A 57671-nucleotide genomic window follows, 5' to 3' on the forward strand; every position below is an offset into this window, starting at 1 on the left:
TTGGTATTATAGCTTTAGTTGGGACGATTTTTGCGATTTCTTATACGATATTACGGCCCTTCTTAGCGTTGTCAGACTTAGATTATGGCATTTGGTCAGGAATTAGCTTACATGAAATTGCTCACGTTGCCTTAGCTGCAGCACCAGGGGGACAAGATGCACTAGCTATTGGTTTACTTGCAAAATTAGGTCGAGTGTTTTTACTTGTTCCTCTGTGCTTTCTTTTGATGTACATCATGAAAAGGAAAAGATCTAGGGACGAATGTTCTGAAACGAAAGTTGAATTTCCTTGGTTTTTAATAGGGTTCATTATCATGAGCATTATGGGAAGTTATGTCATGGGTACAACTATTCCAGTATCAAGTGAATTTATGAATGGTATTTCCAAGCTTACTACATGGTATTTAACAGCAGCAATGGTCGGACTCGGATTAAATGTAAGTCTTCGGGATCTTCGTACGAAAGCATTAAAACCGTTAATCGCGATGGGGATTACATCTATCTGTCTTTCCATTCTAGCTTACTTTATTGTATAAAAATTCAGATAGTTAGCTTTAATATTGATAATGTAAAAAAGCATGAGGACAAAAAATTTTCCTCAAGCTTTTTTTATTTCGAATTAGTATGGAATGGATAGCTTGAAGAGTTTATCACAGATGCAAAAATAGTTCCTAGTCCTAGGAAGAGTCTAAGCTTGATGATAAAGGGTTTTTTAATATGAATGATAGCAAAATTGGGAATTAAAAAAGAGTGGGGTTGGCAAATCAAGCAGTTTTACAGAAGAAATCAGTTGGCATGGTTCTTGCATTATAAATGATAAGTAAATAGAGAAAGGAGGGAGGAGATGAATCACCAGCTACTCTGTGAGAGTCTCAGAAAAGAATGACAACAATTCAAGTATTCCTTTCCATTTTTTCTGGAACGATTGTTGGATTCGTACTTGGTTTGCTCGGTGGAGGTGGATCTATTCTTGCGGTTCCTCTTTTGCTTTACGTTGTCGGTATGAAAGATCCTCATGTGGTCATTGGCACGACAGCGTCAGCCGTAGCTATAAATGCCTACGTAAACCTTATACCACACTCACGTGCCGGTAATGTGCAGTGGAAGGCAGCAATTGTTTTCGCCATCCCTGGTGCCCTGAGTGCTTATACAGGATCAATGATTGGAAAGTTGGTACCTGGGAAACAGTTATTGTTTCTTTTTGCCATTCTGATGATTGTTATGGCTGTAAAAATGGTTTCGCCAAAAAAAGAGGAGAGTAGTCAAGCAGACAATCTTAAAAATCAAATCAAAATGCCACAGTTGATCATCATGGCGATCCTGGTGGGATTGTTATCCGGATTTTTCGGGATTGGCGGAGGATTTTTGATTGTTCCTGGCTTGATTTTTGCGGCCAGAATGCCAATGATTGCGGCAATTGGAACTTCTTTGGTATCAGTCGGTACATTTGGACTTACAACAGCAGTGAGTTACAGTTTTTCCGGCCTCATAAACTGGTGGGTTATGTTGGCGTTTGTTGGAGGCGGAGTTGGCGGTGGAATGGTGGGAGCAAGGCTTGCGGCACGCTTAAGTAAGCAGCGGCGCACACTCCATTATATATTTTCCGGTGTAGTTATGTTCGTCGCCATATACATGCTGATTATTAGTGCTGAAGCCTTAGATTTGTGAGCCGCTTTACTAAAATGGAGATGAGGAAATAAGAATGCTAAATGTGAAGAATGAGACACATTACAAAATTTTGATTATAGGCGGTGGGAGTGCTGGAATTACGGTTGCAGCCCGTCTCCTGCGTGAAGCACACAGCCTAAGCGGAAATATTGCTATCGTTGATCCCGCAACAAAACATTATTATCAGCCATTATGGACACTTGTCGGAGCTGGCGAAGCGGATAAAACGGTGACACAAAGGGAAGAAGCATCCGTAATTCCGAGTGGAGCCGTTTGGGTGCAAGATGCGGTTACAGCATTTCAACCAGATGAAAATGCGGTTGTAACTGCATCTGGAAAGAAACTGCACTATGAGTATCTAGTTGTTGCTGCAGGGATTCAAATTGATTGGCATAAAATCAAAGGGTTGAAAGAAAGTATTGGAAAGAATGGGGTATGTAGTAATTACTCTTATGACTATGTTGATAGCACATGGGAAACGATTCGCAACTTCAAAGGAGGTACTTCCATCTTTACGAATCCGAATACTCCGGTGAAGTGTGGTGGAGCCCCTCAAAAAATCATGTATTTGGCGGATGATTATTTCAGAAAATCAGGAGTGCGCCCACACTCTTCAGTTATTTTTGCTTCAGGCAGCCCAAGCATATTCAATGTGAAAAAATATGAACAGGCACTTAACAAAATAATAGAACGAAAAGAAATCGAGACATGGTTTATGCACAATCTCATTGAAATCGATGGTGAAAAAAAGCAAGCGACATTCGAAAATCTGAACACACAAGAACGTGTAAATATCCAATATGACATGATTCATGTGGTACCACCAATGAGCGCCCCTGACTTTATTAAGAATAGCCCGCTTGCGGCAAGTAATGGTTGGCTGAATGTAGACAAATATACGCTGAAGCATCAATGCTTTGACAATGTTTTTGGCATTGGGGACTGCACCAACCTGCCTACGTCGAAAACGGGGGCTGCGATTCGTAAACAAGCACCCGTACTTGTAAAAAATTTACTTCATCGGATGCGAGCCAAACCATTGGTTCATCAATATGACGGTTATACATCATGCCCGCTTGTTACCAGATATGGACGGCTTATACTGGCCGAATTCAATTATGATTTACAGCCGCAGGAAACCTTCCCGATCAATCAGGCACGCGAGAGGTACAGCATGTATGTATTGAAGAAAAACTTCCTTCCCGTTATGTATTGGAAGGGAATGCTCAAAGGTAGGATGTAATCATGTTTCTGATAGTCATAACAAAACAAAAGCAAGCGTTTAAAAGGAGGATGACTGATGTTACTCAAATACTTTTATGATGAGAAACTGGCTCAAGCTTCATACCTTGTGGGATGTCAGGATACGGGTGAAGCAATCATTGTTGATCCGTCACGCAACATAGAACCTTACATTGAAACAGCAAGAGCACATGGTGTTCAGATTGTGGGTGCAACGGAAACACACATCCACGCGGACTTTTTGTCTGGATCGCAGGAGCTAGCTTCCAGGCTGGGAGCCACATTGTATTTTTCTGATGAAGGAGGACCGGACTGGAAATATGAGTACGCAACTGGGTATGAACACTTTTATCTTAGAAATAGAGATGTTTTTGCTATTGGAAATATCCAATTTGAGGTGATGCATACACCAGGACACACACCTGAACATATATCGCTGCTTGTAACAGATGGCGGTGCATCTATCAAGGGCCCGATCGGCATATTTACCGGAGATTTTGTGTTTGTCGGTGACGTGGGCCGTCCCGATTTATTAGAAAAAGCCGTGGGGGTACGAGGTTCCTCAGAAAAAATGGCACGCATGATGTATCGGTCACTAAAGCAGTTTAAAAAGCTTCCTGACTATCTGCAAGTATGGCCAGGACATGGAGCGGGCAGTGCCTGTGGTAAAGCGTTAGGAGCAGTACCTTCTTCAACCATCGGCTATGAAAAACGGACAAATTGGGCATTGCAATATGATAACGAGGATCGTTTTATAGAAGCGCTGTTGGCTGGACAGCCGGAGGCACCCCCTTATTTTTCAATGATGAAGCGGTTGAATAAAGAGGGGGCACAGCAAATCCAAAGGATGGCAGTACCGCTTCGTATGGATGTTTCGATCGGGATTGTGCAGGAATGGGTGAAAGAGGAAATGGTCATTGATACGCGTCCAGCCAGTGATTTTGCTGCCAAGCATTTACAAGGCGTGATGAATATTCCTTATAATAAATCATTTGTAACTTGGGCGGGATGGCTGCTGAATTATGACCAGCCAATCTATCTTCTAGCAACCAATACGGATGTGGAAGATATCGTGAAGGATCTCCAGTCCATTGGATTGGATCGTATCGTTGCCACAATGGATCCATGTGTGATGGAGCTGCTAGGTGAGTCTGATTCGCGTGGAATGAAATATGAAGAAGTGACATTGGATCAGGTAGAGGGCGCAATTCAAACAGAAGGCATATATGTACTTGATGTCCGAAGTAAGAGCGAGTGGGAAGAAGGCCATATTCCGCAGGCGAAGCACGTGATGCTCGGTCATCTGCAGGAACAGGCACACACCATTCCGCATGATAAACCCATTTTAGTTTATTGCAAAACTGGCGGAAGATCTGCTATCGCTGCAAGCCTTCTGCAAGTTCATGGTTTTAAAGACGTACAAAGTCTTGTGGGCGGTTATGAGGAATGGAGAAAACAGGAAAAGTTGCGAACCACTAGAGATGTTTAAATGAAATCTTTGAATGTTATCATCTATGCGAAATATTTACCATGTTTGCAAACTTGCCAATGCTTATAATGAAAGCGTTTATAAAATTAACATTCGCGGTATTCGGAATTCAATCAAGAATTCTATAAAAATAAGGCGATTTTATAAGGGCAATAAGTTGGCATGAAAATTGCGTATATAAATTACGTAAAGAGATTTATGCATAAGCAAACATAAAAAGGAGAGATACTTCATGAAATATAATTTTGACCAAGAAATCTGTCGCCTGGGCACTGACTGTGAAAAATGGGATAATCTTAAAACTCAATTTGGTGTAAAGGATGTTATTCCGATGTGGGTGGCCGATATGGATTTCCCGTCTCCGCAACCTGTCATCGAAGCGTTAAAAAAGCGGGCGGAGCACGGTGTTTATGGCTACGGGCTTAGATCAGACTCGTATATGGAATCCATTGTTGACTGGATAAAAAGAAGACATCGATGGACCGTTAAGAAAGAATGGATTACCCACAGCCCAGGCGTAATTCCGGCCTTATCGCTTTCGATTCAGTCCTTTACGAAGCCAGGAGATAAAATTATTATCCAACCGCCTGTATACCATCATTTTGCCCGTGTGATCCAAGCGGCCGGCCGTGAAATTGTAAGCAATCCGCTTATGCTTGAAAATGGGCGTTATTCCATGGATTTCGAAGACTTGGAGGCAAAGATAGATGCAAAAGTAAAAATGTTAATTCTTTGTAGTCCTCATAACCCGATCGGAAGGGTATGGAGCAAAGAAGAATTGACGAGGTTGGGACAGCTTTGTATAAAGCACAACATTCTCATTGTAGCGGATGAAATTCATTTTGATTTTGTCTATAAGACACATACTCACATTCCTTTTGCTTCTATTTCAGAAGAGTTTGCGAATCACTCCCTTACCTGCATTGCGCCAAGCAAAACTTTTAACATGATGGGTGTGCAGACGTCGAGTATTATTATTCCAAATCAGCAACTGCGCGATAGGTATAATCAGGAACTTCATACATTATCCATTGGTTCGCCAAACATATTTGGCGTTGTTGCGTTAGAGGCTGCTTACCGCTATGGAGAAGAATGGCTGGATCAGCTCCTTGATTATTTGCAGGGGAATTTGGAGTACACTTTGAGTTACTTCCGCAACAACATCCCGCAAATCAACGTCATCCAGCCAGAAGGCACATACCTTGTATGGCTGGATTGCCGGGAATTGTGTTTTTCAGTTAAAGAACTGGATGATTTTATGTTACAGAGAGCAAGAGTGGCAATGAATGAAGGGCACATTTTCGGTAAGGAAGGTGAAGGATTTATGAGGCTAAATATTGCTTGTCCGCGTTCGATGTTAAAAAATGCGCTGGGTGGAATAGAAAACGCTGTCGCTTCTTTATGTAAGGTTCATTAAGTTATTTTGTGATGATGTTTATTATTCCATATAACAAACGCTATAGGAGAGGAGGATCATATGGCAGGCTTTATTGGCATACAGCAGTTTATTCAAGACTACACGGAGAACACGGCAGAAATCCTTGGTTTGGATATAACTGTACTTGATGAAAAGGGTGTTCGCATTAGCGGGACCGGCTATTATAAAGAGCTCATTGGCAAAGCGGCTCCGGAAGGCTCCTTTTTCAAAATGATATTGGAAACTGGAGAGCCTGGAGTAATCTACGATGTAAAAAAAGATGAGTCGCAATGTATGAAGTGTCAATTCGTTAATCAATGCAAAGAACTCGCTACCATTGGATTTCCAATTGTAAAGCAAGATAAACTAGTTGGCGTCATTGGCATGATTGGTTTTTCTCATAAACAAAAGGAAAAAATGATTATAGAATCAGAGAAGCTGATACGTTTTTTAAGCAATGGTAGTACATTGTTAGGCAATAAATTAGCGATGCTAGACCTTGGTAAAGAAAAGGGGTGTAAAATTCAAGAGGATATCCCGGTCCCCTCAAATACCATTTCTTTTGAAAACATTCTTGGTAAAGATTCTGGGCTTCAAGATGTGATTAAAAAAGCAAGAAGGATTATAAACAGCCCATCCACTGTCCTGATAAGGGGAGATAGCGGTACGGGGAAGGAATTATTAGCCAAAGCGATTCATTTTGAAAGCAAGCGCCGAACGTATCCATTTGTAGCAGTCAATTGCGCCGCCATACCTGAAAGCTTATTGGAAAGTGAGTTGTTTGGTTATGAGGGGGGATCATTTACCGGTTCAAACCGGAATGGGAAAATAGGAAAATTCGAATTAGCGGACAATGGAACCATTTTTCTTGATGAAATTGGGGATATGCCTCTATTCTTGCAACCCAAATTATTACGGGTTTTACAAGAAAGAGAGATTGAAAGAATCGGTGGAAAAAAAGCAATCGGGATTAATGTACGGGTAATTGCGGCCACTCACCGAAACTTAGAAGAAATGGTGCAGAAGGGCACTTTTCGCGAGGATTTGTACTATCGTCTCAATGTCATTCCCCTCCATACTAAATCCTTACAAGAGCGGCGTGATGATATCGCCTTGTATCTCGAACATTTCATTCAAAAACATTGCAGGATCATGCAAAGGTCTCCACTGAGACTTGACCCTATGCTAGAGCGATGGCTTATACGTTATGATTGGCCGGGGAATATACGGCAGTTGGAAAACGCCGTAGAATATATGGTCAATATGGCTGAATCAGATATGATCGGCTTCCATGATGTACCTGATTATATACTTCAACAGGATCGTCTCTCTGTCGAGAGTAGAGGAATGAGTTTAGAACAAATGATTTCAGAATATGAAAGAGATGTAATCCAGAGCTACTTCTTAGCTGAAAAATATGATAAAGAACAAATCGCCCGGGAACTACAGATTAGCCTGTCTACTCTTTATCGTAAGTTGGAAAAATATAATTTATGTTAACTTCATAAAAAGTTAATTGAAATGAAAGCGGGAGAGTGCTTCTATCATTTTCCCGCATGGATTTTTAGAGAGGGGTGAGGACAAAAGAAGCAGGTAGAGCTACGTTTTAAAATAACTGAAATTTCTAAAAAGAAACAAAAGCTTAACAGCCAGAAGAGGCAATACAAATTGCATTTGAACTATGAATAAATAGGGGGACATGCTATGGGGAGATTAGAAGCAGAGTTAAGTAACGTGTTAGAAGGGCGAAATTCAAAAGGATCATTACAACGGAAGCTGAAATCTAGACATTTAACAATGATGGCTATTGGGGGCGCTATTGGAACGGGATTGTTTGTATCCAGCGGATCAACGATTAGCACTGCAGGGCCGGGAGGAGCGCTTGCTGCGTATATTCTGGTCGGCATTATGGTCTATTTTGTCATGAATAGTTTGGGAGAGCTATCGGCCTTTTTACCGGTTCCAGGGGCCTTTGACATTTATGCCTCAAAGTATGTTGATCCTGCGTTTGGCTTTGCGTTAGGTTGGAACTATTGGTATACAACCGCGATTACGGTTCCTGCTGATTTGGTGGCCTCTACCCTTATAATGAAGTATTGGTTCCCAAACGTACCTTCTCTCTGGTGGAGCGCACTATTTCTGGGGTTGCTGCTAATCTTAAATATTTTATCAGTCAAGGCATTTGGGGAAACTGAATACTGGTTTGCCGGTATTAAGGTCATCTCAATCATCGTGTTTCTCGTTATTGGGGTTGCCATGATTTTTGGAATTATGGGAGGACATGCGGTCGGGTTTAGTAACTTTACCCAAGGAGATGCTCCTTTTCATGGAGGGCTGATATCTATCTTTAGTGTAATGCTCGTCGCTGGTTTTGCATTTCAGGGAACCGAAGTTATTGCGACGGCTGCTGGTGAAACCGATAATCCTTCGAAAAACGTACCGAAGGCGATTCGTTCCATCTTTTGGCGAATCCTCATCTTCTACGTATTAACGATTTTTGTTATTGGCTTGATAATTCCTTATACAGATCCGAACCTACTTAAATCCGGCGTTAAAAATGTTTCTATCAGTCCCTTCACGCTCGTTCTTCAAAGAGCCGGTTTGGCATTTGCGGCTTCAGTTATGAATGCCGTGCTCCTTACGTCTGTTTTATCGGCAGCTAATTCAGCAATGTATGCGTCTTCACGTATGCTATGGGCATTGGCGAAAGAAGGAAAGGCACCACGCATCTTTGGACGGCTTAACCGGAGGGGAATTCCCATGTTGGCTCTGTGTACGACGGCGATTTTAGGACTTATCTCTTTTTTGGCTTCCCTTTTTGGAAATGGTTCGGTTTTTATTTGGCTGGTAAATGCTTCAGCTCTTACCGGATTTATCAAGTGGTTAGGTATTGCCGTCAGTCATTATCGTTTTCGTAAGGCATATGTGGCACAAGGAAGAGATTTAAATGACTTGCCGTTTAAAGCCAAATGGTACCCGCTGGGTCCGGTTATCACGCTATTATTTTTTGTGGTTTTCATTCTTGGACAGCATCTTTTTTCCGGACATCAAGTTAGCTGGGCAGAAATTCTCGCGACATATATTGGTCTTCCTATTTTCTTGCTTCTCTGGCTTGGTTATAAATTCATTAAGAAAACAAAAGTTGTTCCTCTTATGGAGTGTGATTTTGAACGCAAAGAATAGTAGGGAAAGCTGTGTGTAATGTACGGCGCTTATTTTCAGAGGAACAGTAAACACAATTCCGTTTAAACAGGATTACATAAAAAAAAAGAGGTGGTTTTTATGATAAAAGAAACAATCATAACCAAACAAGCTCCCAAGGCTATCGGTCCTTATTCACAAGGTATTAAAGCAGGAAATGTTGTGTACACTTCAGGGCAGCTTCCGATTCATCCTAAAACCGGAGAAATGCCTGATAGTATTGAGGAGCAAACAAGGATGTCACTGGAGAATCTCAAGCAGGTTATAGAAGCGGCAGGAGCTAGCTTACAGCAGGTAATAAAAACAACGGTTTTTTTAAGCGATATGAATCATTTTGCCGCGATGAATCAAGTATATGGCGAATTTTTTTCCGTGAATTATCCGGCTAGAAGCGCAATTGAAGTTGCTCGTTTACCAAAAGATGCTTTGATTGAAATCGAAGCGGTCGTTATGATTTAATCATAATCATTGAAAAGAGAACGTCAGATTAATATTCTCTTTTCTTTATTTACATATGGCTTTAAACAGAAGATACAGGAGGAGATTTATATGAATTTAGCACAATTCCCTAGACAACGTTATACACCAACATATACACCCATTGAGAAATTACATCATTTTTCTGAAGTTCTTGGTGGTCCTTCGATTTATATTAAACGAGATGATTTACTTGGGCTGACGGCCGGTGGAAATAAAACAAGAAAACTAGAGTTCCTTGTTGCCGATGCATTGGAAAAAGGCGCGGATACGTTAATTACATGTGGAGGCATTCAATCAAATCATTGCCGTTTAACGCTGGCCGCTGCCGTCAAAGAGAAAATGAAGTGCATTCTCGTATTGGAAGAGGGGCTTTTAACAAATTCTGAGCCAGATTTTAATGGGAACTATTTTCTGTATCATTTACTGGGCGCTGAAAAAGTCAAGGTTGTACCTAATGGGACAGACTTGATGAAAGAAATGCTGAAAGTAGCTAAAGAGGTAACGAATGAGGGAAATAAGCCTTATATCATTCCGGTTGGGGGATCGAATGGTATTGGTGCAACGGGATATGTTGCTTGCGCTCAGGAGATTTTGGCACAGTCCTTTGATCAAGGCGTCAATATGAATGCTGTTGTTTGTGTAAGCGGTAGCGGGGGAATGCATGCAGGTTTGGTGACTGGATTTTATGGAAATCAAAGTAAAATACCGGTAATCGGAATAAACGTAAGCAGAGGAAAAGTGGAACAAGAAGAGAAAGTTTTTCAGCTTGTTAAAGAAACTTCAGCACATATCGGCATTCCAAATTCAATCCCTGGTGAGGCTATTACGTGTTTTGATGAATATGTCGGACCAGGCTATGCTATACCTACGCCTGAAATGGTGGAAGCTGTCAAGCTCATGGCAAGAACAGAAGGAATTTTGCTGGATCCGGTATATACAGGTAAAGCAGCAGCGGGATTCATTGATTTAATACAAAAAGGCACCTTTAAGCCGGACGATAACATCCTGTTTGTACACTCTGGCGGAGCCTCAGCGTTATACGCCAATACTTCGCTCTTTTATTGAAGTTTAAGAGGGAATTCTCCTATTCATACGGGTGGTATTTTTGGATGGATGAGAAAATTAATAGGTTATATCGATTGATTTAAAAAGTTTCTGTTGATGGACATATCTTCAGATGTGTCCATCAGATTTAAAAAAAGAGTTGTATGAATGAATTTAGTTTACGAAAATATGTAATCGCATACAAAAATATCTTGAAAAATGACAATTCACACTTAGGGTCCAATGAAATAAAGGTTATTGTGCCAAATGACCATGAAAGAGAGAGTGTAAATAATGAACTATTCATCAAAACTAGTAAAAGTAAATAAAGATCCAGGGCATGGCTCACACATCTCTCCTGTTTATATGACTTCCACGTTTGTTTTTGATAATGCAGAAATTGGAGCAAAACGCTTCGCAGGAGAAGATCCAGGATTTATGTATTCACGCCTGGGAAATCCAAATGTTCGAGAGCTAGAAGAGAAGGTAGCGGCATTGGAATTTGGTGAAGGTTGTTTGGCGTTCTCATCTGGGATGGCTGCTATAACTGGTTGCCTTTTGGGTATTTTGCAGGCAGGGGATCACGTTGTTGCACACACAGCGTTGTATGGGGCGACGCACGCATTTCTAACCAAAACGGTAAAGAAGTTTGGAATTGATGTAACATTTGTACAATTTAAAAATGGGGAAGAGCTTGAACCACACATTACAGATAGAACGAAAGTGGTTTACTTTGAAACACCTTCCAATCCTACGCTTTCCTTAGTGGATATGAAAAGTGTAGCGGCGTTCGCCAAGCAAAAGGGTATCTTAACCGTAGTTGATAATACGTTTTTGTCCCCATATTTCCAAAATCCTATTCTATGCGGAATTGATATTGTCGTCCACAGTGCAACAAAATATTTGTCCGGTCATGGATATCTTATTGGTGGACTAGTGATTTCCAGCAAGGAAATTATTGATCCGATGAGAAAAGAAGTGCAGAAGACAATGGGAGCAAATATGGCCCCAATGGATGCCTGGCTTCTCTGTCAAGGGATACGTACATTACACATTCGCATCGATCGTTCACAAGAAAATGCACAAATTTTGGCTGACCGATTGGAAAAACATAAGGCTATAGAGAAGGTGTATTTTCCAGGACTAGCAAGTTTCGAAGATAAAAATATTATGGAGAAACAAATGAAAGGTCCTGGAGCAATGATTTCTTTTGTTTTGAAGGGGGGATACCAAACAGGTGTTAAACTTATGAATTCAGTAAAATTGTGTACTTTAGCAGTTTCCCTAGGGGACATAGGTACACTAATTCAACATCCAGCTTCGATGACACATGCGATTATCCCTAAAGAAGAAAGAGAAAAAGCAGGTCTCAATGATGGACTCGTTCGTTTTTCGGTTGGAATTGAAGATGTGGAAGATATATGGAAAGATCTCGAAATGGCATTAGAATAACGGAGGGTATCAGTGTCCACCTCTATTCGGAAGAAGCTCTAAACAACCTACTCATAATTTTTTGTGTAGAGTATACGAAAAATTATCAGAATAATATAAAAATATGAATATTTGTAATAGTATAATTTTTATTGGTTTTCTAGAAAATAAGCTGTTATTGCTAGATTACAATCAAGAATCAGATTTATTTGGTTATGAGGGAGGTGATTTCACAGGATCAAGACGTGAAGGGAATATTGGAAAATTTGAATATGCGCATAAAGGGGGATATTTGTATGAAAAAGAGTTTAAAAATAGTCGCTTTTTCGTTACTCGTTTCACTTATGTTAACTGCATGTGGAAAAACGCAGAATCAAGCAACCACTCAACCGGATAATCAGGCAGCTGGGAGTAAGAATCTACTAAAGCAAATTAAAGCAGAAAGAAAAATTAAAATTGGAACAGAAGGAACCTATGCACCGTTTAGCTACCATGATGCTTCAGGAAAATTAACTGGTTTTGATATCGAAATCGCTGAGGAAGTAGCGAACAGACTTGGTGTGAAACCAGATTTTATTGAAACTCCATGGGACGGTATATTTGCAGGACTTGATTCGAAGCGATTCGATATCATTGTTAATCAAGTTGGAATACGTCCTGATCGTCAGGAAAAATACGATTTTTCTGAGTCATATATTGTGTCAAAACCTTTCTTGATTGTTCACAAAGACAATGACACTATTAAATCATTTGCAGATTTGAAAGGAAAAAAAGCAGCTCAGACACTAACTAGTAATTTTAAGGATATAGCAATATCCAACGGTGCTGAAATCGTGGGAGTCGAAGGATTTAATCAATCCGTTGATTTAATACTTTCAAAACGCGCTGATGCGACTGTGAATGATGGATTATCCTATCTCGATTTCAAAAAGCAAAAGCCTGATGCACCTATTAAAGCTGTAGCAGAGCTTGATGAACCGGCACAAATGGGAATTATGTTTAGGAAGGGGAATAAAGAATTGGTAGAGGCCGTAAATAAAGCACTCTCCGACATGAAGAAAGATGGTACGTATTTAAGCATCTCACAAAAATACTTTGAAACCGATGTTTCAAAATAAGGAGTGTTCCAATGTTTGCTGATGAAAGAATGCTACGAATTATTGACATCATTGTAAACTCATTTTTACCGATGTTAAAAGCAGGGATCGCTTTTACCGTACCGTTGACACTTATATCTTTTTTTCTGGGACTCATTCTTGCTTTGCTTACAGCACTGGCTCGAATCTCGGGAATTCAAGCTCTCGACGCTGTTGCAAGATTTTATGTATGGGTAATTAGGGGAACACCGCTGCTTGTACAGTTGTTTATTATTTTCTATGGTCTTCCAAGTGTTGGGATTACAATTGGTCCGCTGCCATCGGCTATTATCGGTTTTACAATTAGTGTTGGCGCCTATAACTCAGAGATTATTCGCGCAGCTATACTTTCAATTCCCAAGGGTCAATGGGAGGCCGCTTACTCAATCGGGATGAGCTATCGTCAAGCATTAAAAAGGATTATTCTTCCTCAAGCAACAAGGGTGTCTGTCCCACCCATGTCAAACAGTTTTATTAGCTTGGTAAAGGATACATCATTGGCTGCTACAATAACAGTGACCGAAATGTTTAGAATCGCTCAGCAAATTACAGCAACAACCTATGAACCATTGGTACTTTATTGTCTAGCAGGATTTATTTATTTGATTTTCAGTACAGTTCTTTCTAACGCTCAAGGACGTATGGAAAAACGACTTGATCGATATGTGGCGGGCTGATTTGATAGGAGGATATTTAAGTGATTGAGATAAAGAACCTGCATAAGCAGTTTGGGCAAACAGAAGTTTTAAAGGGAATCGATTTGAAAATAGAGGAAGGCAATACGGTTTGTATTATTGGACCTTCGGGATCAGGTAAAACAACTTTGTTACGCTGTTTGAATTTACTGGAAATACCTACAAAAGGAACTATCAAGCTTGGAAAATATTCTTTGGATTTTCGGGATAAAAAACAAGTTCCAAAAGATAGGGTTATTAAGTTCCGTCAACAAACAGGTATGGTTTTCCAGGGGTATAATTTGTTCCCTCATATGACTGCACTTGAAAATGTTATGGAAGGTCTGTTCATTGTTCGTAAGCAAGACAAGGAACTTTCACGTACTAAAGCTCTTCACTTGCTAGAAAAGGTAGGATTAAAGGAACGTGCAAACCACTACCCATCTCAGCTATCCGGGGGACAACAACAACGCGTAGGAATCGCCCGAGCGATGGCAATGGAACCTGAAGTCCTACTTTTTGACGAACCTACTTCCGCGTTAGATCCTGAGTTAGTAGGAGAAGTTCTGAAGGTTATGAAAGAACTGGCTAAAGAAGGAATGACTATGGTTGTTGTAACCCATGAAATGAACTTTGCTCGTGAGGCAGCGGATAAGGTAGTATTCATCGATAATGGTGTGATTGTCGAAGAAGGAACACCGCAACAAATTTTTGAAAATACAGAGCATGAACGTACATTACAATTTTTAAATAAACTTTGTTCGTAAAACGATTTAACTATGCATAATCTGGCAAAGCAGCAATGCAAGTAATCTCCCAAACTTAGACATACGGCGTATTAAACATAGTACAGTATTCTTACGTATGATCTAACTATATTTAGAGGATGGTTAATCCCATTAGCTTTTCCCTTATTTTAACAACAAAGTTCTAAAAGTATATTGATTAATAGGGGCAGAAATCTTTGATTTACTTTCCTCGATTTAAATAATGAAAAAAGCAAACAGAAGTCGCTCTGTTTGCTTTTTTTTTACTCATTTCTTGGGATATTTAGAAATTTTCATTGCTAAACTATTCTTCCTATCTCGTATTGTATGCTATTTCAGTTAAATTAAAATTTTCGGAAAATTGTCTGAAGATGTTTTTCTTAATCTTGAAAATATTTTTCTCAATCGTGATAGGAAGTGGGACTGATTGATCTATAGAACGGTTGTAAAAATAGCGTAATTACAGAAGATAAAAAGTTGGCATAAAAATTGCAAATAAATATTAATGACTAAGAGATTAGCACAACGAGGAGGTAAGTGATGTATAAAACCGTTATTTTAGGAACTGGCCCTGCTGGGCTGACCGCAGCAATCTATCTAGCACGTGCTAACCTAAGTCCTTTAGTCATCGAAGGGCCTGAACCAGGGGGGCAATTGACATTGACAACAGATGTTGAGAATTTTCCTGGTTTTCCTGAAGGGATTATGGGACGAGAGTTGATGCAGAACATGAGAAGGCAAGCTGAGTATTTTGGAGCAAAGTTTAAAAGGGGGTGGGTTAAAAAAGTCGACTGTTCAAATAACCCTTTTACCTTAACGGTGGAAGGAATAGGGGAGCTAAAAACGCAATCATTAATCATTTCAACGGGGGCTTCTGCGAAACTTTTGGATATTCCAGGGGAAAGGGAAAATATTGGCCGTGGGGTAAGTACCTGTGCAACGTGTGATGGATTTTTCTTTAGAGGAAAGAAAATTATCGTTGTCGGTGGCGGAGATTCAGCTATGGAAGAAGCAAATTTTTTAACGAAGTTTGCTTCGGAGGTTCGTGTTGTACACCGCAGAAAGGAGCTTCGCGCTTCCCAAATTATGCAAGACCGTGCCAAAAATAATCCAAAAATTACTTGGAGTTTAAATTACATTCCTGAAGAAGTGATTGCAGGAGAACGACATGTTACTGGCTTGAAAGTAAAAAACAGTGAAACTGGAAAAAACGAAATTCTGGAATCTGATGGTATTTTCATTGCAATCGGGCATAAACCGAACACATCTTTTTTAGACAATCAAATCAAAACGGACGATATGGGATATATCATTGTGAATCCTGGTACAACAGAAACAAATATTCCTGGTGTATTTGCCTGCGGGGATGTTCAAGATCATAAATACCGCCAAGCAATTACTGCTGCAGGAAGTGGTTGTATGGCTGCTCTGGATTGCGAAAGATACCTTGATACAATTGCGTTTAAGTAGTGGAAACAATCAGTATAACATTTGAGAACAAAATATAGGGAGGATTTTAATTATGAAAGAGATCAAAACAAAACAAGAGTTTAATGAGGCGATTTTATCAACAAAACCAGTTATGGCCAAATTTTATGCGGAATATTGCCCAGACTGTCAGCATACCGATTTATTCATGCCGATTTTGGAAGAATCATATAAAGAAAAAGTAGATATGATCGCAGTAAATCGAGAACATTTTCCGGAACTATTAGAAAAGCTAGATGTGTACGGAATCCCAAGCTTTATTGCTTTTCAAGAAGGGAAGGAACTTAATCGCTTTGTTAGTAAACTCGGAAAAAGCAAGGAAGAGGTTGAACAGTTTCTCAATCAAATCTTAGAGGAAAGTAGAAAATGAGATCATTTACTAGTATTTAATTGAGAGTAGCGCCTATCCAAAAGGATATCGGCACCGCGTTATAACAAATCCAATACTGAAACTCAATTAGAGCCGCTCTACTTTGACATTTATATTTAATGAATCAGGATTATAACACTCTGTATCACCCGCATTAATCTGAAGCCAATAAATATTGAGTAGTTACTCAATATTTATTGGCAATATATTCGAAATTATCGATTTTATCGACTTGCTTTTTGTATAGGCACTATTCAGCCTTTAGGGCTAGAATCACCTCTATCCAATGTACATTAAGGAGGAATCAAAAATGGAACTTATGAAGTATGTGAAGGAATACAATTATCTAAAAGTCAAGATGGAGAAATCAGGATTCATGTATGGTCTGTGTGATACAAGAACCATTAAATATAGTCAAGATTTAGATTTATTACTTAACAAATTAATGAAAATTAGATATCCAGGATTAAAGAGAAGAACAAATTAAATGAAGCCAAACAATTGATGTATAAAAGGAAGGTGAATAAAGTGCTAAACCCATTGGCTTTAGATTTAAATCAAGTCATTAACGAACGCAATAAACCAGTATATGAGATGTTGTCATCGTTAGGAAAATCATTGTATTTTCCAAAAGGGATTGTCAGCCAGGCAGGAGAGGCAAAGGGAAAAGCAGACCGATTCAATGCAACAATCGGGATGGCTTCAGAGGGTGGACAACCAATGTATTTAGATGTCATCCACAAGAACCTCTCCTCATACGATCCGAAAGACCTGTATCCATATGCACCAACGGCAGGAAAACCAGAGTTGCGTAAGGTTTGGAGAAAGAAGCTTCTTAAAGATAATCCTTCCCTTGAAGGAAAGGAATTTGGCACTCCGATCGTGACGAACGCGCTGACCCATGGCTTGAGTATCGTATCCGACCTGTTTGTGGAAAAGGGTGATCCCATTTTACTACCAGATATGTATTGGGATAATTATCATATAACATTCAACGTCCGCCGCGGAAGCCAAACAGTGACCTATCCATTATTCACCAAAGCAAACCTATTTAATGGAAAAGGTATGCTGGAGGCCCTTTTATCCTGTAAGAATGGAAAAGTTATCCTTGTGCTTAATTTCCCGCATAATCCAACAGGCTATACTCCTTTGGAAAAAGAAGTGGAGGAAATCCTTCATGCCATCAAGCAGGCGGCGGATCTTGGGATTAACATTGTTGCTGTTATTGATGACGCTTATTTTGGATTATATTATGAAGATTCAATCAAAGAATCTATATTTGCTCGTTTAGTAGGGTTACACCCGCGTGTCCTCCCCATTAAAATTGATGGGGCAACCAAAGAAGAATATGCTTGGGGTTTTCGTGTTGGGTTTCTCACATTTGGAATCCAAGATGCTTTGGTTTTGGAAGCGCTGGAGAAAAAGACGATGGGTTCCATTCGAAGTACCATCTCATGCAGTCCCCACCTTTCCCAAACAATCATTTTGGATGCCTTGTTAAATCCCGAATTTGAAGCGCAGCGCAGGGAGAGAAATAAGGTAATGGAAGCCAGGGCGAAGCGAGTCAAAGAGATCTTAGCAGACGGGAAATATGCGGATGCATTCGAACCCTATCCATTTAACTCAGGGTATTTCGTATGTCTTCGAATCAAGCATTCCGATGCAGAAACGCTGCGGGTCCACTTGCTCAAGCAGTACGGAGTTGGGACGATCTCCCTAGCCAAGACGGATCTTCGAATCGCATTTTCCAGTGTGGAATTAACTGATCTGGACCTGCTTTTTGAACTTATCTATCGGTCATGTAAAGAATTAGAATCCATAGTGTAATAGAGACCGTTACATAGCGGAATGTTTTTCAAACCTGAGATAAAGATTTCTCATATTAAAGAATTAACAAAGGTATAGAGAGTGGTTATGGAAAAGGTTTATCCCAAATTTTTCAATAAGAAATTATCCTTCATAGGAGGACAATGTATCATGACAAATCAAACGACAGAATATACACTGATCGACTTTATTCGAGATATGACATGGGTAATAGAGAGAAATGAGAGTGATGACGTTCAGGTGGCAGAGGCAGAGCGTTTACTCGGTGAGCTGCTTCGTACCACATCCTGGCTCTCTCCCGAAAAGCGCAAGCCCAGTTCGGAAGGTTATGCCCGCCATTCCCTATACTGCGATCCGCAGGGGCGTTTTGAGATAATTGCACTTGTCTGGAAGCCGGGGCAGAAAACTTCACTCCATGATCACGATGGGACTTGGGGAGCCGAAGGGGTTGTGGCTGGACAAATCAAGGTGACGAACTATCTTCGTGTGAATGAGATTTCAGAAAGTTTAGTGAAACTCAGGCAAACTGATACATTGATTATAAATCAGCAAATGACTGGCAAACTCCTGCCCCCAGCGGATTGTCACATCCTTGAAACGGAGGGCGATCGAACGGCGATAACCATCCATGTTTATGGAAAACAACTCCGTAAGTTTCGGGTATTTCAACCTTTACAACAAGAAGGTACTTTTTCAGCCCACGATTCCTTTGTAGGGTATACCCCCGGGCCAATCTAAGTTTATAAGGTGAGGCTATCCAGCAGGGGGATTTACTTATCGAGCTAATAAAAGAAAGCAGCATAAATACGTATTAATAAATCCTATTAACTATATTAATGTTAATTAGGATTTTTCTATTTGATTAGGCATGAAGAACCTTACCATAATTTCTAAACAAACTGGGGGTCAGGCAATTTGTATAGCACCTTCCTTCTGCTTCCATGGTTTGACAAAAGTGTAATTTACCACTAGTATCACAATTAATTCGAACTTCTTTATAGGAGAGATAAAGATGAAAATTTATGTGGATGCGGATGCTTGTCCGGTAAAAGATATTATTATTGATGAAGGAAGGAATGCAGAAATTCCTGTTATCCTTGTTACGAGCTTTTCTCATTTTTCTAATGCGGAACAACCATCAGGAGTGGAAATTATTTATGTTGATTCTGGAGCGGATGCTGCCGATTATCGGATAATGAAGTTAGCCGAATCAGGCGATATTATTGTAACACAAGATTATGGACTTGCATCGCTAGGTTTACCAAAAGGCTGTATCGTCCTTCACCATAAAGGGTTTAGGTATACCAATGAAAACATTGATCAATTATTACAAACACGATACTTAAGTGCAATGGCTAGAAAAGGCGGAAAGCGGACAAAGGGACCAAAGCCGTTTACAGCAGAAGATCGGGAGCAATTTAGGAGACTTTTTAAACAAGCTATTTCTAGATAGAAATAATTAGATACATCGTTTAGGAGCGTATTTTTTCTGTAAATCAGGAATTTTTTTATATTTTTATAATCATTGCCCTTAAGTATCTATTAAAAAGTGTACATATTTATATATTTTTGCTAACTTTATTTTATAGGATTTGAAATATTTCTTTATATACAGTGCCAGCATTTTTACGTTTGGTAAATTCAATCGGAATTGGAAAGAAAATTGTGAAAAAATACACATCGAATTTTCCAAAAATAATGGTAAAATGTATATATTACTTTTGGAGGTTAAAGAACCATGCGAAATACATTGGATAACACTCAGACTGACCAAAAAGACAAACAGGTTCCAACAGCATATTCACGAACAAATCCGTTTCAAGCAAAAATTCTTAAAAACATTAATATAAATGGTGCAGGCTCTAGTAAAGAAACAAGGCATATTGAGTTATCATTAGAAGGATCAGGCCTTTCTTATGTGCCAGGCGATGCCCTTGGTATTATCCCTTCAAATGATCCTGAACTTGTGGCTTACCTTCTTGACGAAATGCACTTTGATGAAGAAGCGCTTGTAACGATCAATAAGCAAGGTGAAACACTTCCGCTGAAGGAAGCGTTAACCACCTATTTTGAAATTACCTTACTATCAAAAAAGGTTTTACAGCAGGCAGCTGCCTTTACAGAAAATGAAGAGTTACAAAAACTCCTCCAGATTGAAAATGCAGCCCAAATGAAAGAATATTGCTATGGTCGAGATTTGCTTGATATGTTACGTGAATTTGGTCCATGGAAAGCAACAGCTCAAGAATTCGTCTCTATCTTAAGAAAAATGACGCCACGCCTCTACTCGATTGCGAGCAGCATTGCAGCGAATCCAGAGGAAGTTCATTTAACCATCGGTGCTGTGCGCTACAACGCTCATGGACGCGAGCGGAAAGGGGTTTGCTCTGTATTATGTGCGGAACGTGTGAATGAAGGAGATACACTTCCCATCTTTATTCAAGCAAATAAACATTTCCATCTGCCAGAGTCAAATGATACTGATATTATTATGGTTGGCCCTGGGACAGGTATTGCACCATTCCGTTCCTTTATACAGGAACGTACAGTAAATAAAGGAACAGGCCGCTCATGGTTGTTTTTTGGAGACCAGCATGCTGCCTCTGATTTCCTTTATCAAGATGAGTTAGAACAATATCAGCAAGATGGGGTACTTTCTAAATTAGATACTGCCTTCTCCCGCGACGGAGCTCAAAAAGTCTATGTTCAGCATAAAATGCAAGAACACAGTAAAGAACTATTCGAATGGCTGCAAAAAGGTGCTTATTTCTACGTGTGTGGAGATAAGGAATACATGGCGAAAGACGTTCATGAAACACTTATTAACGTAATTGAAAAAGAAGGTTCCATGAGCCGCGATGAAGCAGAAGCGTATTTAAAAGATATGCAGAAGCAAGGGCATTATCAGCGTGATGTGTATTAAAAGGTAAGTATATATAATAAAAAAACTTCGTCCCGTGTTGGTAAAACGTTCCGTTTTGAGGTGCTTTTCTTAAAATACGTGACGAATTGACAGTCGTATTGGCATCGTTATTGGTATATAAAAAAAGAATCTCGCCATAGTAATAATTGGCGAGTTTCTTTATTAGGAATAAAAAAAATAATATTTTTGAGATAAAACTCACTCCTTTTTAAATAAGATGACTTGTCCTTAATTGAGTAACCAGAAAAAGTAAAATAAGCGGATATTTTCCGTTTAAATGAAGAATGGAGCTCGTTTCGGGGTAAATAAGGGGAGGTTTTCCGTTTATTCAAAGCAAAATCTCCCATTTTTGAACATTTCGAGTAAATAGGCGGAATCTCTCCGTCTATTTAAGCTTTTTTTTATAATAATTACCAATTAAGCGGAATTATTCCGTCTATTTATCAGCTCGGGTGCTTTACCTGATCCACCAACCGATAAGTGCGGACCCTCTAATCCTAGATGCGGGAATTAGCAGCTTTTTATCGACCAGCTTATAAAAATCGGTAAAAATTGGAACTTAAAACGGCACTGCAAAGGACAGAAGTTTTTTTTTACTATGTAAGGATTTAAGTGAACCTGGGTCTTCTAAAGGCTTTCCAATAACCAAATGCGAATTTAGGTCATTTGTCTGAATGATTAGTTTTTTGTAATAGTATTGACAGTTTTTCAACATAATTATAGAATAACACTGAAATATATGAATCTATTTTTTTAATACGCTTGAGAGAATGATCAACTAAAACAGCTTATTATCACACTTCCAATTCCATAACATCACGCGTTCAAAAGCAGTATTGAAAATTTTCGGGAGTAATTATTTATCGAGAGATAATTGCTTTTTTTTTGGTAGTTATTTGAAATCGCTTTCAGGTTGGTTGATTTTATAATAATTTTCCCGATGAAAAAACACGAGTAGATGTTATGTGAAGAACCCTGAGTGAGGTATTTTAAAAGGAGGAATTATTTTGGCGAAAAATGTTTTAAAGGACTTCTTAACACCCCAACTGAACGAGTTGAGGGATAACGGCCTTTACAATGTCATTGATACTGTAGAAGGACCCAACGGCCCTATAGTTACCATCAATGGTAAATCACTAATCAATATGTCATCCAATAACTATCTTGGCCTTGCCAATAATGAAAGAATGAAGCAAAAAGCGCATGAAGCAATCGAAAAGTATGGGTTGGGAGCAGGTGCGGTCCGCACAATCAATGGTACATTGACCATTCATAATGAATTAGAGAAAACAATTGCGAAGTTCAAACATACCGAAGCCGCAATTGCCTTCCAATCCGGTTTCAATTGTAACATGGGTGCCATTTCAGCCCTTATGACTAAGAAGGATGCCATTCTCTCGGATGAATTAAACCATGCATCGATCATTGATGGATGCAGATTATCAGGGGCGAAAATTATTCGCGTCAAACACCAGGACATGGACGATTTGCGCCGGGTTGCAAAAGAAACAATCGAAAGCGGTTTATACGAAAAAGTCATGTACATTACGGACGGAGTTTTCTCAATGGACGGTGATGTAGCGAAGCTTCCGGAAATTGTTGAAATTGCTGAAGAGTTTGGGTTAATCACCTATGTAGATGATGCTCATGGCTCAGGTGTAATGGGTAACGGTGCTGGTACAGTCAAGCATTTTGGCCTCTCAGACCGCATTGATCTGCAAATTGGGACCCTTTCAAAAGCGATTGGCGTCGTAGGCGGATATGTAGCAGGGACAGAGCAATTGATTGACTGGCTGAAAGTCCGGGCACGTCCGTTCCTGTTTTCAACCTCATTGACACCAGGGGATGCTGCCGGTTGTATTGAAGCAATCAATATCATGACTGAATCGACAGAAAAAGTTGAAAAGCTTTGGGAAAACGGAAGATATCTAAAAGAAGGCTTAAAGAAACTTGGTTTCGATATTGGCCATTCCGAAACACCAATTACTCCATGCATTATCGGAAAAGAAGATCTTACCCAATTATTTTCTCGCAGGCTGATGGAAGAAGGCGTGTATGCAAAGTCGATTACCTTCCCAACGGTTCCTAGAGGTACAGGCAGGGTTAGAAATATGCCAACTGCTGCGCATACCAAGGAAATGCTCGATGAAGTTCTGGCGGTTTATGGAAAAGTTGGCAAAGAGTTGTCTATTATCTAATCGTTTAAAATTTTATAAAATATAACAGAATACTTGTATCAGTTGAAAAATGATAGAAGAAACCTTAGGAGGTAACGTCATATGAAAAAAATTCTTATTACTGGCAGTCTAGGCCAAATCGGTTCTGAATTGACTCACCGTCTCAGGGAAGTGTACGGAACAGAAAACGTTGTTGCAACAGATATTCGCAAGATTGAAGGCAATCCAGTCATCGAAGGAGGTATATTTGAAATCCTTGATGTGATGGATCACGAAGCAATGCTAGGGCTTTGCAAAAAATATGAAGTTGACACCCTCATGCATCTTGCGGCCCTGCTGTCGGCAGTAGGAGAAACAAAACCAAAATTCGCATGGGACCTGAATATGGGCGGTCTTATGAACGCACTTGAAGTTTCCCGTGAATTAAACCTAAAACTCTTTATACCGAGCTCCATCGCTGCTTTCGGACCGGAAACACCGGCAGATATGACACCTCAGGATACGGTTCAAAGGCCTACCACTATGTACGGTGTTACCAAGGTAGCCGGAGAATTGCTCTGCGACTACTATTTCACTAAGTTCGGTGTAGACGTACGCGGAGTAAGGTTCCCTGGTCTGATTTCGTACAAGACTCTTCCTGGTGGCGGAACAACCGATTATGCAGTTGATATTTACTACGAAGCCCTTAAAAACAAGAAATATACATCTTTCATTGGCAAAGGAACCTATATGGATATGATGTATATGCCAGATGCCATCGAAGCAATCATTCAATTGATGGAGGCTGACCCTTCACGATTGAAGCACCGCAATGCATTTAACATCACTGCGATGAGCTTTGAGCCGGAACAAATTGCTGCATCCATTAGGAAATTCATTCCTGAATTTGAAATCTCATATGATGTTGATTCTGTACGACAAGGTATCGCAAACTCATGGCCAAATAGCATCGATGCCTCTGCCGCACGTGAAGAATGGGATTTCAATCCGCAATACGACCTGGATCGTATGACAAAAGATATGCTGGAAAATTTATCAGAGAAATTAGGCATTCCTTTTAGGGAACTTGCATTAGCCCTTTAATTTCTGAAAACTAGATAGAGGGAATAGAATAAACTTCCCTCTACAAAACTATTATAATCTATCCTTCGAAAAAAGACAATTGTATTTTTCGGGTGGACTACTTCCTGGGGATTATGTTATCTTAAAATAACAAAATATGAACAAAGGGTTATATGAATCTTGCTTGAATTTTGACAATAAGCAGTACAAGGGAGGAAACGAAATGGCAAACAAGGAATTGAGTAGGGGCTTAAGTTCACGTCATATTCAAATGATTGCTTTAGGCGGTACGATTGGTGTAGGTCTATTTATGGGATCTTCCAGCACAATAGGCTGGACGGGTCCATCCGTAATGCTCGCTTATGGAATTACAGGAATTTTTCTATATTTGATTATGCGCGCCATGGGCGAAATGCTCTATTTGGAACCGAGTACAGGTTCATTTGCAACATTTGGATATAAGTATATCCACCCAATAGCTGGATATATGACTGCCTGGAGCAACTGGTTTCAGTGGGTAGTTGTCGGCATGGCGGAAGTTATCGCGATCGGCACATATATGCAGTATTGGTTTCCAGATCTTCCTGCGTGGATCCCAGGACTTATCGCAATGGTTATCCTTGGGGCAGCAAACTTTATTTCTGTTAAATCATTTGGTGAATTCGAATTTTGGTTTGCATTGATTAAAGTAGTTACGATTGTATTGATGATTGTTGCAGGTTTCGGCCTGATTTTCTTCGGCCTTGGTAACGGAGGAGAAGCGACCGGCCTATCAAACCTCTGGAAAAATGGCGGCTTCTTTACTGGCGGTCTTAAAGGATTCCTCTTTGCCCTATCACTAGTTGTTGGCGCGTATCAAGGTGTTGAACTTATCGGTATTACCGCTGGTGAAGCGAAAGATCCTCAGAAAACAATAAGGAATGCGATTCAAAGTACGATTTGGCGTATCCTCGTTTTCTATATTGGTGCCATCTTTGTTATTGTCACAGTTTATCCTTGGGATCAATTGTCTTCGATTGGAAGCCCGTTCGTTGCAACTTTTGCAAAAATCGGTATTACAGCTGCAGCTGGAATCATTAACTTTGTTGTTATCACTGCTGCGATGTCTGGCTGTAACAGCGGTATCTACAGCGCAGGGCGCATGCTTTATACTCTTGGAGTCAATGGACAAGCTCCAAAAGCGTTTGCGAAGGTTTCGAGTAACGGAGTGCCTTTATTCGGTACAATTGGCGTATTGATCGGCCTTGGCGTTGGCGTTGTGTTAAGTTATATTGCACCAGAAAAACTGTTTGTGTATGTCTATGCTTCAAGTGTTCTTCCAGGGATGGTTCCTTGGTTTGTCATCTTGATCAGCCAAATCAAGTTCAGAAAGGTTCATGCTGATAAAATGGCCAGCCATCCATTCAAAATGCCTTTTGCTCCTGTCACTAACTATGTGACTATTGCCTATCTGACAGCGGTGCTTGTAGGTATGTGGTTTAACGAAGACACTCGTATTTCACTAATTGCGGGAATCGTCTTCCTGGCTATTGTGGTCATCAGCTTTTATGCTTTTGGAATCAACAAGCGTGTGCCTACAGAACTTCAAACAGAAGATCTGACTGATAAGAAAGCGATTTAAACTTTAATAGCAGAATAGGGACAGTTTTTATAACTTGTCCCTATTTTTCTTGAAGACTGGTTGCAAATGGAACATTAATGTAAACGTCATCATTATAGGAACAGGTGAAAACAATGAAATATCGATCAACATTTGAAATCATTGGTCCGATTATGATTGGACCTTCCAGTTCACATACTGCTGGTGCCGTCCGGATTGGGCGAGTTGCCAGAACCCTGTTCGAGAGCGAGCCGAAGAGGGCCGTCCTCTCGCTTTACGGCTCATTTGCAAAAACGTATAAAGGACATGGAACAGACTTAGCTCTTGTTGCAGGATTATTGGATTTTGATACGTTCGACGAGCGGATCCCCGAGGCCTTGGAAATAGCAAAACAATTGGGTATGGAGGTCATCTTTCAAGAGGAAGAAGCCATCACAGAACATCCAAACACAGTAAAGATTAATCTATTTGCGGAAGATAAGGAGATGGAGATCATTGGCATCTCCATCGGCGGAGGAGCCATCGAAATAACAGAAATCAACTCCTTCAAACTAAAACTATCAGGTGACCCAGCTATACTCGTCATTCATAATGACCGTTTTGGAGTAATCAGCTCGGTAACTAGCATTTTTTCGCAAAATAAAATAAACATCGGTCATATGGAAGTGGCTAGGAAAGATAAAGGCGACATGGCCATCATGGTCATTGAATCCGATGAAAAGATAAATAACCAGTTGGTAAGCGATTTGCAAAAGCTGGACAACGTTATAAGTGTCATCCGTATGGTCGAATAAAAGGTGTTTTCGGGCACTAAACATAAATGATTAGTAGATTCAGGGGGAAATGCTATGTTTCGTAATGTAGCTGAACTTGTTTCGCTGGCGGAACAACATCAGGTTAAAATAGCTGAAATCATGATCAGGCAGGAAGTGGAAGTTTCTGGCCTTTCCCGTGAAGAAGTGCTTGCCAAAATGGATCAGAACCTGACCGTAATGGAACGGGCGATCGAACGGGGATTAAATGGAGTAAAATCACGCACGGGACTCACAGGTGGAGATGCAGTATTGCTGCAAAACTATATTCAAAGCGGTAAATCTCTTACCGGCACATTGCTGTTAGATGCGGTGAGCAAGGCGGTTGCCACAAATGAAGTCAATGCAGCAATGGGCATCATTTGTGCCACGCCAACTGCCGGTTCGGCTGGAGTTGTCCCGGGTACATTATTTGCGGTAAAGGATAAACTTAATCCAACTAGGCAGGAAATGATTGAATTTTTATTTACGGCAGGGGCGTTTGGATTTGTCGTTGCAAACAATGCATCCATTTCAGGGGCAGCCGGCGGTTGCCAGGCAGAGGTTGGTTCGGCTTCAGGTATGGCAGCGGCCGCGATTGTTGAAATGGCTGGCGGATCGCCTAAGCAATCAGCAGAAGCGATGGCCATTACCTTAAAAAATATGCTGGGCCTTGTTTGTGACCCGGTTGCTGGCCTCGTTGAAGTGCCTTGCGTGAAACGGAATGCAATGGGTGCATCCAATGCTTTGACAGCAGCCGATATGGCCCTTGCTGGGATAACCAGCAGGATTCCATGTGACGAAGTCATTGGAGCCATGTATGCGATTGGACAATCAATGCCTTCTGCGTTAAGGGAAACAGCCGAAGGCGGATTGGCGGCTACCCCGACTGGACGGAGACTAGAAGCGGAAATCTTTGGCCAGCCGAGAGAAAAACTGATAGATTATTTAGTATAACTACTTCAAAAAGCTGCCGGATATTCCTGGCAGCTTTTTTTATACGTATCTATGAGGGGATAGGGGAAATAGAGTTATGTCCATTTTATTGTGTATAGTGTCAACAATGTTTTTGTTTGTTCCAAATGTTGGTTTGTGATGCGATTTATTACCAATTATTCTACATTTACTCATTCGCTATCCCTTATGTATGATAGAAAAATAAGCTAGTAGTTTTCCCATAAGGAAATAGATTGCTAGAATACATAATTTTATATCAGATTTAAGGGAGAGAGACTATGAAACATGCAACAAAGTGGATGCGCTCGTTTTTTTCTGTTGTTCTGCTGATAAGCGTTCTTCTAACGAGTCATTCTGCAGCTTGGGCGTCGGGAGTAATGCCGCCAGCGACAAGCGCCAATTTAAAAGGGATTGATGTATCGCATTGGCAAGGAACCATTAACTGGAACCAGGTCAAAAACTCAGGTATAGCCTTCGTCTATGCAAAGGCTTCTGAAGGTACAACATATACCGACACTATGTTTTCGACTAATGTGCAGGGAGCAAGGGCAGCAGGCCTTCCTATCGGTGCATACCACTATGCACGTCCGAGTGCGCCATATAACCCTGACGAAGCAAAAGCCGAAGCGCAGTATTTCGTCAATGTGATGAAGAATGGAGGAATGGGCGATTTTGGAGATATCATGCCTGTTCTGGATTTAGAAGAACCTGCTGCAACTGGAACGCTAACTTCCGATGAAATAGCCAGTTGGGCAAGAGTTTTTACCGATACGGTAAAGTCACTGACGAAGCGCCAGGTAATGGTCTACACAGGTGCATGGTTTGTACAGCAGTACAACGATTTTGGTGGCAAGCTTTCAGATCTTCCCGTTTGGATTGCACGCTATGGCATTACTCAACCACCAGCTGTTGGCGGGTGGACCCAATGGACGGCTTGGCAGTATAGCGACCGAGGTACAATCCCAGGAATATTGGGACCTGTAGATTTAGATTATGGTCCAACGTCAATCGATGCATTAAAGGGGAACCAGAGTTACACGGTTGTTTTTAAAGATTCCGATGGTACGGTCCTTGATACTCAGACGGTAGCGTATGGTTCATCTGCCGTTGCACCTGAAAATCCAACAAAGGATGGATATACATTCTTACAGTGGGATCAAGCAATTAACAAAATAACATCTGATATTACGGTAAAAGCCATCTACGAACCCAAAATCTATACTATTATTTTCAAAGACTATAATGGAACCATTTTAAGTAATTCAAAAGTGAAATATAATATGCCGATTACAGCACCTGCACAGCCAAGTCGGACTGGCTATACCTTTAATGGCTGGAATCAGAAGTTTACCAATGCTACTTCCGATTTAACCATTACTGCACTTTATAAGATTAACCAATATCAGGTTATCTTTAAAAACGATGATGGCAAGGTCCTAAGCACTCAAAAGGTTAATTATGGGGCAAAACCGTCGTCAGTAAAAGTTCCCGTTCGAACAGGTTATACGTTTGTCGGCTGGTTTAAAAGTTCAAAGGATACCGTTCCATACAATCTTCAAACACCGATAAAATCTGCTATTGTCCTATATGCACGCCATGCAAAAAATACGGCAGTACCGAGTTGGGTGAAAGCCACTTCAGTAGGTTACAGTAAAGTAAAGGTCACCTGGGGGGCTGTTTCTGGAGCACAAGGCTATCAAATTTTCAGGGCTACAACGAAAACAGGGACATACAGTTATCTGGCTACATCCAGTTCTTCTTATACAAACAGTGGTTTGGTAACGAACCGAGCGTATTATTACAAGGTTCGGGCTTACCGAGTGGTGAATGGTACGAAGGTTTATAGTTCATATTCGACTATTGTAAGTGGTACGCCAGTCCTTGCGGCACCGACCGGATTAAAAGCAGCCAGAGCAAGCAGAACCTCAATTAAACTGACGTGGAAAAGAGGGACAGAAGCCAGCGGATACGAAATTTGCAGGGCGACGTCCTATAAAGGCGTATATACGAAAGTAGTCACTCTAACATCGGGTTCTACTCTAAGTTTTACAAATACTAAACTATCGAAAGGCAAGCTGTATTACTTCAAAATCAGGGCATATAGAACAGTAAACGGGAAAAAAATTTATAGTGGATATTCAAATTCCGTACACCTAAAAACATATTGAATTCGTTACTAAGTTTTAGCTACCTTAATTGTGCGTTTTACCGTCACAATCGGGTAGCTTATTTTTTTAAAGAAAGGAAGAGGAGATAGACCACGTGCCTGTCAATTCCGCCATAAATTCAAATAAGGGGAGTCGAGAAGTATTTGAAGTTAAGTGACAAGTCGGAGGTGAAAATATAAAGTTCATATTTTATTCAAATATTGTGTGAAACATTTCACAAACATGATGTTATACTAACGCTGTTACCGTAACAATAATAAAAAACAATTTTAATAGAAAAAAGAAAAACTATTTTTTGATTTAATTGTGAAATATTTCACAGTATGAATCATTTTTTTTAATAATTGGTAAGAATAAAAAGGATTTATTATTAACTGGGAGTTGAACAGTATGAATGTTTGGGAGCAATTATATAATCCATTGAGTAACATTTGGTTGTCAGCTATTATAGCTGCCATTCCTATAGTATTTTTTATTGTAATGCTGACAGTTTTTAAATTAAAAGGCTATATTGCAGGACTCTACAGCATCATTGTAGCAGGAATTGTTGCAGTATTCATTTATAAAATGCCTATTATATTAGTTTTAATGTCTGCTGCATATGGAGCTTTAGCCGGTATATGGCCGGTAGCATCGATTGTGTTTGCAGCCATTTTCCTTTATAAAATAACCGTAAAAACAGGTAAATTCACAATAATAGAAAATAGTATATCTTTTATTACATCCGACCAAAGATTGCAAGTTCTTATCGTAGCCTTTTCATTCGGAGCATTTTTGGAGGGAGCTGCAGGATTTGGAGCACCTGTTGCGATAACAGCAGCCATTTTAGTAGGACTTGGATTTAGTCCTATATATGCAGCAAGTCTTTGTTTGATTGCAAACATTGCTGGTGGTGCATATGGAGCAATGGGTATTCCAGTAACTGTTCCCTCACTCCTTACAGGTTTAGATGGTCTTGTTGTTGGAAGATATACGGCATTAGTCATTCCCGTATTAAGTATTGTAGTTGCATTCTTATTAATTTTTATCATTGATGGATTGAAAGGGATTAGACAAACCTTCCCTGCAATACTAGTCAGCGGTGTATCATTTGCACTTACACAGGCATTGGTTCTAACTTTCTTAGGTGCTGAACTTGCAGATATCTTTGCTGCTATTGTGAGCTTAGTAGCACTAGCCCTATTTTTACAAGTATGGAAACCGAAAGAAATTTTCCGTGTAAATAAGGAGAAGATGGTAGATAGGCAGGTTAAGTACTCTTTTGGAATAATTGCTTTTGCCTGGATGCCATTTGTATTTTTAACCCTATGTGTTACTTTGTTTAATTTATCATTTTTCAAAAATTTATTTATACCCGGCGGCCCTTTAGAAAAGTTAGTCTTATTGCTGCCCATTCCAGGATTAAATAATACAGTCATCAAGCATGCACCAATTGTTCCACAAGATACACCATATGCTGCAGTATTTAAATTAGATTTATTTTCATCTACTACAACAGCAATTGTCATAACGATCATTGTTGCCAGCATTCTTTTTCGCTGCAGCAGCAAACTGCTGATAGATACTGCAAAAGAAACGGCAAAAGAGTTATTGTCACCAGCGTTAACGATTTGTAGTGTACTTGCTTTTGCTTACATTTGTACTTACTCTGGTATGTCATCAACACTCGGTTTAGCATTTGCTTCAACAGGTGCCGTATTTCCATTATTCTCGCCAGTACTAGGGTGGTTAGGAGTATTTTTAACAGGCAGTGTTGTAAACAGCGGTTCCTTATTTGCGCCACTTCAATCTGTCACTGCTTCACAAATTGGCATAGCACCTGAAACAATGGTTGCGGTCAATGTAATGGGGGGGACAATGGCCAAAATGATTTCACCTCAATCTATCGCTGTTGCAGCCGCAGCAGTTGGAATAGCAGGAAAAGAAAGTGAATTATTTAAAGTGACAATTAAATATAGCTTAGGTTTACTTGTTGTAATTGGAATAATCAGCTGGTTACTATTTTAAATTTTTTCATCCGAAGGGAGATTTATTATCATGAATAAAGAAAAAGTAAATCGCATTGTACTAGTTGGAACAGGTGCTGTAGGTTGCAGTTATGCGTATTCATTGATAAACCAGGGAGTTGCCGAGGAATTAGTCTTAATAGATGTAAATGAAGCAAAAGCTGAAGGAGAAGCGATGGATCTTAACCACGGAATGCCGTTTGCACCTTCACCAATAAACGTATGGAGCGGTTCTTATCAAGATTGTGGAAGTGCGGACTTAGTTGTCATCACTGCGGGATTGGCACAAAAGCCAGGTGAAACCCGATTGGAATTAGTTGAAAAAAATACGAAAATATTTAAACAAATTGTTAAAAGCATTATGGAAAGTGGATTTGATGGAATATTCTTAGTGGCAACAAACCCAGTGGACATCCTAACCTATGTAACTTGGAAAGAATCAGGACTACCAAAAGAGCGTGTCATCGGTTCTGGAACGGTATTAGACTCTGCACGTCTAAGGTTTGCACTAGGGAAGTACTTCAATGTTGATACAAGAAATGTTCATGCAGCTATTATTGGTGAACATGGAGACACTGAGCTACCTGTTTGGAGCCATGCCATGATTGGAATTGAGCATGTCGATACGGTTTTGGAAAGGAAGGGAGATTTAAAAAAAGAATGCCTAGATGACATTTTCGTTAACGTCCGTGATGCTGCTTATCAGATTATTGAGCGTAAAGGGGCAACGTATTATGGGATAGGAATGTCCCTTGTTCGGATTACGAAAGCTATCCTTAATAATGAAAGCAGCATCCTGACAGTATCTGCTTATCTAAACGGAGAATATGGACAAAATGATGTATATATCGGAGTTCCAGCAAAAATTAACCGTGCTGGTATTCAAGAAATAGTTGAAATTGAGCTAAATGATAAGGAAAAAGAACAATTTAACCATTCCGTTTCAGTATTAAAAGAAACGATGAAACCGGTAATTTAAGAATTAGTATTGGCTCCTTCAATCAATTTAATATAAGTAGAAATGATGTTAGAAATAAAACAGCAACTTCTTCAATTAGTAGAGGAAGTTGCTGTTTTTTTAATACTTTATCTACGCGCGGAATGGAATATGAAGTATGGATGGATTCCTTCACTCTCGATTTTGCGTATTTTAATATTCTCGTTTAATTACAAAAAACGAGCCCCGAATTGTTCCAGCTAGTTTAGATTTCTGCCTAGCAAACTTAAACTTCTCTTCTAACTCCTTTGGTACCTCCATCCCCTCTGAAAGCTTAAAACCAACGGCTCGCTTCGGCTTAGGGCCATCAATCGTATACAAGACGTTGACCTCAAGACCATCCTCATAAAAGACGTAAGTCCATTTGATATTTTCTACCTGAAAACGCGATGTTTCTAAAGGTTTGGCCGCAAACTCAATATCACGTTCTTCTTTCAAAATTCGGTTCACATAATCAATGGTCTCCTGGCTTTCGCTAGCTGGTACAACCGTAAATTCATGCTTGTATTTGTTCATAAAATAACGGGCCTCATTCGCGCGTAAACCAGCAAGCTCTTCTGCTACAGGTGAGGACTCTAAACCAACTGTAGACACATTTTTAAAATCAACCATATAGGACATTTCCTTCGCTCCTTTTATCACTTATCTTTAACAATTATAAACACTTCACAGAACTTAATACTCATCAATAAATCGTTTAGTAACAAGGTTATTTCGTGTATCGGTTACTTCGGACACACAAAAAATGGTACCATGTTCGCTAAGAAAAGGAAATATAGACCAATTTAAAGTTTTATCTATTATAATAAAAAAGAGATTGATAGACAATTCAAGATGTAATTACCATAAAGAGAATTGAAAAAGGGGGGAACACTTGAATGATCCCAGTAAAAATAGATCCTATCTCAATCACTACAATAGGCAAAAAAAGCGTGGAATCCATCTTCGATTGGTTGGATCAGCATAAACAGACGTTCTATATACTTGGTTGGTCCTATCTTAGTAACCAGCAGCAAATGGAAGAGCTTTTTTACCGGTCCATTTTAAAAGTTCACAAGGAATTGCCTAGATTTAAAAGTGAAACATCATTCGAAACGTGGGTTACATCCATCTTCATTCATATCTGCCGAGAGCTTTCTATTGATAGAAGTTTACAAGCTTCAGGGGAAAGTGAACCACGTCAGGATATATTTAAAGCACTTGATCAATTGAAAGAGTACGAGAAAGAAGCGATGGTCCTTACCTATGTAAAAGGACTCTCACAAGAGGAAGCGGCACATCTTCTCCAAGTTTCAGCGGAAAAGATGAAAGAGCTTTTGTTTTCCGGAATTCAGTCAATTAGAAAAGAAATGGGGTACGGATCATCCTTTAATGGCTGTAAGGAGCATCATAAGGAGTACATCGATTATTTAGAAAGAACTCTGGATCGGTCAAAAAAGATTGATTTAGAAATACATATTTATCATTGTCAAAACTGTCAGGAGGACTTGGCTTCCTTTCAGGATGTCATGTTAACCATGTTAGAGCTAACTGATGGGATTAAAGAATTGCATATACCATCCGGTTTCATGGAGAACGTCAAAGCAAGGCTGGCAGAAAAGGAAAAGCACAGACAACAGAAGAACAAGAAACGTGTAAGAATGGGCATTGTTTTGGCAAGTTTTTTCGCATTATTAATAGGGATAGAAGTTTTTACAGGGAGTTTTACCAGCCTCTACTATACATGGACAGAAAAAGATCAGGAATTGCGTCCCTTTCTGCAGCAGGACCTTGGTGAAAGGCTGAACCTAGAAGCGGAAAGCGATGGGGTGAAAATTAAGATCAGGAGTGCGATTGCTGATGATATTCAGACGCTTGTATTTTATGAAATCGAAGATACAAATGAAGAAAATCAATATATGATGAATTATGATGATGGGGTTTTTGTGGAGAATGAACTTGAAATCATGAATACTGAAGGCCATCCTAGGTACTATCCTTCTGACCTTAAATCTGATAACAATAAAAAAGAAAAGAACGTGTATCAAGGAAAGATTAGTCTGCTGCCACTCAAAACGGAAAATGGGACGATCAAACTGAAGATCACAAAGCTCCTGAAATTGATTCGTGATTCCTCTGAACGGAATGATATTAGCGGTAACGAGAACCTCGGATATGAAACAGGGGAGTGGGCCTTCGAGATCCCTGTGACAAAACAGCCTTCCGTTGAATATGCCTTGAATGAACAAACAGAAGTCGAGGGGATCCCGGTTCGATTTGATAAACTAACCATTGCTCCAACAGCGACGATTCTGCAATATGGTATTAATAATGAAAAGCCAGAGAAAATGATTGATGTTCTTAATTTTAACAATCTGAAAGTGAACAATAAAATAGTGAAAACTGATATGTATGGAAGCTCTTTTATGGATTCACAGCAAGACATGAATTGGACTACTTTTCAAACAAACTTTGACCCTCTTTTTGGAGAAAAACCAAAAGAGGTTAACGTTCAACTCGGATCTATTAATTTAACGGTTGAAGACCCAATAACCATCGAACTGGATGCTACTAAAGAATATCCTCAAACTTTTGAATACGCAGGCAGTACAATCTCTATCGACAAACTGAAAGTTGGACAGCCTTCTATTATTGTTATAAGCGATCATAAAATTGAGAATCGAGCGTATGAGGCTCTTAACTTCAATATTATGGGAGAAGATGAAAACGAGCCTGTTAATACAGAGATGAATACGGATGGAGTGCTTGTTGATAAAAACGGGATGGAATACGATACGAATAAAATCCCTGTCTCATTTGAAGAAATCGAGCAGCCTCGCTATTTCGTTACCGTTCAAAGCATGAAGTTAGAGGGTAACGGCACTGGAGAGAAAGTGATTCCTAAAAGGCTGGAGATTTTTGGTTATAGTTCAACGAAATATTTGGATGATGTTGTGAAGATCTCTTTGAAATAGACTAATTAATATAACGGGCGCTAGCTGCTAGCTATGAAGATCAGAGCTGTCATTTTGGCAGCTTTTTTTTGTTGTATTAACGGGGAAGTTTAGTTTAATGCTGAGCTCAATCAAGGTTAGAAACTTTAATTTAGTATTCAATGTGAAAAAGCTAGTGACCTAATATGAATAGCTTTTTTGTCTTATTCATATTAACCTATTTTTTCAATTAACTTATCAAAAATCAGCATAAAACCCCTAACTTCAGATATGGGGATATAAGCTGTATTTTTGTTCGTTGTTTTAAACAATACATGTAATTTTACTATACATTATCTGAAGTTCTCTGGTATAATTGGAATACGAATAGAACATTCGTTCTGTTTGTGGAGGTGAATAAAATGTATCGATCCTATAAAATACAAATTCATCTGGAACATAAATTGTTTGACTACTGTGACTCCCTCTGTTTTAAAGCGAAAAACTTGTACAATGTCACCAACTACTATATTAGACAGGTTTATACAGCTTTAAAAAAAGAAACAAGAAATGAAAATCAACTTCAAGTTTTAACAGATATTCAAGACTTTTTACCTCAAATGAATCAAATTCGTCTAAAAAGTTTTGAAAGAGCTAATTCTAAGCATAAAAAAGTCGATAATAATGATCAGGTTTTGGAGCCAAAACTGAAGCTATTTGAAATGCCTCACCCAGAGAAAGCCTTCCTTCCCTATAACTTTGTAGAAGCACTTTTTAAAGTGATGAAACAAACCGATTACATTTCTATGCCCTCTCAGTCCAATCAACAAACAATAAGAAAGGTCTATGATGATTGGAAAAGTTTCTTCGAAGCAACAAAGAAATATAAAACCAAGCCTACTAGTTTTTCAGGAAAACCAAGGATTCCAAAGTATAAGCCGAAAAATGGACGAACGACCTGCTACTTAACCAATCAAATTACCAAAATTAAAAATGGAAAGGTGCTTTCACTACCAGGTACTCCTCTTACATTAAAATTAGGAAAAATCGCACATATTGATGGTAAACTACAACAAGTGCGGATTGTCCCGTCCTATGGTCGATATGTCATTGAAGCTATTTTTAAAAGTGAACAGGAAAAGGAAATCAAACGATCAAAAGACCAATTAAATGAATGGCTATTTGAGCCGAAACGAGTAATGGGAATTGATTTAGGCGTCGATAACCTGGCAACTATCATCGATAACACGGGGCTAAAGCCTCTGCTTATCAAGGGCAAATGGTTAAAATCGATTAATCAATACTATAACAAATTAAGAGCCAAATACATGAGTATCCTTCGAAATGGAAAAGGACCAAAGGAAGGGAAGTTTAACACCACAAGATTAATTTCATTAGACCGAAAAAGGAACAATCGAGTCATTGATTTTTTACATAGGGCCAGCGCAAAAGTGGTGGAGATTGCGAAAGAAAGAACCATAGATACGATCATCATTGGAAAAAATGAGGGTTGGAAGATGGAGGTTGATATGCAAAAGACAAGTAAACAAACCTTCATACAAATCCCCTATGCCACTTTCATAGGAATGGTTCGATACAAAGCAGAACGCAATGGAATTCAAGTCATTGTCCGAGAAGAAAGTTATACGTCCAAATCTAGTTTCTTGAATCATGACCCGATTCCAACGTACGGGGAAGACCACCAAACTAATTTTAACGGGTACAGAAGCAGTCGAGCTTTTTACAAAATCAAAGGCTCTAAGATTTTGATCCATGCGGATGTGAATGGAGCTTTTAACATTGTCCGTAAGCATACGAAGGATGTTTTCGAAGGACTGGAGAGAAAACAGTTCCTTCAATCCCCACGAAAAATAATCATCATGAAAAACCCAAAAGCAAAGCTGAAGGCCTCGGCCTGATGTAGTAGCGGGACTTGTGGTAGCCCTCGTAAAGACAATGGGCTTAACAGCCTATTCTTTCGAAACCCCTAGCTTTAGCTATGGGGATACTCATAATTAATAATTCATTAATATATAAAATGCATTCATTTACTGTGCTAAATCGTATTTAAATAAAATTGAAGGTTACTTTAACTTTAAGTGATAAAAAAATTGGATGCATTTATATGTCATATGTAGTTTATTTGAACAACGGAGTGATGAAACTAAATATAAGGTTCTCACTTTTATATGGAGGACAGCTCAATGAATACACGGGAAATCAAGGTCCAAAAACAAGGATGGGTTCCTAAAAAGGAACGAGTATGGTTAATCATGGCGGTTATTATCGCTGCTTTGATAGTGTTTTGGGAACTTAAGGGACTATTACAGCTTTCCTTAACCACTCTGCACAGCAGGCAGTTCGAACATACATTTAAAGATTTTGGCTCCATTGCTAGAATTGCTTTATTTTTTGTACTTGCGTATTATGTGCTTCTTCGTGTGATTAAGCTTCGTATGCTGAAAGGTAAAGGAGAGGTGAAAAAATGGTTGTCCACTTTCCTGCGCTTTGCCCGAAGATGGCATACTCCAGCAGCGATTATCGCCATCGCTTTTATTATCGTGCATACGGTAGCTGTCTTTATGCACGGCTTCAAATTTGATTTTAATAATATAAGTGGATTGCTTTCCTTGCTAGTCCTTCTGCCAGTTCCTATATCGGGACTATTTCGATATCAGAGGATGGACCGGGAGTGGCATTTGCGGTCTGGGGTTTCTTTTGCAATTCTATTTTTAATTCATTCTTTTTTATAACCAACATGTCATTAAACAAACGGGTGCGATGCTTAAATAAGCATCGCATTTACTTTAGGGAATGAATTAAATTGGGCATTTGCGATAGAATTTTATCATATATTGATATTCCCTTCGATCGTTATTACTGCTGTTCCTGCTACTTCAATTATTGGTACATTATTTTCCGAATGAATCGTAATATATAATCTACCCGGTCTGCCGATGGCATGACCTTGACCTACTTTAAGCTGATGAGTTTCCTTTTTTGAGAGAAATCCTTCTAAAAACAAATACCCAGCTAAGGCGCCATTTGCCGCACCAGTTACAGGATCCTCGTTGATTCCAATGCCAGGAGCGAAATCCCTTGTATATATATCAAACTCTCCATTTGTATCAAAGGTAAATAAATGAGTGGTTGAAATATTATGCTCCCGATTCATGCTGCCTAATTCTTTTAGTTGCGGCTCAGCTAAATCAATAGCTTTACGTGTTTTCACTGGGACAAGTAGATGCCAGTTTCCAGTATTGCTTAGTTTAATGGGATATCTTTCGTCTAGATCCGTTGGTTGAATACCGACTAGTTGGGAAAGTGTGTCATTATTGATTTTGATTTCTTTGACTTTTGGAGCGACCTGAGTCATTGAAACTCTAATCAATTGATTGTTTTCTTTAATCCATTTGACCGGAATCAAGCCTACATTGGTTTCAAAAACAATCTGATCCGCTTTTTCTAACCAATTGTATTTGGTTCCAAGTAACCATGATAGGCCAATGGTTGCATGACCGCAAAAATTGATTTCCTCCAGTGGTGTAAAATATCGTACTTTAAAATCTGCCTCAGGATGAGAAGAAGGCAATAAGAAAACAGACTCTGGGAGGTTCAATTCTTTTGCGATTTTTTGCATGTCTTCCTCACTTAAATTTTCCGCATCGGGAATGACCCCCGCAGGATTTCCACCAAACGAAACATTCGTAAAAGCATCAATATGATAAACCGGGATTTGTTTCATGTTTCTCCTCCTTGAACTTTTGTACTTTAATCATATGCACTACTTTTGTATAAGTAAAATGAATATTATGAATTGTATACATGTGAGATTCTCATGCAAATCTGTTCAAGTATATATATGTGTCCTTATTTTAGATAAATGGAGGAGGAAACCATGACTGTTTTTCAATTTGAAGTATTTCTTAAGGTTGTAGACACAGGTAATTTTACGAAGGCAGGCGAAATATTAGGACTCACACAATCCGGGGTCAGCCATAATATATCTGCTTTAGAATCAGAACTGGGGATTATTCTTTTAATTAGAGGCAGAAATGGAGTTTCTTTGACGGACGCAGGAAAACGGATGATTGGACATATGAGAAATATTGTTTCAGAGTCTGAACAGATAAAACAAAAGACAGCAGCTATTCTTGGGATAGAAATGGGTAAAGTCAAGATTGGAAGTTTTCCAAGCGCTTCAGCTAAATTATTGCCTGGTATTATATCTTATTTCAAAAGCAGGTATGAAGGGATTGAGTTGGAACTATATGAGGGGAGCTATGACGAAATTACTGAATGGGTAGAAAATGGAGTGATTGATATTGGCTTTGTTTCGATGCCGGTTAAAAGGTTGGAGACGATTCCTCTTTTAAAAGATAAATTAGTAGTGTTAGTACCTAGAGATCACCCTTTCTGTGAGCATAAGTCCGTAACCATAGAACAGTTATCGCAGGAACCCTTTATCATGCCAAAGGCAGGCTGTGAGGTGCTGATCCAGGAAAGGTTTCAATCCAATGGATTAAAACCCAATGTTCAATTTGAGGTGGAAGATAATCAAACCATTATCTCTATGGTTCAAGAAGGACTTGGGCTAACAGTTGTTCCTCAATTAACATTACCAAACTGGTTAACACATGTTTCCACTGTTGAACTTGTTCCTGAAATCTATCGTTCTATTGGATTAGCAGTAAAGTCTATTAAGGATTGTCCGCCTGCTTTAAAAGAGTTCATAAATGCCTCGCAAAAATTTGTGAAAACAAATAGCTAAATAACCTAGCCTATATAATCGAAGAAAGGTAAACGGCTTCACGCAAAATAAGCAAAAAATCGTCCTAAATTGCAAAAAACGCCTTCAAAAATCAAATTTGAAGGCGTTTTTTTGCGTTTATGCACTAAAAATGCCTTCAAATATGAAAAATGGAAATTCGCTTTACCTTGCCAAACTCGATATTCTACAAGTGCAGAGGATACGGGCCTTCACCTAAATCCCGTGCAAAGGACAAGGTGATGAAAAGGTGTCATAAAATATTCACATTCTATTGAATAACCTATGACCATTTTCTTCATTTTTTTCTATATCAAATATGAAAGAATTTTATTAGAAGAAAAGTAGGGGTTGAAGATGGCAAAGTTTAGAATGGTACGTACTGATTTTTGGAAGAATCCGATTGTTTTAGAGGAGATGACTCCGGAGGACAAATATTTTTACCTGTATCTCCTTACCAATCCACATACGACTCAAATTGGCATCTATAAGATTACTAAAAAACAAATGGCTTTTGAATTGGGGTATTCGATTGAAAGTGTTCAATCGTTAATGGAACGATTCATCGAGCTCCACAAGGTGATTCGTTATAATCCTGATACGAGAGAGCTGGCGATAAAAAACTGGGGGAATTATAACCTGGATAAAGGTGGGAAACCGATGATGGATTGTGTTTTTTCCGAGTTAAAGGATGTCGAAGATCTCTCACTTATTCAATATGTTTCGGCAGCCATTTCAAAACAGGAAATTCGCAGCCTATTTGAATCTTTTTGTGAGCCAGAAGAAATAGTTTTTGGCAAGGATGTTACCTACAAAAATGAAAATAATACATATCTAGTACCTGAATGTAGAGAGCATGACGATACGTTGACGCCTCGGTCTACGATATGGGGGCAAAAAGAAGAAGGAATTAATAATAAAGTTAATAAAAAACAACAACAAGAACCTTTTTATCCAAATAAAGAGGAAAGTCTAGACATCGAGAATCCATTACAGAATCATCAAAGAGATGTAAAAGAAATTGTTGAGTTTTGGGACAACAATGGATTTGGTTTTACAAATGTTAATGCGAAACAGCAGCTTTTGTCCTGGTTAGATGATTCTAGCTTTTTACAGCCGAAAGAGGTGATTTTTAAAGCGATGAATATTGCGTGTGCCAATAACAAGCGAAGGCTGAGCTATGTGGTTGGGATTCTGAAAAACTGGAAAAATGACTCATTACTGACCGTAAAAGAAATTGATTCCTTTTATGAGAGTCAAAATTCCGCATCAAAGCAAAGGCGGTCTAGTAAGTCGTTACCTGCCGGAAGAGCGATTCCTGGTGGATTTGTACTTGACCTTACGGCAGGTGAAGAATGGTAGAGTTAAACCGGGCTGGTAAGAATATTGAATTGATTACCTTAATCACAAAAAATCCATACTTTCTGCAAATTTTTATTGTAGGATAGGTTTTGTAACAAAATTTAGGAGGGTTAATATGAAAACAAAAAAATTGTTGATTGGAATTACTTGTTTGGTGTTAATGTTTATGTTAGCTGCTTGTTTTAATAATAGTAATGATAAGAGTACTGCTAAAGATTCAAATGTGGATCATGAAAGTATGGGCATGGGTGATATGGAACATTCTGGTTCGGGTGAGGTTCCTGAAGGACTAAAAGAAACTGAGAATTCAACATATAAACTAGGAGGCCAAGCAACTATAAAAGCGAATCATATGGAAGGTATGAATGGTGCTGAAGCAACAATTGTAGGTGCATATGATACCATTGCTTACGCTGTTACCTATACACCGACTACCGGAGGTGAGCCGGTAAACAATCATAAATGGGTTATTCAAGAAGAGATTAAAGATGCAGGTAATAAAGCATTAGGACCTGGAACAAAAGTCACCTTGGAAGCAGACCACATGGATGGGATGAAGGGGGCAACTGGAACCATTGATTCGGCAGAAAAAACAACTGTATATGTGGTTGATTACATCCCAACAAATGGTGGGGAAAAAGTGACAAATCACCAATGGGTAACAGAGAGCGAACTTTCTTCAAAATAAGATTAGAAACAAGGCATTTAACGTGCTTTTTTATAGGTAACAGAATTGGTTAGATAAATTAAAAAAGTCCTTATCGATACATAAGGACTTTTGAAACTAGAGTTGTCTTGCTCCAAGATAGCGAGATTTCCAGTAAGAGATATTCATATTGGAAATTTCAACTCCCTGGGACCCAGAGTGAACGAACTTACCATTTCCTACGTAGATTCCCATATGTGAAGGACCTTTTTTATACGTTTCGTAATAGACAAAATCGCCAACGGATAAAGTAGACACAGGTTTCATCTTGTTCCAATATCCAGCAACAGTTTGACGAGGTACGGATTTTTGTTGGTTGATTACATAGTAAATAAATCCACTGCAGTCAAATCCACTTGGAGTAGTTCCTCCCCATTTGTAAGGGCTGCCAACCACAGTTTTAGCGTTTTGAATCAACTTGTTTTTATTAATGGTAGACACTGCAGGTTTATTTGCTGCGGGAGCTGGAGCAACAGGTGATGTTACAGTACCACTACTAATTTTTAATTTTTGACCTATTCTAATTAGATCCGATTTCAATCGATTCCCCGCTTTTAGTTGTGTCGCAGTTGTCCTATACTTCTTTGCGATTGATGACAAGCTATCACCGGATTTTACCGTATATACTAATGAAGATGGACTGGTGCTAGTTTTAGTCACGACCTTGCCTTTTTCAGGTATGTATATACTTTGACCTATTTTGATTCTATCACTTGATAATTTATTAGCTTTCTTAATCTCTGAAACTGATATTTTATATTGCTTTGAATACTTTGATAAAGTATCCCCACTTTTAACTTTGATTGTTGCAGCCATGGTTGACGTACTATATAAGGAAGTCCCGAATACTGTAGCTGTAACTAATGCTATAATTTTCTTTTTCATTTGTATCCCCTTAGTAATCGTTTCTTTTATTAATTTAAGTTTACATATCACTTGAATAATTTGCTATAATTTGTCGAAATCGTAAAACGAATGTAATGATTTTGTAATAAATTGTAGTTAATCCGATATCTATTAAAAGGGGTTTCGTTACCGGCAAGCCCCAATGAGAAAAGGCTCTGACCAAGTGGGAGCCGTCAGAGCCTTTTTTCATTGTGATTTTGGGATATTCTTTTGGGAAGAATCTCATATTATATGGCTTATTAGTACTGCTACTAGTTCATCTAAATATCTTAATTTGTATTATCTCTAAAAGAAGTGTCAGCAATCCTGTCTACATAAAATTCACCGTTCAAATATTTGATTACAGAAACACTGCAATTATCATGGTGAGGATATCTGCTCATTTTTGCTAATTGCATTAAGTAGTTGCCTATTGTTACCCCATGTGAAAATACGAGAATATTTCCACCCTCATTTTTATGCTTTTGAACCATTTCATCGATAGCGGAGCTTGTCCTAGTAAAAAGCTGTAGGTAGGATTCTCCTTCAGGTGCTGACATATTTAAATCATTAAGACTAAATAATGTCTCTAGGATATTTCCATATTGAGCTAGAATTTCCGTTTGTAACAGGGATTCCAAAGCACCAAAGTTCATTTCCTTTAGACGTGGATCAGTAATGATGGGGATATTTCGATGGCCAATGGCATGCCTAGCCGTATCTACTACTCTTTGGCTTTCACTTGCGTATACTGCTTTAAATTCTATATCAGATAAACCGATACCTACAGATTTAGCCTGTTCAATTCCTTTATCTGTAAGAGGTGAATCACAAAATCCCTGCATTCGCTTCTCTACATTAAAATGGGTCTCTCCATGCCGAACAAAATAAAGCTTTACTTCTTTTTCAGAGGACACGCGTAACCACCTGCTTTGTATTGGATTTAATTGATTGATAAAATGAATTTTACCACACCTTTCGAGTAGTTTGTAATTAATTACTCCAAGCATTTCCAATCCAACCAAGGTTGTGAGGTTGTAAAATGTACCTAGAGATGAAACACTCTTTTTTAAGTGTCCTATCTCAGTCGGGAAATTTCTGCATCCTCAAGTTCAAATTGATTAATAATAAAATAAAATTATTAATTCATGGAGGATTGGAACACATTGACTGTCAATGGATTAAATCAAACCTACCTTAGAGTAGCTGATATCAACTTGTACTGTGAATACATATTGAATGATAAACCACCGATTCTTCTAATCCACGGTTTTGCATCTTCGACCTATACATTTCGTCGGATCATTCCTTTTCTGCAAAAGCAGTATTCTGTCATCGCCGTCGACCTCCCCGGCTTTGGAAAAAGTGAGAAGTCGACTTCGTTTATATATAGTTTTCAAAACTATGCGAAGCTAATGATAGAATGCATCCATCAGTTTGGATTCTCTAATACTCATATTGTTGCTCATTCAATGGGAGGACAAATTGCCCTAAATATGGCCCTAATCGCTCCTGAGAAAATTAACAAATTAGTTTTGTTATGTAGTTCAGGATATTTGAAGCGAGCAAAAAAGTTTCTCATTTTCACTTCCTATTTACCTTTCTTTGAAAAATTCGTTCATTATTATATTCAAAGAAAGGGCGTCAAACATCACTTGAGAAACGTCTTTTTTGACCAAACATTGATCAATGATGAATTGATTCAAGAATTCGGGAAACCGCTGAATGAAAAAGGATTTTATAAGGCTTTAATCCGACTGCTGCGTCATCGTGAGGGTGATTTACTGCCAAATCAGCTTCAGGATATTCATGTCCCAACATTATTAATATGGGGAGAGGAAGACCGGGTTGTTCCTGTGGAGGTTGGTCAACGACTAGTTAGTGATTTACCGGATGCTCAGTTAATTACCTATGAAAAAACAGGACATTTAATTACCGAGGAACGACCAGAATTTGTTTTTAACAATATAATGATGCATACATTCTGACCATTAAAATGAACGATGTTGTTTTAGGCTTGAAGGAAAAAGGAAAAAAGCTAACTTAAAAAAGTGGTTCATCAAGAAAGTTAGCTCATTCCTATAAATGCCATTTAAGAAAGTTTTTCTTTTGCCTCTTCAAAGTAAGGATCTCCAACCTTTAGAATGAATTGCAGAATGTCCTTTGCTGCATTTATATTTATAAAATTCCGTTGACTGATTATCATTTCATTTAGTTTTTCGCCATTATTTTCGAGCAAATCGGTTATTGTGTACTTAATTTCCTTTGGGTTTTTGCATACCACTCCCAAATTGAAATTCTCGGCAAAAGTTGGATTATCCTCTTCCTGACCTGGCAAAGCCCCAGTAATGATTAGCGGTGTATTGGTAGCTATTGCCTCAAACATGACATTGGGACTGCCTCTGGTAAAGGCAATATCAGAAGTTAACATTAAATCTTGGATATTTTGGGTGAAACCAAAAATCTCTACTCGATCACCATATTTGGCCTTTAGGGACATTTCCAGCTTGGCTTTAAGATTTACATTTTTTCCAGCTACTATTTTGACTTTACAATCAAAATGATTCAGTAGATTTTCAGCTATTTTCTTCATATTTCCTACACCTTCACCACCACTCATGATCAAGCAAGATAAAGATTGCCCCGTATTATAAAATTTTCGTTGATTATTGCTCTTAGGGAAAAATCGGGATCGGACTGGAAAACCGGAAACCTTTATTTTCTCATCTGGAATCCCAAATTCAATACACTTATTTTGGGCTTCGAAAGTAGGGCTAATAATGTAATTGGCCCTCTTGTCTGCCCAAAGAGGAAAAATGTTTACAAGATCGGCAATTAGAGTAACGAAAGGGATATGGATATTTTGCTTTTCTAAAATGTTTAAGATGGAGCCATTAAAATTGGGATGAACAGATAAAATCATATCTGGTTTCACTTCTTCCAGTAATTTTAAAAAGTTATCCCTTATCAATAATTCAATAAAATGGTCTACTAAGTGGGGTTTCAAGGCAGATAGTTTCCAAATCATTTTCCAAAGACTCTCCGAATTTCTTGTGATGGGACCGTAAGATTGGCCGATTTTTAAAAGCAATCGTTTACCAAGAGAAAATCCATCTACTACAAAAATTTTTACTTCATTATCAGTTTGGACTTTCTCACACAGAGATTCTGTGATACTTTTATGCCCGTGCCCTGTAATATCAGAAGAAATAATCAGTAATTTCTTTTCCATAAAATCAGCCCTTTTTTAAGATTGCAGTATTTTTCAATTGTCTTATTACCTGCTTGTATTGTTTTAAGGAGTGTAATTTACCGATAAAACAATTCTTAATCTTGTAATCGGACGATACAGCGATGATGGCGAGATTGGGAAAAAACTTATTGGTACGAAAACGAAGGTCCTTCCAATAGATTAAATAGCCATTTTTTCTTATTTGAACAAATGGATAAGCATAATGGGTACTAGAAAGAAAATCAGAAACAAAAGGGTGGCTTTTACTGTCAGAAACTAGTTCAGGAAAATCTGTTTTCTTTAAAAGAGAATGATCGACCATTAGTCTGCCTTTTGAGAAAACGCCAAATAAAAAATCCTCTTTAGTCTCAATGATTACGTCCCAATGAAACAAGAAAATACGTGGGATCAATTTAATTCGGATTGAATTGTGAAAATGGAGATGCAAAGTTCTCTTTGTTACCACTGTCGATAGAGTCCGGACAGTAATGTAAAGAAAAATAAAAATATATATGATGAAAAACACTTTACCCATTTGGAAAAATGGTAGAAGGAAAAAACCCAACAAATGCACGAATAGAATAATAGGGTCTATTAATGGGAGCGAGTCAAACGCAATCCATTTTTTTGAAAAGGGAAGTAAAACTTGAGTTCCATGTACATTAAATAGATCAAAAAATACATGTAGAATAACAGCTATGAATGTCCATAAAAATAAATGGAGAAAAGATGCCGCCGGAAAAAAAGAATATATAATACCTGAAACGGCGATGCTCCATAGAGGCAATGCCAGAAAGGAATGAGACAAGGCACGGTGATTCCGAATATAGCTGCCCTTTCCTTTCATTCGATAGATGAAGTCAGAATCAGGGGCATTCGAACCAATTACTGTACCGAACATAACGGCTTGTGACAGGGCAGAATGATTAGCGACAACTGGATCAATTTGAGCAAGGGCAGCTAATCCTAAACCCATAATGATGTGAGAACTCGTATCCATACAATCACTCCTTTAAATTGCTTGACATACTCACAGCTATAGAACGGATTTTTTGGTTCGAAACAAATGTACAATTGATACTAATATTTATACGGTGCTATTATCCAAAGAATATTGATAAAACCATTTTGGATATATGTAATTCCTCTTAATTATATTTGGTGTTTGTTCCTACATTCATAATTTAATGTAAAGATTATGTATAGATTCTGTATATTGGTATTGCATAAAAAAGGACTGCAGATTGTCTGCAGCCTTTCTCCATTTGATATGTTAAAGAACTGTTCTAAAGGAATGCCTAATGACATCGCCTCGGCTAATGATTCCAACTAATACTCCATTCCGCTCAACAGGTAGTTTTTTTATTTGTTTTTTTCCTAAAATTGAAGCGATAGTTTCTATGTCTTCATTCCAAGACACTTTGTAAACCTTTCTTTTGGCAATGCTCATTACATTTAATTCTAGCAACTTTTGGATTTTTTGCTCAAAATCTTCATGATCACTATCGATAACGGAAACGAATTGGAGGGAATCAACGAATCGATACTGATGCTTGCCGATATACCGCATGATATCCCCATCACTAATATAGCCCACAATTTCATTTCTTTCGTTGACTACTGGGAGTCCACTGATACGATTTTCAATGAATTTGTCGATTACATAACGAACTGTGTCCGTTTCCATTACTTTTATCACGGGATTGATCATTATCTCATAAGCTTGCATCATTCTCCATCCTAAACACTAAAATTTTGTTCATTTATCTCAAGTTTATTTAGGTTCCTTATAAAAACCTTTTTTAAGTAATTCAATCTCCAACAAAAAGGTTTTCATAACATCATTAATCTGTAGCTCCTTCGCGAAAGCATGGACCAGATTTTGAAACGACACAGCCATCATTATTTTGAAGATGTGGTAAATTTCTTCCTCATTCGTTACGTTTAAATTTACGGTGTCTATATTGGTAATAATTTCAAAGAATCTGCTTTTTCTTTTTTCCTCATACATATTCTGGGTAAATGCCTTTTCGACTTTATAATTCATATTTAAAAAGGCATTTTTAAAATATTGCCGATTTTCTGGTTCTTCAAACATAATGAGAATGCCTTTAAACCAATCAACTATGGTTGCAAATATATCTCCATTGTTCATTTTCATGATGGAAATCAGCCGCTCGAAATTCCTTTGAGAATGCTCATGCAGTAAAAAGTAGAATATATCTTCTAAACCGTCAAAATATTGATAAAAGCTTCCCCTGGGGATATTGGCATCCTTGATAATATTCGAAATCGACGCTTCATATAAAGGAACCCTCGAAAACTCCTTCTTAGCAGCATCTATTAATAATTTTTGTTTTTCTTTTGATAAATTAAAAAAGGTTTGCTTAGGCATCTATTAACTCCTTTTATCATATGATAATGTGTCATAAAATATTTATATTCATGATAATTTACCTATATAAATATGTCAATATTCCACATGACAATATGTCATATTGTTTATTGACGCATAAGGATTCACTCTTTATAATTTATTCCTGAAAGTGCTTTGCCCTATACATGGGCAAAAGAAGGGAGAGTGTCATAGGCGGACAAATAAATGATATGGAGATCACTAAACCGGATTCTTTAACCTATTCATCCATTTAGGGAGGAAAAATGAATGAGCACTAAAAAATTGCTATTATTGAACATAATTATACTGCTTATATTAGTGGGTGGTGGTGTTGGAGGATATGCCTACTATAATGGAGCAGTAAATTATTTATCAACGGATAATGCCCAAATAGCAGGACAACAAGTAACGATTGCGGCTCCGGCCAATGGAAAATTGACTGATTGGAAAGGCAATCTCGGTGATCATTTTTCAAAGGATTCTAAAGTTGGGACCATCACAACAACAGATGAAAATGGAAAACCTATAGACATGAAGGTGACGATGCCGACTGATGGAACGATTGTTCAAAGCAGTGGAGTCCAAAATTCATTTGTGGCTGTTGGAACACCATTAGCGAAAGAATATGATTTTAATAATCTTTGGGTTACAGCAAATATTGAGGAAACCAAAATTGATGAAGTGACAATCGGGCAGGATGTCGATATCTATGTGGATGCTTTTCAAAATAACACTTTAAAAGGAAAAGTACAGCAAATCGGTTTAGCGACGGCTGGAACATTTTCTCTGTTACCAAGTTCGAATAATACAGGGAACTATACCAAAGTGACTCAAGTGATTCCAGTAAAAATTACTATTGATGATAATAAAGGTGTAGCCATCGTTCCCGGTATGAACGTAACAGTACGGATTCATAAGTAGGTGATAACATGTTAATTTATATCACTGTTTATGTTGTCTTAGGCCTTTTGCTGCTGCTTTTAATAAATTTTAATATCATCAATAAAAAGAAGTTGCGTAGAGCACAAACAGAAAAGAGGAATGGAGAGGTAATCGATAAGGCTGCTTTCACTGAGACTAATGATGAGGAGATTAAGCAAAATATACCTCAGATTGAAATCAAGGACATAAAGGCTGAGGATATATCCTCGCACGAAGTGTTGAAAGATTCCGCTAATATGGAAGCAGAATTGGAATATGCTCAGGAGGATATTCAGCCGAATATTCAGCCGAAAGAAAGCATGAAAAGTCAGAAAGAACCATCTGCTTCCGATGCTGAAAAAGATTCAGGAAACGGAAAAATTCTTGTGGCTTTAATGCTTGGTGCGTTTGTTGCCATTCTTAATCAAACCTTACTGAATGTGGCCATTCCGCATATTATGAATGATTTGGGGATTTCAGCCAATACCGTACAATGGCTCTCCACAGGATATATGTTAGTAAACGGAATTGCGATTCCTATAACGGCCTTTTTAATAGAGAAGTTTGGAACAAGAAAACTGTTCATTAGCGCCATTTTTTTATTTACATTGGGTTCGGTAGTTTGTTCAGTGTCAGCAAACTTTAGTATGCTCATGATTGGAAGGGTCATCCAGGCTTGCGGTGCAGGTATTATTATGCCCCTCTTAATGACGGTATTTTTTGCCTTATTCCCTCCGGAAAAACGCGGCAAGGCCATGGGGATTATGGGGATTGTCATGATATTCGCTCCTGCGATTGGACCAACATTATCCGGGTGGCTCATTGGCCATTTTTCATGGCGGTTATTGTTCGATATTGTTATCCCAATCGGAGTACTTGATTTAATTCTTAGCTTCATGTGGATGAAGGACGTTACTAAAGTAACAAATCCTAAATTTGATTTCTCAGGATTTTTATTTTCAACCCTAGGTTTCGGGTTCTTGTTATACGGATTCAGTGAAGCAGGCAATGATGGCTGGTCCAGTAAAACAGTGGTTATTTCCTTAATCATAGGAATTATTTCTTTAATCTGTTTTGTTTGGCGCGAACTGACGGCAGAAAAGCCAATGCTTGATTTACGGGTCTTTAAATATGATATTTTCGCCTTAACAACGGTTATCAGTATGATTGTTAACATGGCTATGTTCGGCGCCATGATCTTACTTCCGATTTATTTGCAAAACATTCGAGGGTATACAGCATTACAATCAGGTCTGTTGATGCTTCCAGGTGCCATCGTGATGGGCATTATGTCCCCTATCTCAGGAGCCCTTTTTGATAAAATCGGGGCAAGATGGCTAGCCGTTACTGGATTAGCGATTACTGTACTTACCACATGGGGATTTACCAGTCTGAGTATGACAACCAGTTATGGCCATATTCTGTTTTTATACGTGATGCGGATGTTTGGAATGTCCTTCATCATGATGACCGTCATGACAGAAGGATTGAATCAGTTACCACGTCACCTTGGCGCTCATGGGACGGCTGCCTCCAATACAGCCAGGCAGGTAGCAGGAAGTATAGGGACCGCCTTCCTAGTTACAGTCATGACGACAAGACAAGGGTTCCATTATAGTGGGTATGGGGATGCAATCTCAAGTTCCAATTCTTTTATAACCAGCAGTTTATCCCAGCTTGCTCAAGGTCTGTCATCTTTCACGAACTTGCCGGCTGCAGCCGGAAAAGAGCTTTCCACCTATTTAATTTACGGTCAAACCATGCAGCAAGCTACGATTGAAGGGATTAATGATGCCTTTATTGTTGCAACCGGAATCGCATTTGTAGCATTAGTTCTATCGTTCTTTATCAAACGGTCCCGAGTAAATCAACAGTAAAAAGTAGTAAGTTAAATGGGATATTTAGTTGTCCGGCTTTAATAATGTTGGGCTATCGTCTTTGAAAGAAGGGGTAGGAATGATTAATTTAGGGCTCTTGATTATTCGATTGGCTGTTGGAATGACGTTCGTGGGGCATGGATGCCAAAAATTATTCGGCTGGTTTGGCGGTCCAGGGGTGGTCAAGTTTGGTGAATATTTAGGGTCGATTGGAATCAAGACAGGCGGCAAGACATGGGCGATTTTAGCAGGATTATTCGAATTGGCTGGCGGACTGCTGTTTTCAGCGGGCCATTGCACCTGGCTAGGTGCAATACTTATCACAATCGTTATGATTGATGCCATCTTCACCGTCCATGGCAAGAATGGCTTTTGGCTGACTGAAGGCGGTTATGAATATAACTTTATTTTGATCGCTGTAGTCCTTGGGGTGGCGCTCATTGGACCAGGTGATTACGTTTTAATTTATAAGGCATAGTTCAAGGGGACGGTGCTGCTAGTTTTTTGCGCAAATAATGGCCTTCATCACATGATGAAGGCCATTCCCTTGCTCCTGCTCAGATTTTTCATAGAAATCGAACTTCATATTTATCCCCCTCGTTGACTGTGTCATGAGACTTATTCCAGATTCATGAGGTTCCATTTTTTTAAACGTTGCTATGTCTCTAAGTTAATAATCTATAATTAGTGTGTTAAGAATGCAGCTAATGCTTTGCTCTTTTGTTTTCGATCCTTGCGCATTATTGCTCTATCCGGTGCGGATTCATGCAATTTTTTCTCTTCTTCAGTTTCAGGAATGACCTGTGGAACATGTGCTGGACGTTTATGCTGGTCAAGTGCAACAAACGTTAATAGAGCAGTAGCTGCAATTCTACGTTCACCACTTTTTAAATCTTCAGCAATAATCTTTACAAAAACCTCCATGGATGATGTACCTGTCCATGTCACATAGGATTCAAAACAAACCGAATCTGATGTATGAATGGGACATAAAAAGTCTACTGAATCGGTTGAGGCAGTTACACATTCTGTGCGACTATGACGAGCTGCGGAAATTGACGCTACCTGGTCCACATCACTCATTAATCGTCCCCCAAATAATGTATTGTGATTGTTTACGTCATTTGGAAATACACGACTTGTTCGTATAACTCTGGACTCTTTACAAAATTTTGCTTCCATCAAATTCCCCCTACTTATCTAAACATTTAGATCTATATTGCAAACGCTCCGAGAATTTTCATTGAAAAATTCATTCTCTAAGCTTTTCTTCTTCTATTAATAAAGATTCTGGATTTCACTCCTAGACAGTTATGTTACTATGGAAATTACTAAACCACCGAGTAACGGAATTATTGGGGCGTTGGAAAAGAAGTCAAGCGCAAAGGATCAATCCACCTGATGTACTTTTTAGTTTTGCCATTCCAACATAAGTCGCCCAAGCCCCAACAAGTCCAAAAATAGTATATTTTCGTTAAACGTTTTGATTTGAATTTAAGCTAAGACAGGTTGTTGTTCTTCCCTTAATCCCAACAAACGCTCTTTGATTTCGTTTGTATTAACAAACGTTTGGGCAACGCCGGTTACCATTGCGGCATTAGCCACGGCTGACGCTACATAAGCCGCTACTCTTGAATCAAAAGGGTCCGGAATTACATAATTAGGATGAAGTTCTTCATCTGCAATTAATTCGGCAATTGCATACACGGCGGCCAGTTTCATTTCTTCATTTATTTCTTTCGCTCTCACATCCAAAGTTCCACGGAAAATACCCGGAAATGCGAGTACATTGTTGACTTGATTAGGAAAATCGGAACGCCCAGTCCCGACTACAAGTCCTCCTGCTTCCTTTGCCTCTTCCGGAAAAATTTCAGGCACCGGATTGGCCATTGCAAAAATAATTGAATTTTCATTCATAGAACGAACCATTTCTTTTGTTAAGGCACCTGCAGCTGATACCCCAATAAACACATCTGCTCCCACAAGTGCATCGCCTAATGTTCCTTGCAGCTGCTGTTTATTTGTTATGTAAGCCATTTCCTCTTTAAATGGATTCATTCCTAGTGGGCGGCCACTATAAATGATCCCTTTTGTATCACATAAAATTACGTCCTTTACCCCCATATGAACCAATAGCTTTACAATGGCGACACCTGCAGCCCCCGAACCGTTTACCACCACACGAATTTCATCAATTCTTTTGTCAGCCAATTTCAGTGCGTTGATTAACCCGGCAACTGTTACAATTGCAGTGCCATGTTGGTCATCATGGAAAACGGGAATATCACACTCTTTCTGTAACCGAGCCTCAATATCAAAGCATTGAGGAGCTGAAATATCTTCCAAATTCACTCCGCCAAATGTAGGTGACAATAGTTTAACTACCTCGACGATTTTGTCCGGATCAGTTGTATCAAGACAAATAGGGAAGGCATCAACATCAGCAAAGGATTTAAACAATAGAGCTTTCCCCTCCATAACGGGCATAGCAGCTTTCGGTCCGATATTTCCAAGCCCTAATACAGCTGTTCCATCTGAGACAACGGCAACGAGGTTACCTTTTACTGTATAGTCATATACTTTGTTTGCATCTTTATAAATTTCAAGACACGGCTCAGCCACACCCGGAGAATAAGCAAGGCTTAAATCCTTTGCATCGCGTAGAGGGACCTTTGACTGGACGCCAAGTTTTCCTTGATTTTCCTTGTGTATCTTTAATGCTTCTTCATGTAAAAGTGACATAAATTTTTCTCTCCCATTATTTATTGATAATAAAATTATTCCTGTGTGTTGTGTTTTAATCTAAAGAATTATCGATGCTTTACGGATAAGGATAATACAATTATCAGAATTATTAAAATTGAAAAAAATTATACTTACTTATAAGAAAATTCAATATGGGAAAAAAAGGGATAAATTATTCAGGCAAAATTGTTCAAGGATTTCAGGAATATCGGTATTTGTAGTATTATTTTTGTATAGAAGCCGTTAGGAGTATATTAAAGTTGAATGGAAGAAAAGCTTAATAAATACATAGAAAGTTTATCGCATGAGCAACTACGATTCGAAATGCGAAATGGTGAATGGGAAGGAGACTACAATTAATGAACAATAAAAACAAAACGGTTGTCCGTTCGCTGGATATATTAAATCTATTTATAGAGCATACCGAATTATCCTTCCAAGAAATTATTAATCTATCGGGGATTCCGAAAACTTCCGTCTATCGAATGCTCAGGTCGTTAGAGGAAATGGAATTCTTGGAAAAAGGGATTGATTCGAAATACCGACTTGGACTCTTGTTTCTCAAATTTGGTCATTTGGTTTTGGGCAGGATTGATTTACGTAAGATTGCTTATCCGTTTATGAATGAATTGCATAATGATGTGAAGGAAGCCATTAACTTGATTGTTAGAGATGGAAATGAAGCGATCTATATCGAGAAAATTGACACAAAACAAAAGGTTCGACTGTATACTGCGATAGGAAGGAAAAGCCCGCTTTATGCTGGTGCCTGTCCACGTGCAATCTTGTCCTTTTTGCCTGATTCGGAAGTGCAGGCATACCTCGAATCAATTGAGCCCAAATCGTTTGCAATTGGTACAATTACTGACAAAGATAAAATTTATGAAACGATAAAACAGGCGAGAATAGATGGATTTACAATCAGCCATTCGGAATTGGAAAACCATACATCTGCCATTGCCGCTCCGATTTTTAATCACAAAGGAGAAGTTGTTGCGGGCATAAGTATCGCAGGTATCGAAGCAAATTATCAGGGTGAAAACATTGAGAACTATGCAAAGAAAGTAAAAAAAGTAGCTGAGGAAATTTCAATGCGTTTAGGCTATACAAAATAATAAGAACGGGGCGGTCTCTACATCAATGGTTTTGGATGTAGAGACTGCCCCGTTTCTTCAGGATGGCTTCCTCTCATTTAAGAAGTGCATTAAAATGAATGCTCATCGATATTTTACGTAGCATCTGCTCTTGCTTTATTAATTCTAATTCTGCTTGCTCAAGCGAAACTTCCTCGAACTGAATGTTAGCGTTTGGCTGCATCTGTGCTAAACAAGGTAGATCAGTGGAAATGACTTGACCGATTTTTGGATATCCTCCTGTCGTTTGTCGATCAACCATTAAAATAATGGGTTGTCCGTTTGAAGGGACTTGAATGGTACCGTACGTGACCCCTTCTGATAATAACTCAAATTTCTCTGATAAGCTGAGTGATTCGCCTTCCAACCGATAGCCCATCCGATCAGCTTGAGTTGTTAATCTATAGCGCTTTGAAAAAAACGCTTGTTGACTGGCCTTATCGAAACGCTCGAACTCAGCACCATGTAAAACCCTAATCGTTTGTGTTTTATTGAATGTCATAAATTCTGTATAGTTGACAGACCATTTAAAATGAGTAGTCATTCTTTCTAGCTGATGAACGAATGACCGACTGAGTGGATTGAAGTCTCCACATTCAAATATATCCCCTTTTTGTAATGCTCTGCCTTGAAGTCCTCCAATAGTCGCACGGAGATAAGTGCTTTTACTTCCCATAACTTTAGGAACCTCTATTCCGCCAGCGAATGCCACGTAGGCCCTGCACCCATTCATGGCGGATTTAAATTGTAAAATAGATCCTTTGCGAATCAGAACTGGCCGCCACATGGGTGCTTTTTCTCCGTCAATCGTGGGCTGCAGGTCTCCTCCTGTAATGGCAACTAACTCATCAGTATCAAATTGGAGAGTTGTCCCAAAAAGTGTAATTTCAAGTGCTCCTTCGCCCTCGCCATTTCCGACCAGTAAATTTGCAACTCTAAGAGAAATAGGATCCATTGCTCCACTGACGATTACTCCAAATTTTTGTGAACCGAATCTCCCTAAATCTTGAATCGTAGTCAATAATCCAGGATGAAGCACTTTAATGCTCATTGTTTCATCTCCTTATAGGCAGCATACTCTTCAAGCGTTATTGGTACATAGCGGATTCTATCTCCAGACTGTAACATGGTTGGCGGTGAAAGTTCCGGAAGAAACAAATCAAGCGGAGTTCGGCCGATAATTTGCCATCCTCCTGGTGTTTCCAGCGGGTAGATGCCTGTTTGTTTACCAGCAATTCCAACAGATCCCGGCGCGATGGCAAGACGAGGTGAATCCTTTCGTGGGGTGGCAATTCTTTCGTCCATTCCGCCCATGAACGGAAACCCTGGTGCAAAGCCAATCATATAGACTAAGTAATCATTTGACGAATGAATTTGAATTACTTCTTCAACAGAAAGTCCGTGATAACTTGCTACATACTCCAAGTCTGGACCAAACTCTCCCCCGTACAGGACTGGAATTGTTAATAGCCGCTGTTCGGGCGTTTCACTTGTTCCTAATTTATCTAGTAACGCTAAAATGATAGCGCTGACTTTTTTATAAGGACTTGATGCTTCTCTGACTGTGCTGGACATATAGACGGAAACAGGATTGTAATAAATTGTCAAGCTATTATAAGACGGCACAGATTCAATCAATCCTGTAAATGGCTCTTTTTCTAATAAGTTGGAAAGATTTTTTACTTTTTCATGGATGGCAGGGCTGATTCCATCGCCTAACTGAATGACTAGCGCAGAATCCCCTAAAGGTCTTATGTCCACATGATTTTGTTGATGGGCCATTATAAACAGCTCCTTGTGGTTTCGAATTTCGGTAA

51 protein-coding genes and 1 pseudogene (1 of these 52 only partly in view) are annotated in these 57671 nt (G+C 38.9%); 40 read left to right on the forward strand and 12 right to left on the reverse strand.

Annotated features, from left to right (window positions below):
* The 29 genes and pseudogenes from BR30_RS0109405 to BR30_RS0109540 all read left to right on the forward strand — a co-directional run.
* Positions 1 to 536 carry the 3' portion of a YeiH family protein gene (locus tag BR30_RS0109405; RefSeq protein ID WP_026564816.1) on the forward strand. It extends 511 nt beyond the left edge of the window, so only the last 536 of its 1047 coding nucleotides appear in the window; its start codon lies beyond the left edge, outside the window; the stop codon is at positions 534 to 536.
* Between the two features lie 346 nt (positions 537 to 882).
* On the forward strand, positions 883 to 1668 hold the full coding sequence (locus BR30_RS0109410) for a sulfite exporter TauE/SafE family protein (protein ID WP_026564817.1): 786 nt from the start codon (positions 883 to 885) through the stop codon (positions 1666 to 1668).
* A 34-nt stretch (positions 1669 to 1702) separates the two neighbouring features.
* Positions 1703 to 2911, forward strand: a complete 1209-nt coding sequence (locus tag BR30_RS0109415) for an FAD/NAD(P)-binding oxidoreductase (RefSeq protein ID WP_026564818.1) — start codon at positions 1703 to 1705, stop codon at positions 2909 to 2911.
* A gap of 57 nt (positions 2912 to 2968) precedes the next feature.
* Positions 2969 to 4399, forward strand: a complete 1431-nt coding sequence (locus BR30_RS0109420; RefSeq protein ID WP_026564819.1) for an MBL fold metallo-hydrolase — start codon at positions 2969 to 2971, stop codon at positions 4397 to 4399.
* A gap of 232 nt (positions 4400 to 4631) precedes the next feature.
* Positions 4632 to 5816 (forward strand): MalY/PatB family protein, encoded by a 1185-nt coding sequence (locus BR30_RS0109425; protein ID WP_026564820.1) that lies wholly within the window; start codon positions 4632 to 4634, stop codon positions 5814 to 5816.
* 60 nt (positions 5817 to 5876) lie between these two features.
* Positions 5877 to 7316: a sigma-54 interaction domain-containing protein gene (locus BR30_RS0109430; protein WP_026564821.1), complete on the forward strand. Its 1440-nt coding sequence runs from the start codon at positions 5877 to 5879 to the stop codon at positions 7314 to 7316.
* 204 nt (positions 7317 to 7520) lie between these two features.
* On the forward strand, positions 7521 to 8999 hold the full coding sequence (locus BR30_RS0109435) for an amino acid permease (protein WP_051633532.1): 1479 nt from the start codon (positions 7521 to 7523) through the stop codon (positions 8997 to 8999).
* A 99-nt stretch (positions 9000 to 9098) separates the two neighbouring features.
* Positions 9099 to 9476, forward strand: coding sequence for a RidA family protein (locus tag BR30_RS0109440; RefSeq protein WP_026564823.1), 378 nt, complete (start codon positions 9099 to 9101; stop codon positions 9474 to 9476).
* Positions 9477 to 9566: 90 nt separating this feature from the next.
* Positions 9567 to 10562, forward strand: coding sequence for a D-cysteate sulfo-lyase (locus BR30_RS0109445; RefSeq protein ID WP_026564824.1), 996 nt, complete (start codon positions 9567 to 9569; stop codon positions 10560 to 10562).
* 273 nt (positions 10563 to 10835) lie between these two features.
* Positions 10836 to 11993 carry a trans-sulfuration enzyme family protein gene (locus tag BR30_RS0109450; RefSeq protein ID WP_026564825.1) on the forward strand — a complete coding sequence of 386 codons (1158 nt, stop codon included), beginning with the start codon at positions 10836 to 10838 and terminating at the stop codon, positions 11991 to 11993.
* A gap of 103 nt (positions 11994 to 12096) precedes the next feature.
* Positions 12097 to 12369, forward strand: coding sequence for a sigma 54-interacting transcriptional regulator (locus tag BR30_RS38395; RefSeq protein ID WP_081825390.1), 273 nt, complete (start codon positions 12097 to 12099; stop codon positions 12367 to 12369).
* Positions 12269 to 13090, forward strand: coding sequence for an amino acid ABC transporter substrate-binding protein (locus BR30_RS0109455; protein WP_026564826.1), 822 nt, complete (start codon positions 12269 to 12271; stop codon positions 13088 to 13090). Before BR30_RS38395 ends, BR30_RS0109455 begins: the two co-directional genes overlap by 101 nt.
* 11 nt (positions 13091 to 13101) lie before the next feature.
* On the forward strand, positions 13102 to 13785 hold the full coding sequence (locus BR30_RS0109460; RefSeq protein ID WP_026564827.1) for an amino acid ABC transporter permease: 684 nt from the start codon (positions 13102 to 13104) through the stop codon (positions 13783 to 13785).
* A gap of 20 nt (positions 13786 to 13805) precedes the next feature.
* Positions 13806 to 14549 carry an amino acid ABC transporter ATP-binding protein gene (locus tag BR30_RS0109465; RefSeq protein ID WP_026564828.1) on the forward strand — a complete coding sequence of 248 codons (744 nt, stop codon included), beginning with the start codon at positions 13806 to 13808 and terminating at the stop codon, positions 14547 to 14549.
* A 540-nt stretch (positions 14550 to 15089) separates the two neighbouring features.
* Positions 15090 to 16019: a thioredoxin-disulfide reductase gene (gene trxB, locus BR30_RS0109470; RefSeq protein WP_026564829.1), complete on the forward strand. Its 930-nt coding sequence runs from the start codon at positions 15090 to 15092 to the stop codon at positions 16017 to 16019.
* A 52-nt stretch (positions 16020 to 16071) separates the two neighbouring features.
* A complete protein-coding gene (locus tag BR30_RS0109475) occupies positions 16072 to 16407 on the forward strand; it encodes a thioredoxin family protein (RefSeq protein WP_026564830.1) in 336 nt (111 codons plus the stop codon).
* 310 nt (positions 16408 to 16717) lie between these two features.
* Entirely contained in the window at positions 16718 to 16894 is a 177-nt protein-coding gene (locus BR30_RS35760) for an aspartyl-phosphate phosphatase Spo0E family protein (RefSeq protein ID WP_155928511.1), read from the forward strand.
* A gap of 41 nt (positions 16895 to 16935) precedes the next feature.
* The gene (locus tag BR30_RS0109485; protein ID WP_026564831.1) at positions 16936 to 18234 is read left to right on the forward strand and encodes an aminotransferase class I/II-fold pyridoxal phosphate-dependent enzyme; all 1299 of its coding nucleotides are present in this window, start codon (positions 16936 to 16938) and stop codon (positions 18232 to 18234) included.
* 150 nt (positions 18235 to 18384) lie between these two features.
* Positions 18385 to 18972, forward strand: coding sequence for a cysteine dioxygenase family protein (locus tag BR30_RS32940; protein ID WP_051633533.1), 588 nt, complete (start codon positions 18385 to 18387; stop codon positions 18970 to 18972).
* 274 nt (positions 18973 to 19246) lie between these two features.
* Complete coding sequence (locus tag BR30_RS0109495) at positions 19247 to 19687, forward strand: YaiI/YqxD family protein (protein ID WP_026564832.1); 441 nt, start codon at positions 19247 to 19249, stop codon at positions 19685 to 19687.
* Positions 19688 to 19972: 285 nt separating this feature from the next.
* Positions 19973 to 21157: a sulfite reductase subunit alpha gene (locus tag BR30_RS32945; protein WP_051633534.1), complete on the forward strand. Its 1185-nt coding sequence runs from the start codon at positions 19973 to 19975 to the stop codon at positions 21155 to 21157.
* A 1007-nt stretch (positions 21158 to 22164) separates the two neighbouring features.
* Positions 22165 to 23355, forward strand: a complete 1191-nt coding sequence (locus BR30_RS0109505; RefSeq protein ID WP_026564833.1) for a glycine C-acetyltransferase — start codon at positions 22165 to 22167, stop codon at positions 23353 to 23355.
* A gap of 81 nt (positions 23356 to 23436) precedes the next feature.
* On the forward strand, positions 23437 to 24417 hold the full coding sequence (locus BR30_RS0109510; RefSeq protein WP_026564834.1) for an L-threonine 3-dehydrogenase: 981 nt from the start codon (positions 23437 to 23439) through the stop codon (positions 24415 to 24417).
* A 202-nt stretch (positions 24418 to 24619) separates the two neighbouring features.
* Positions 24620 to 26017 (forward strand): amino acid permease, encoded by a 1398-nt coding sequence (locus BR30_RS0109515; RefSeq protein ID WP_026564835.1) that lies wholly within the window; start codon positions 24620 to 24622, stop codon positions 26015 to 26017.
* A 113-nt stretch (positions 26018 to 26130) separates the two neighbouring features.
* Positions 26131 to 26790, forward strand: coding sequence for an L-serine ammonia-lyase, iron-sulfur-dependent subunit beta (gene sdaAB, locus BR30_RS0109520; RefSeq protein WP_026564836.1), 660 nt, complete (start codon positions 26131 to 26133; stop codon positions 26788 to 26790).
* A gap of 54 nt (positions 26791 to 26844) precedes the next feature.
* Complete coding sequence (sdaAA, locus tag BR30_RS0109525) at positions 26845 to 27744, forward strand: L-serine ammonia-lyase, iron-sulfur-dependent, subunit alpha (protein ID WP_026564837.1); 900 nt, start codon at positions 26845 to 26847, stop codon at positions 27742 to 27744.
* Positions 27745 to 28022: 278 nt separating this feature from the next.
* Positions 28023 to 29912 carry a GH25 family lysozyme gene (locus tag BR30_RS35165; protein ID WP_051633535.1) on the forward strand — a complete coding sequence of 630 codons (1890 nt, stop codon included), beginning with the start codon at positions 28023 to 28025 and terminating at the stop codon, positions 29910 to 29912.
* A gap of 390 nt (positions 29913 to 30302) precedes the next feature.
* Positions 30303 to 31957 (forward strand): annotated as a pseudogene (locus BR30_RS0109535) (lactate permease LctP family transporter).
* Positions 31950 to 32897, forward strand: a complete 948-nt coding sequence (locus tag BR30_RS0109540; RefSeq protein WP_026564839.1) for an L-lactate dehydrogenase — start codon at positions 31950 to 31952, stop codon at positions 32895 to 32897. The pseudogene BR30_RS0109535 and the gene BR30_RS0109540 overlap by 8 nt, the downstream one beginning before the upstream one ends.
* Positions 32898 to 33068: 171 nt before the next feature.
* Here BR30_RS0109540 and BR30_RS0109545 read toward each other — a convergent pair whose 3' ends face one another.
* Positions 33069 to 33536, reverse strand: a complete 468-nt coding sequence (locus BR30_RS0109545) for a hypothetical protein (RefSeq protein ID WP_026564840.1) — start codon at positions 33534 to 33536, stop codon at positions 33069 to 33071.
* Positions 33537 to 33793: 257 nt separating this feature from the next.
* Between BR30_RS0109545 and BR30_RS0109550 the strand changes: the two genes are divergently transcribed.
* The 3 genes from BR30_RS0109550 to BR30_RS0109560 all read left to right on the forward strand — a co-directional run bounded on the left by BR30_RS0109550 (position 33794) and on the right by BR30_RS0109560 (position 38580).
* Positions 33794 to 35869, forward strand: a complete 2076-nt coding sequence (locus BR30_RS0109550) for a sigma-70 family RNA polymerase sigma factor (protein ID WP_026564841.1) — start codon at positions 33794 to 33796, stop codon at positions 35867 to 35869.
* A gap of 380 nt (positions 35870 to 36249) precedes the next feature.
* Positions 36250 to 37746: an RNA-guided endonuclease InsQ/TnpB family protein gene (locus BR30_RS32955; protein ID WP_051633536.1), complete on the forward strand. Its 1497-nt coding sequence runs from the start codon at positions 36250 to 36252 to the stop codon at positions 37744 to 37746.
* A 285-nt stretch (positions 37747 to 38031) separates the two neighbouring features.
* Positions 38032 to 38580 carry a hypothetical protein gene (locus BR30_RS0109560; RefSeq protein ID WP_026564842.1) on the forward strand — a complete coding sequence of 183 codons (549 nt, stop codon included), beginning with the start codon at positions 38032 to 38034 and terminating at the stop codon, positions 38578 to 38580.
* A 95-nt stretch (positions 38581 to 38675) separates the two neighbouring features.
* Here BR30_RS0109560 and BR30_RS0109565 read toward each other — a convergent pair whose 3' ends face one another.
* Positions 38676 to 39572, reverse strand: coding sequence for a PhzF family phenazine biosynthesis protein (locus BR30_RS0109565; RefSeq protein WP_026564843.1), 897 nt, complete (start codon positions 39570 to 39572; stop codon positions 38676 to 38678).
* A 153-nt stretch (positions 39573 to 39725) separates the two neighbouring features.
* Here BR30_RS0109565 and BR30_RS0109570 point away from each other — a divergent pair, with 153 nt between their 5' ends.
* The 3 genes from BR30_RS0109570 to BR30_RS0109585 all read left to right on the forward strand — a co-directional run bounded on the left by BR30_RS0109570 (position 39726) and on the right by BR30_RS0109585 (position 42645).
* Positions 39726 to 40598 carry a LysR family transcriptional regulator gene (locus tag BR30_RS0109570; protein WP_026564844.1) on the forward strand — a complete coding sequence of 291 codons (873 nt, stop codon included), beginning with the start codon at positions 39726 to 39728 and terminating at the stop codon, positions 40596 to 40598.
* Positions 40599 to 40952: 354 nt separating this feature from the next.
* Positions 40953 to 41957, forward strand: a complete 1005-nt coding sequence (locus BR30_RS32960; RefSeq protein ID WP_231507662.1) for a DnaD domain protein — start codon at positions 40953 to 40955, stop codon at positions 41955 to 41957.
* Positions 41958 to 42072: 115 nt separating this feature from the next.
* Positions 42073 to 42645: a YdhK family protein gene (locus tag BR30_RS0109585; protein WP_026564845.1), complete on the forward strand. Its 573-nt coding sequence runs from the start codon at positions 42073 to 42075 to the stop codon at positions 42643 to 42645.
* Positions 42646 to 42741: 96 nt separating this feature from the next.
* On the opposite strand, the gene BR30_RS0109590 is transcribed toward BR30_RS0109585, so the two are convergent.
* Together BR30_RS0109590 and BR30_RS0109595 are read right to left on the reverse strand one after the other, a co-directional pair.
* Positions 42742 to 43548 carry a C40 family peptidase gene (locus BR30_RS0109590; RefSeq protein ID WP_026564846.1) on the reverse strand — a complete coding sequence of 269 codons (807 nt, stop codon included), beginning with the start codon at positions 43546 to 43548 and terminating at the stop codon, positions 42742 to 42744.
* Between the two features lie 290 nt (positions 43549 to 43838).
* The gene (locus tag BR30_RS0109595) at positions 43839 to 44465 is read right to left on the reverse strand and encodes a histidine phosphatase family protein (RefSeq protein WP_026564847.1); all 627 of its coding nucleotides are present in this window, start codon (positions 44463 to 44465) and stop codon (positions 43839 to 43841) included.
* 249 nt (positions 44466 to 44714) lie between these two features.
* Between BR30_RS0109595 and BR30_RS0109600 the strand changes: the two genes are divergently transcribed.
* A complete protein-coding gene (locus tag BR30_RS0109600) occupies positions 44715 to 45536 on the forward strand; it encodes an alpha/beta fold hydrolase (RefSeq protein ID WP_026564848.1) in 822 nt (273 codons plus the stop codon).
* A gap of 104 nt (positions 45537 to 45640) precedes the next feature.
* Here the strand turns inward: BR30_RS0109600 and BR30_RS0109605 are convergent, their stop codons facing one another.
* The 4 genes from BR30_RS0109605 to BR30_RS0109620 form a co-directional block, all read right to left on the reverse strand.
* Positions 45641 to 46780: an MGDG synthase family glycosyltransferase gene (locus BR30_RS0109605; protein WP_026564849.1), complete on the reverse strand. Its 1140-nt coding sequence runs from the start codon at positions 46778 to 46780 to the stop codon at positions 45641 to 45643.
* 4 nt (positions 46781 to 46784) lie between these two features.
* Positions 46785 to 47780 (reverse strand): metal-dependent hydrolase, encoded by a 996-nt coding sequence (locus tag BR30_RS35170; protein ID WP_051633537.1) that lies wholly within the window; start codon positions 47778 to 47780, stop codon positions 46785 to 46787.
* 273 nt (positions 47781 to 48053) lie between these two features.
* Positions 48054 to 48509: a CBS domain-containing protein gene (locus tag BR30_RS0109615; protein ID WP_026564850.1), complete on the reverse strand. Its 456-nt coding sequence runs from the start codon at positions 48507 to 48509 to the stop codon at positions 48054 to 48056.
* Positions 48510 to 48554: 45 nt separating this feature from the next.
* The gene (locus BR30_RS0109620; protein ID WP_026564851.1) at positions 48555 to 49175 is read right to left on the reverse strand and encodes a TetR/AcrR family transcriptional regulator; all 621 of its coding nucleotides are present in this window, start codon (positions 49173 to 49175) and stop codon (positions 48555 to 48557) included.
* Between the two features lie 270 nt (positions 49176 to 49445).
* On the opposite strand from BR30_RS0109620, the gene BR30_RS0109625 reads away from it, so the two are divergent.
* From BR30_RS0109625 to BR30_RS0109635, 3 genes are all read left to right on the forward strand, one after another.
* On the forward strand, positions 49446 to 50099 hold the full coding sequence (locus tag BR30_RS0109625) for an HlyD family secretion protein (RefSeq protein ID WP_026564852.1): 654 nt from the start codon (positions 49446 to 49448) through the stop codon (positions 50097 to 50099).
* A gap of 320 nt (positions 50100 to 50419) precedes the next feature.
* Positions 50420 to 51976 carry a DHA2 family efflux MFS transporter permease subunit gene (locus BR30_RS32970; protein WP_051633541.1) on the forward strand — a complete coding sequence of 519 codons (1557 nt, stop codon included), beginning with the start codon at positions 50420 to 50422 and terminating at the stop codon, positions 51974 to 51976.
* A 79-nt stretch (positions 51977 to 52055) separates the two neighbouring features.
* Positions 52056 to 52454, forward strand: a complete 399-nt coding sequence (locus tag BR30_RS0109635; RefSeq protein WP_026564854.1) for a DoxX family protein — start codon at positions 52056 to 52058, stop codon at positions 52452 to 52454.
* A gap of 206 nt (positions 52455 to 52660) precedes the next feature.
* On the opposite strand, the gene BR30_RS0109645 is transcribed toward BR30_RS0109635, so the two are convergent.
* A complete protein-coding gene (locus tag BR30_RS0109645) occupies positions 52661 to 53158 on the reverse strand; it encodes an acyl-CoA thioesterase (protein WP_026564855.1) in 498 nt (165 codons plus the stop codon).
* Between the two features lie 312 nt (positions 53159 to 53470).
* Complete coding sequence (locus tag BR30_RS0109650) at positions 53471 to 54718, reverse strand: NADP-dependent malic enzyme (protein WP_026564856.1); 1248 nt, start codon at positions 54716 to 54718, stop codon at positions 53471 to 53473.
* 362 nt (positions 54719 to 55080) lie between these two features.
* Between BR30_RS0109650 and BR30_RS0109660 the strand changes: the two genes are divergently transcribed.
* Positions 55081 to 55836 carry an IclR family transcriptional regulator gene (locus BR30_RS0109660; RefSeq protein WP_026564857.1) on the forward strand — a complete coding sequence of 252 codons (756 nt, stop codon included), beginning with the start codon at positions 55081 to 55083 and terminating at the stop codon, positions 55834 to 55836.
* 73 nt (positions 55837 to 55909) lie between these two features.
* On the opposite strand, the gene BR30_RS0109665 is transcribed toward BR30_RS0109660, so the two are convergent.
* Positions 55910 to 56905, reverse strand: a complete 996-nt coding sequence (locus BR30_RS0109665) for a 5-oxoprolinase subunit C family protein (protein WP_026564858.1) — start codon at positions 56903 to 56905, stop codon at positions 55910 to 55912.
* Positions 56902 to 57636, reverse strand: a complete 735-nt coding sequence (gene pxpB, locus BR30_RS0109670) for a 5-oxoprolinase subunit PxpB (RefSeq protein ID WP_026564859.1) — start codon at positions 57634 to 57636, stop codon at positions 56902 to 56904. Before pxpB ends, BR30_RS0109665 begins: the two co-directional genes overlap by 4 nt.
* Positions 57637 to 57671: the final 35 nt, after the last annotated feature.

The organism is Bacillus sp. UNC41MFS5, from assembly GCF_000686805.1.

What these genes read in the sequence shown, in the direction of transcription:
- BR30_RS0109410 (WP_026564817.1), top strand. Translation starts at nt 883, where the DNA reads ATGACAACAATTCAAGTATTCCTTTCCATTTTTTCTGGAACGATTGTT.
- BR30_RS0109415 (WP_026564818.1), top strand. Translation starts at nt 1,703, where the DNA reads ATGCTAAATGTGAAGAATGAGACACATTACAAAATTTTGATTATAGGC.
- BR30_RS0109420 (WP_026564819.1), top strand. Translation starts at nt 2,969, where the DNA reads ATGTTACTCAAATACTTTTATGATGAGAAACTGGCTCAAGCTTCATAC.
- BR30_RS0109425 (WP_026564820.1), top strand. Translation starts at nt 4,632, where the DNA reads ATGAAATATAATTTTGACCAAGAAATCTGTCGCCTGGGCACTGACTGT.
- BR30_RS0109430 (WP_026564821.1), top strand. Translation starts at nt 5,877, where the DNA reads ATGGCAGGCTTTATTGGCATACAGCAGTTTATTCAAGACTACACGGAG.
- BR30_RS0109435 (WP_051633532.1), top strand. Translation starts at nt 7,521, where the DNA reads ATGGGGAGATTAGAAGCAGAGTTAAGTAACGTGTTAGAAGGGCGAAAT.
- BR30_RS0109440 (WP_026564823.1), top strand. Translation starts at nt 9,099, where the DNA reads ATGATAAAAGAAACAATCATAACCAAACAAGCTCCCAAGGCTATCGGT.
- BR30_RS0109445 (WP_026564824.1), top strand. Translation starts at nt 9,567, where the DNA reads ATGAATTTAGCACAATTCCCTAGACAACGTTATACACCAACATATACA.
- BR30_RS0109450 (WP_026564825.1), top strand. Translation starts at nt 10,836, where the DNA reads ATGAACTATTCATCAAAACTAGTAAAAGTAAATAAAGATCCAGGGCAT.
- BR30_RS38395 (WP_081825390.1), top strand. Translation starts at nt 12,097, where the DNA reads ATGAATATTTGTAATAGTATAATTTTTATTGGTTTTCTAGAAAATAAG.
- BR30_RS0109455 (WP_026564826.1), top strand. Translation starts at nt 12,269, where the DNA reads ATGAAAAAGAGTTTAAAAATAGTCGCTTTTTCGTTACTCGTTTCACTT.
- BR30_RS0109460 (WP_026564827.1), top strand. Translation starts at nt 13,102, where the DNA reads ATGTTTGCTGATGAAAGAATGCTACGAATTATTGACATCATTGTAAAC.
- trxB (WP_026564829.1), top strand. Translation starts at nt 15,090, where the DNA reads ATGTATAAAACCGTTATTTTAGGAACTGGCCCTGCTGGGCTGACCGCA.
- BR30_RS0109475 (WP_026564830.1), top strand. Translation starts at nt 16,072, where the DNA reads ATGAAAGAGATCAAAACAAAACAAGAGTTTAATGAGGCGATTTTATCA.
- BR30_RS35760 (WP_155928511.1), top strand. Translation starts at nt 16,718, where the DNA reads ATGGAACTTATGAAGTATGTGAAGGAATACAATTATCTAAAAGTCAAG.
- BR30_RS32940 (WP_051633533.1), top strand. Translation starts at nt 18,385, where the DNA reads ATGACAAATCAAACGACAGAATATACACTGATCGACTTTATTCGAGAT.
- BR30_RS0109495 (WP_026564832.1), top strand. Translation starts at nt 19,247, where the DNA reads ATGAAAATTTATGTGGATGCGGATGCTTGTCCGGTAAAAGATATTATT.
- BR30_RS32945 (WP_051633534.1), top strand. Translation starts at nt 19,973, where the DNA reads ATGCGAAATACATTGGATAACACTCAGACTGACCAAAAAGACAAACAG.
- BR30_RS0109510 (WP_026564834.1), top strand. Translation starts at nt 23,437, where the DNA reads ATGAAAAAAATTCTTATTACTGGCAGTCTAGGCCAAATCGGTTCTGAA.
- BR30_RS0109515 (WP_026564835.1), top strand. Translation starts at nt 24,620, where the DNA reads ATGGCAAACAAGGAATTGAGTAGGGGCTTAAGTTCACGTCATATTCAA.
- sdaAB (WP_026564836.1), top strand. Translation starts at nt 26,131, where the DNA reads ATGAAATATCGATCAACATTTGAAATCATTGGTCCGATTATGATTGGA.
- sdaAA (WP_026564837.1), top strand. Translation starts at nt 26,845, where the DNA reads ATGTTTCGTAATGTAGCTGAACTTGTTTCGCTGGCGGAACAACATCAG.
- BR30_RS35165 (WP_051633535.1), top strand. Translation starts at nt 28,023, where the DNA reads ATGAAACATGCAACAAAGTGGATGCGCTCGTTTTTTTCTGTTGTTCTG.
- BR30_RS0109540 (WP_026564839.1), top strand. Translation starts at nt 31,950, where the DNA reads ATGAATAAAGAAAAAGTAAATCGCATTGTACTAGTTGGAACAGGTGCT.
- BR30_RS0109545 (WP_026564840.1), bottom strand. Translation starts at nt 33,536, where the DNA reads ATGTCCTATATGGTTGATTTTAAAAATGTGTCTACAGTTGGTTTAGAG.
- BR30_RS0109550 (WP_026564841.1), top strand. Translation starts at nt 33,794, where the DNA reads ATGATCCCAGTAAAAATAGATCCTATCTCAATCACTACAATAGGCAAA.
- BR30_RS32955 (WP_051633536.1), top strand. Translation starts at nt 36,250, where the DNA reads ATGTATCGATCCTATAAAATACAAATTCATCTGGAACATAAATTGTTT.
- BR30_RS0109560 (WP_026564842.1), top strand. Translation starts at nt 38,032, where the DNA reads ATGAATACACGGGAAATCAAGGTCCAAAAACAAGGATGGGTTCCTAAA.
- BR30_RS0109565 (WP_026564843.1), bottom strand. Translation starts at nt 39,572, where the DNA reads ATGAAACAAATCCCGGTTTATCATATTGATGCTTTTACGAATGTTTCG.
- BR30_RS0109570 (WP_026564844.1), top strand. Translation starts at nt 39,726, where the DNA reads ATGACTGTTTTTCAATTTGAAGTATTTCTTAAGGTTGTAGACACAGGT.
- BR30_RS32960 (WP_231507662.1), top strand. Translation starts at nt 40,953, where the DNA reads ATGGCAAAGTTTAGAATGGTACGTACTGATTTTTGGAAGAATCCGATT.
- BR30_RS0109585 (WP_026564845.1), top strand. Translation starts at nt 42,073, where the DNA reads ATGAAAACAAAAAAATTGTTGATTGGAATTACTTGTTTGGTGTTAATG.
- BR30_RS0109590 (WP_026564846.1), bottom strand. Translation starts at nt 43,548, where the DNA reads ATGAAAAAGAAAATTATAGCATTAGTTACAGCTACAGTATTCGGGACT.
- BR30_RS0109605 (WP_026564849.1), bottom strand. Translation starts at nt 46,780, where the DNA reads ATGGAAAAGAAATTACTGATTATTTCTTCTGATATTACAGGGCACGGG.
- BR30_RS35170 (WP_051633537.1), bottom strand. Translation starts at nt 47,780, where the DNA reads ATGGATACGAGTTCTCACATCATTATGGGTTTAGGATTAGCTGCCCTT.
- BR30_RS0109615 (WP_026564850.1), bottom strand. Translation starts at nt 48,509, where the DNA reads ATGCAAGCTTATGAGATAATGATCAATCCCGTGATAAAAGTAATGGAA.
- BR30_RS0109620 (WP_026564851.1), bottom strand. Translation starts at nt 49,175, where the DNA reads ATGCCTAAGCAAACCTTTTTTAATTTATCAAAAGAAAAACAAAAATTA.
- BR30_RS0109625 (WP_026564852.1), top strand. Translation starts at nt 49,446, where the DNA reads ATGAGCACTAAAAAATTGCTATTATTGAACATAATTATACTGCTTATA.
- BR30_RS32970 (WP_051633541.1), top strand. Translation starts at nt 50,420, where the DNA reads ATGAAAAGTCAGAAAGAACCATCTGCTTCCGATGCTGAAAAAGATTCA.
- BR30_RS0109635 (WP_026564854.1), top strand. Translation starts at nt 52,056, where the DNA reads ATGATTAATTTAGGGCTCTTGATTATTCGATTGGCTGTTGGAATGACG.
- BR30_RS0109645 (WP_026564855.1), bottom strand. Translation starts at nt 53,158, where the DNA reads ATGGAAGCAAAATTTTGTAAAGAGTCCAGAGTTATACGAACAAGTCGT.
- BR30_RS0109650 (WP_026564856.1), bottom strand. Translation starts at nt 54,718, where the DNA reads ATGTCACTTTTACATGAAGAAGCATTAAAGATACACAAGGAAAATCAA.
- BR30_RS0109660 (WP_026564857.1), top strand. Translation starts at nt 55,081, where the DNA reads ATGAACAATAAAAACAAAACGGTTGTCCGTTCGCTGGATATATTAAAT.
- BR30_RS0109665 (WP_026564858.1), bottom strand. Translation starts at nt 56,905, where the DNA reads ATGAGCATTAAAGTGCTTCATCCTGGATTATTGACTACGATTCAAGAT.
- pxpB (WP_026564859.1), bottom strand. Translation starts at nt 57,636, where the DNA reads ATGGCCCATCAACAAAATCATGTGGACATAAGACCTTTAGGGGATTCT.